This window comes from Paractinoplanes rhizophilus (genome assembly GCF_042664765.1).
Lineage (GTDB): Bacteria > Actinomycetota > Actinomycetes > Mycobacteriales > Micromonosporaceae > Actinoplanes > Actinoplanes rhizophilus.
The window spans coordinates 223,075-279,242 of sequence record NZ_JBHTBJ010000003.1 but is presented as its reverse complement, the minus strand read 5'-3'; the positions used below and the strand labels follow the sequence as shown (position 1 = coordinate 279,242).

Here is a 56,168-nt window from a genome sequence, read left to right as displayed (position 1 = left end):
CTGCCTGACCCCCGGGCCGCCGCGACCCGCGCCCTGGAGATGGTCGAGATGACCGACGCCCAGGATCGTCGCATCGAGACCTTCTCCAAGGGCATGCGCCAGCGCACCCGGGTCGCGGGCGCGCTCGTGCACGAGCCGCAGGTGCTGCTGCTCGACGAGCCGTTCAACGGGATGGACCCGCGGCAGCGGATGCACATGATGGACCTGCTGCACCGGCTCGGCGACGCCGGCCACACCATCCTGTTCAGCTCGCACATCCTGGAGGAGGTCGAGCAGCTTTCCGGCCTGGTCCAGGTGATCGTGGCCGGGCGCCTGGCGGCCTCCGGCGACTACCGCCGCATCCGCCGGCTGATGACCAACCGCCCGCACGTCTTCGCGGTGCAGAGCTCCGACGACCGCAAGCTGGCCGTCGCCCTGATCGGGGAGAAATCGGTGAGCGGCGTCGAGATCGAGGCCGGCGGCCTGACCGTGCGCGCCTCCGACTACGGCAGCTTCACCCGCGCGCTGCCGCGCATCGCCCTCGGCGAGGGCATCCGGCTGCGGCGCCTGCTGCCGTCCGACGAGTCGCTGGAGAGCGTCTTCTCCTACCTGCTGGAGGCATGATGTCCACGGTCGCCTACATCACCGCCCGCGGCCTGTTCGGCCGGCGCCGGGTGCTCCTGCTGCTTCCGCTGCCGCTGCTGCTGGTCGGGCTCGCGCTGATCTGCCGGGCGTACGACGTCGACCCCAACCAGTGGGGCCAGGCCGTCGTGGTCGGGCTCGGGCTCGTGGTCGTCCTGCCGGTCACCGCCCTGATCGTCGGCACCGGGGTGCTCGGCTCCGAGGTCGACGACGGCACGATCATCCACATTCTCACCAAGCCGCTGCCCCGCCGCGACATCATCCTGGCCAAGCTCCTGGTGGCCGGCGGCGTCTCGGCGGTGGCCGGGGCGGTCCCGCTGTGCATCGCCGGCGTGCTGGCCGACGGCGCCCGCTTCGGCCTGGCCCTGGCGGCCGCCGCCGTGATCGGCGCGATCGCGTACTCGGCGCTGTTCCTCCTGCTCAGCCTGCTGACCCGGCGCCCAGTCCTGCTCGGCCTGGTCTACATCCTGGTCTGGGAGGGCCTGCTGGGAAACTTCGTGAGCGGCACCCGGGTCCTGTCCATCCAGCAGTACGTCATCACGATCGCCGACAAGATCGCCCCGACCGGCATCCTCGACAGCAAGGTCAATCTCACCCTCGCCATCATCATGAGCGTGACCTTCGCCATCGGGGGCACCCTGTACGCCATCAACCGGCTGGGCTCGTTCAGCATGGCCGGCGAGACCAGCTGACCGACCCGCCACAGGCCGGCCGAGGGCTCCCGTCCGCCACGGGAGCTCTCGGCCCCCGCCGTGGAGATCGATTTCCGCTCCCGTTGTCATGCGACTAGGAACGCGGCGTGTTGTCGGCCTACAGAGTCGCGGTCGGGGGTGTTCATCGGCCTTGAACAGAAACGTCCATCAGGGCCTGCACGGCGAGGGCTTCATCCACGCCCTCGCGTGCGCCGCCGGCTTCACGACGGCGCGGATGAACCTGGACCTGGACGGAGTCGACTGGCAGATCGCCCATCCGGGCCCGCGCGGCACAACTCGATCACCCAAAATCGAGATGCAGGTCAAGTCCACGTCGGCGCCGCTGGTGAAGGACGGCGTCATTCACCAGCGGCTGGATGATCCGGCGAGTGTGACGGTCAGGGTTCTGCTGCGGAATCTGTTGACGGTCGACGCTCTCGGTTGCCTTCTGGCCGGGGATTTGGGAGGTGCGGCGCGATGATCCGGGCTCAGGTCACCGATCGCGATGCGCTGGCCGCGCGGCTGCCCTCCGAGCTGGCCATGTATCTGCGTGCCCACGAGTGGACCATGCGAGAACGGTCGGGCACCGGCGTCCAGTGGACCAAGACGGTCGGCGGGGACGAGTTCGAGGCACTTCAACCGCAGGAGTCGACGGTCCGGGACTATGCCGCTCGCGTGCGCGATCTCCTCAATGTGCTGGCCGTCGTGGAGGACCGCTCGCAGCTCGAGATCCTCGGCGACATCACCAGCGTTTCCATGGATGTCCACAGCGTGCGCGCGTTCCCGTCGGAGAGCTCGCCCGGAATGATCGGCCTCGACGACGGCGTCCAGGCGTTCGAGAGCGTGCGGAGCCTGGTCGTCGCCGCGGCCTACGCGGTCAGCGCCGAACGTCCGCGTGCCGTGCAGCCGGCCCGCAAGTCGGCCGAGGTGCTGCGGCTGCTGCGGGAGGTGCGGATAGCGCCGCCCGCGGAGGGCAGCTTCATCGTGGCCGTCCACACGCCGGTGCCGCCGCGATTGTCGACCGCCGCACCCGCCCTCTTCGAGGAGGAGCCGGTGGAGCCGTTCGAGCGGCGCGTCTCGCTGCGGCTCTACGATGCCGTTCGCGCGGCCCACAACGCGGCGAACGATGCCCTCGTCGGGCCCGACGGGCTGGACGCTTTCACCGACGCCGTGCCGACGGGAGTCAGCGCCAATCTCTGCGAGGCTCTGGTCGGCCTGGGCGGTGAGGCGGGTCATCCCTTCGAGCTCTCCCTGCGGCTCGCGCCGTCCCGGCCATTGCGCGCCAGGCTGTTCGAGCCCATTCATTTCCGTCGCGATCACCTGCCGGTGCTGGCCTCGGCGGCCCAGGAACTGCGTGAGCGCGTGCCCGAGGAGGGTGCGGTGGTTGTCGGCAACGTGGTGCGGCTGCATCGCGAGGGTGCGGGCACCGGCGAGATCAGTGTCGCCGGCACGGTCGACGGGGACGAGCGACTCCGCCGGGTCTGGATGAACCTGGGCGACGAGGATTACGCGTCCGCCACCCGCGCCCATCAGGACATGCTGACCGTGTCGGTGCGAGGCGACCTGGTACGGCGCGGCACCCGGCTCTACCTGACAAATCCGGCCACGTTCCGCGTCATCGCCGGTGATGACTAGCCGCATGGGACGCCGTGTTCCAGGTAGCGGGTCTCGCCGGGCACGGCGGCCCGCAAGCGGCGGGACAGGCGCGCGACCGTGTAGTCGTCGAGGTTGTCGGGGGCCACGAACGCCCACTCGGTGATCTCGCCGTCGACGAAGCGGATCGCGGACCGGTCGGCTTCGGTGAGGAGGCCGCCGTCGAAGACGAACAGCAGCTTGTCGCCCTGGGCGGGGTGCGGCGCCCAGTCGATCACCAGGGCCGGGCCGACCGCGATGGTCAGGCCGAGCTCCTCGGCCACCTCGCGGGCGCACGCCTCGGACGGGGTCTCGCCCTCCTCGACCATGCCGCCGGGGATGTCCCACTCCGGTTTGTAGTGCGGCTTCACCAGCATGAACCGCCCGCCGGCGTCGCGGAACAGCGCGCCGGCGGCCACGAGCAGGGCCATGCGAGCGAGCCTACGGGGTGACGGCCACCTGGAAGATCGGAAGTTTGCCGAGCTTGCGGTAGGCGTGCAGGGCGGCGGGGGTGCTGTCCACCGAGGAGTCCTGTCCCTTCTGGTTGTGCGGGGTCTCGAACTGGACCATGGCACGGATCTTGGGGAAGCGGCGGATCTCCCGGCCCAGCTCGCGGTAGAAGTCGACCTTGTAGGCGGTGTTGCGCTTGGAGGACCAGACGCCCCACTCGGCGATCATCAGCGGCTTGCCGGGGTGCCGGGTGACGGCCCAGGTGTAGAAGCCCGGCCAGCTGCGCTTGCCGGAAATCTCGATCTTGCGGTTGAAGACCTCGGCGAAATCGCCGTGGCCGTAGCCGGGGTCGCTGTACGCGTACGTGTCGAAGCCGATCCAGTCCACGTAGTCGTCGCCCGGATACATGTCGTTGAACCAGCTCTGGGTCGCGTGCGGCACGTACGCCATGTGCACCAGCACGGTGACCATGTTGTGCACGCCGTGCGCCCGCAGCCGCTTCACCACGTGCCGGAACATCGCCGCGTAGTCGCGGGCGGTGTACCCGGAGCCGGCCTTGGCGCGCACGTCGTTCTCGGCCTCGTGGTGCACGGCCAGGAAGAACCGCTCGGGGAAGTTCTTGTTGATGTGCGCGGCGAGCCGGTCGAGGAACGCGTCGGTCCGCTTGTCGCCGCGGGCGATCGCGGCCCACGACGCCGACTCGGGCTTCCAGTTGAGGAACAGGATGCGCTTGCGGCCGTGCTGGCGGGCGATCGCGATCTCCTGCGGCGTCGGGAAGAGCTGCCGGATGCCGCCGTGGTACGCGTGGTAGATCGCCTGGGTGCGCCCGGTCTTGCGCTCGAACTCGGCGAGCGCCGACGCGCCGCGGCTCTCGGTGTGCGCTCCGGGCGCGACGCCCCAGAGGATCCCGCAGGTCGGCACCAGTTTGCGCCCGGTGCGGCAAGGGCCGCGCCGGGGAGCGGGCGCCACGGCGCCAGGAGGCACCGGCGGGGGCGCCGCCACGGCCGGCGACAAGGCGGTCGGCGACAAAGTGGACCCCGGGGCGGCGGCGGAAGACGGCGACGGACCCGCGGACGACGGCGTCACCCAGGCCGGCCGGGGCAGCGGCCCGGAACGGATCGGCTCGTCCGGCGCGGCGAGCACCGGCAGCGACACGGTGGGATCCCCCACCGGCCCGAGCGGCAGCCCGATCTGGTCCACCCCGCCGGTCCAGGCCCACGCGAGCGTGGTGACCACCGAGAGGACGAAGGCCGTCGGAACGGCGGCGACCTGGACAAGCCGGAAGTGGCGGGGGCGTCGACTCACGAGGTGCCAGTATTGTGACCAAGATCCGGTTTGTCCAATACCCGACGCGGAACAATCGGACAAATAGCCGTCATGGAGACCCGTCTCGACCGCGATCGGCGGGGCTGCGAAACTGTCCCCTAATCGGTCGCAGGGGGATACGAAGGTGAATGGTTCGGTGCTTCCCGAGGACGTCCTGCGCGACGCGCCGTCGTACACGCCGCACGCGCACGAGCTCGCGGACCTCGAACTGCTGCTCTCGGGGGCGTATGCGCCGCTCACCGGCTTCCAGGACCGCGCCGACCTGAACGCATTGCGCCGCCGCGGCCAGCTCGCCGACGGCACGCCGTGGCCGGTCGCGGTGACCCTCGAGGTGCCGGCCGAGATCGCAAGCGACCTGATCCTCGAGGACCCGCTGCACCGCACGATCATCCTGACCGACCCGGAGGGCGCGCCGGTCGCGGCGCTGGAGGTCACCGACGCGTGGCCGGCCAAGGAGCGCACCTACGGCGTGGGCGGCACGGTCCGCCGGATGGGTGACGGCGGGCACGGGCCGTTCCAGCGGCTGCGGCGCACGCCCGCCGAGGTCCGGGCCCTGTTGCCACCCGGGCGGGTGCTCGGCGTGATCGCCGACCGGCCGCTGCACCGCCCGCAGCTCGCCCAGATCGCGCACGCGGCCCGCACCCTCGCGGCCCACCTGCTGATCCTGATCCCGGTGAGCGGGCCGGGCCCGGACGGGCTGCCGCCCGAAGCGCTGGTCCGGGCGATCTTCGCGGCCCGCGACCGGATGCCGCCGGCCACCATCGTGGCCGTGCCGCTGCTGAACCGGGGCGACGAGATGCGCGACGCGCTGCTGCGCGCGCGCGTCGCCGCGGCGTACGGCGTCACGCACGTGCTCTCCACCGGCGAGATGCTCTCCGGCGCGGGCCTGCGCGTGCTGGTCCCCCGCGAGCTGGCCTACGACAACCGCGACGGCCAGTGGCGCTGGCGCGACGACATCCCGCCGCGCAACCGCCGGCTCGCGATGACCCCGGCCGAGATCGACGACGTGCTCGACCGCGGCTTCCCGCTGCCCGAGTGGCACACCCCGCCCGCGGTGGCCAAGGAGCTGGTCCGGGCCCGCCCGCCGCGCCGGCACCGTGGTCTGGTGGTGTTCTTCACCGGCTACTCCGGCTCCGGCAAGTCGACCATCGCCCGCGGCCTCGCCGACTCGCTGCGCGAGTCCGGCGAGCGCACGATCACCCTGCTGGACGGGGATGTGGTGCGGCGCGAGCTCTCGGCGGGGCTGGGCTTCTCCAAAGCCGACCGGGACCGCAACGTACGCCGGATCGGCTGGGTCGCCGCCGAGGTGGGCCGCCACCGGGGCATGGCCGTCGCCTGCCCGATCGCGCCCTACGAGTCGGCCCGCGCCGCGGTCCGCCGGATGGCGCAGGACGCCGGGGCCGGCTTCGTGCTGGTGCACGTCAACACCCCGCTCGAGGTCTGCGAGCAGCGCGACCGCAAGGGCCTGTACGCGCGGGCCCGGGCCGGCCAGCTGCGCGGCATGACCGGCATCGACGACCCGTACGAGGAGCCGGCCGACGCCGAGCTGACCATCGACACCACCACCATCACCGTCCCCGAGGCGATCGAGCTCGTGCTCGCCTACCTCGTCGACAACGGCTGGGTGGAGCCGAAACTGTAGGGCGAAACCCGGCCTACCCCATCACGAAGGCGGAAGTGAGCCGTTTACCCCTCGGGGGCAAAACGCCCGAACTCACTCCACCCCCGAAAGGGCCGCCAACCGATGGAAGCGTCTCGCCCCGCGGATGTCTCGCACTACCTCGGCATCTTCCGCCGACACTGGTGGATCGCGCTGGTCGCGACGGCCGCGGGCCTGGGCGCGGGCGCGGCGCTGACCAACGCGCTGCCCAAGGTGTACGAGTCGTCGACCGCGGTCCTGGTGCAGGCCATCGACCAGGACACGAACGCGCAGGGCGGCCGCACCAAGGGGGCGGTCAACCTGGACACCGAGGCGCAGCTGGTCGGCTCGGGCGCGGTGGCCACCAAGGCGGCGGCCCTGCTGCGCAGCCCGCGGTCGCCGATCGAGCTGGCCCGGGACGTCTCGGTCGAGGTGCCGGCGAACACCACCGTCCTGATGATCACGTTCCAGGCGGGCACGCCGCAGGAGGCGCAGGCCGGGTCGCACGCGTTCGCCGAGGCGTACTTGCGCAACCGTGAGGAGACCGCGCAGAGCGGCCTGGACCAGCAGATCAAGACGCTGACCGCGAAGATCAAGCAGCTCACCACCACGCTGACCGGGATCAACGGGCGGCTCGCCCGGGCGGTGAAGGGCAGCCCGGACGAGGGCAACCTGATGAGCCTGCGCAACAACTCGCAGAACCAGTTGAACGGGCTCACCGGGCGGCTCAACGAGCTGACCACGACCACGGTCGGCGCCGGCAGCATCATCAGCGACGCCCGCCTGCCGGAGACCCCGAGCAGCCCGAACCCGATGGTCAACCTGTCCACCGGCGGCATGGTCGGACTGCTGCTCGGGGTGGCGCTGGCGTTCATGCGGGAGCGGTTCGACCGGCGGCTGCGCTCGGCGGCCGACGTGCGCGACCGGGGCCGGCTCAACGTACTGGCCGCGCTGGACGAGCGCACCACGCCGCACTTCGACGACGTGCTCCAGCCGTACGGGGCCGGCGGCCGGGTCTTCAACCGGCTGCGCAACGAGATCCTGGCGACGCTGAACCCCAGCGACCAGGTGATCGTGGTGACCGGAACCAGCCGCGGGTCGGCCGCCACGCTGGTAGCCGCGAACCTGGCCGCCGCGCTGGCCCGGACGGGCAGCGACGTCGTGCTGATCGGCGCGCACCTGCCGGACAGCGTGGTCGACGCCGCGCCGCTGGCCCGGATGCTCGGCGTCGCGGCCGTGCCGGGCCTGTCCGACCTGTTGGCCGGCCGGGTCGGGCTGGCCCGCGCGCTGCAGCGCACCCCGCGTATCCCCTCGCTGCGGGTGATCACCACCGGCGGCGCGGCCACCGCGGCCGGCCTCATGCAGTCGCAGCGGCTCAAGGACACCCTCGAGACGCTGCGCCGGCAGGGCGGGTACGTGGTGATCGAGGCGCCGTCGACCAGCAGCAGCGCCGACGCGCAGGGCCTGGCCAGCCTGGCCGACGCCGCCCTGCTCGCGGTCGAGCTGCGCAAGTCGCGCCGCCCCGCGCTGCTGGACGCGGCCGAGCAGCTCCGCCGGGTCGGCACCCCGCTGCTGGGCGCGGTGGTCCTGCCCCGGCTGCCCAACCTGCCGGCCGCCGAGGTCAACCCGCCCGCCGTGACCCTGACGCCGGCCGAGAGCGCCGACCTCACCCAGCCGATGCGCTTCCCGACCAACACGATGTCGGCCGCGGAGAAGGCCGCGAAGGCCGCGGCGGCCGAGAAGACCGCCGAGAAGCCGCAGGTCCGGCCGCGCACCGCGGAAGCGGCCGCCGAGATCACCGCGGTGATCGACATGTCCGGGGTGGCCAAGGACGGCGACGGGAAGTGACGCCGGTCGCCCCGGCCACCGCGGACATCCAACGGACCGGCGGCCCCGCGCACGGCGCGCGCAAGCCACTGACCCTGCCGGCCTGGCCGGTGGCGAGCATCCTCGCGCTCTATCCGTTGTGGTGGGCGCTCGGGCTCGGCGTACTGATCTTCGCGGTCCTGGCCGTACCCATGCTGTTCCTGCTTTTGCGACGCCGGGCCGCCGGCCGGACGCTGCGGCTGCCGCCCGGTTTCGCCTGGTGGGCCCTGTTCCTGGTGGCCGTGGTGGTGAGCATCGGCGCGCTCGGCGCCGACCCGGCCGGCACCGTCGCCGAGCACGCGACCGACCGCCTGACCGGCGCGGCCTACAAGCTGGTCATGTACCTGGCGCTGACCGTGCTGCTGCTCTACGCCGGCAACCTGACCGAGGCCGAGCTGCCCCAGCGCCGCCTGGTCAAGCTGCTGGGCTGGCTCTTCGTGGTGACCGTGGCCGGCGGGATCCTCGGCATGGTCGCGGGGAACTTCCAGTTCACGTCCCCGGTCGAGCTGCTGCTGCCGCACGGCGTACGCAACAAGGGTTTCGTGCAGTCGCTGGTGCACCCCTACGCCGCGCAGGTCATGGATCTCATCGGCGGGGAGAAGCCTCGCCCAGCCGCGCCCTGGGGGTACACCAACACCTGGGGCAACAACTTCTGCCTGCTGGCCGGCTGGCTGGTCGTCGCGGCCTGGCAGACCGGCCGGCCGCGGCACAAGCTCGGGGCGGTCGTCTGCCTGCTGGTCTCGATCGCGCCGGCCGTCTTCTCGCTCAACCGCGGCCTGTGGATCGGCCTGGGCGTGCTGATCGTCTACGTGGCCGCCCGCTACGTGCTGGCCGGCAAGCTCTGGATCATCGGGGTGCTCACGGTCGCCACCGCCCTGCTCGGCGTCGCGCTGATCGCCACCCCGCTCGGCTCGGTGATCACCGCCCGGCTCGACAACGGCAAGTCCAACGGCGTGCGGTCGTTCCTGATCGACCGGGCGCTGGACGGCTTCACCGGCTCCCCGGTGATCGGGTACGGCGGCACCCGGAACACCGCCGGCGGCCGCCAGTCGATCACGGTGGGCGAGAGCGCCGGCTGCGAACGCTGCGGCAACTTCACGGTCGGCGGCAACGGCCAGCTGTGGCAGCTGCTCTACGCGCACGGCCTGGCCGGCACGGCCGGTTACCTCGGCTTCTTCGGCTACGGCCTGTGGCGCTTCCGCCGGGACCGCAGCGCAATCGGGGTGGCCGGCGGCGCCGCGCTGGTCAGCTCGTTCACCGCGATGCTCTGGTACAACTCGCTGGTCACCCCTCTGGCCTTCATGGTTCTGGCCTTTGCGCTGCTCTGGCGCAACTCACCCGAGGGGGATCCGACATGAGTCCGGTGAAGACGGCTCCGGCCGAGCTGACCGCCGGCGACGCCGCGCTGCGCACCCAGTACCTGACCGAGGTGCTCGACCTGCTCTACCCGTGGCCGTGCCGCACCGACGGATCGCCCGGCACCCCGATCGCCGAATATCTGGTCGTCCCGGACGCCCGGCGGCCCAAGCTGCTGGTCCCGTCCGGCTCGCGCCGGGTCGCCGCCGCCGCGGTGCGCCGCTACGCCGAGCCGCAGTCCCGCTCGGCGAAGCTCAAGCGCGACGCGGTGATCGCCGCGATGCGGACCGGCGCCTCGGCCGTACTGCTGCGCGACCGGGTCCGGGTGACCGGCCCGTTCTCCTCGAGCATCGACGGCTACCTGAGCGAGCAACTGGGCCGGGAGCTCTCGGTCAGTGTCCACATCGGTCCGGCGCGGGCCAACCGCAAGCCGGTTCTCCAGCTCATCGGGCCGGAGGGCGACACGTTCGGGTTCGGCAAGCTCGGCACCGGCCCGCTGACCAGGCAGCTGGTCAAGGCGGAGACCGCGGCGCTCACCGCGCTGGCCGGCACCGGCCTGACCCGGCTGACCGTGCCCCGGGTGCTGCACGCCGGCGAGTGGCGCGGCCTCGAGGTGCTGGTCCAGTCGGCGCTGCCGGTCTGGCTGCCGCGCGCGCCGCTGACCCAGCGCCGGCTGGTCGCGGCCATGCTCGACATCGCCGGCTGCTGCGGCTACACGTCCGGCCCGCTGGACGAGAGCGGGTACTGGGGTGACCTGCGCGGCCGGCTCGCGGCGGTGGCCGGCCGCACCGAGGGCGCCGGCCTCGGCCCGGCGGCGGAGTTGCTGGTCAAGCACGCGGGCGACACCGTCTTCCGGTACGGCGCGTGGCACGGCGACTGGGCCCCCTGGAACATGGCGAACCTCGCCGACGCGCTGCTGGTCTGGGACTGGGAACGGTTCGCGACCGGGGTGCCGATGGGCTTCGACGCGATCCACCACGAGCTGCAGAAGCGGATCCAGTCGACCGGCGACGCCCAGGACGCGGTCGAGCAGACCGTGCGCCGGGCCGGGGAGCTGCTCGCGCCGTTCGGGGTGCCGCCGGCCGGCCGCGAGGTGACCGCGCTGCTGTACCTGGTGGACCTCGCGGTCCGCTATCTGACCGACCGTCAGGCCGAGGCGGGTGCCCGCCTGGGCGTGCTCGGCACCTGGCTACTGCCGGTGCTGATCCGCCGGGTCGAGGAGCTCTGAGGAGAGCGCGATGGACGTACGCAAGATGCCCGCGCCGATGAAGCGGGTCGTGCACCTGGGCTCCCGCTCGTACGGGCGGCTCACCAGCCCCGGCCGGATGACGCCGTCGTTCCTGATCTGCGGCGGGCAGCGCTGCGGGACGACCTCGATGTACCGGGCGCTGGCCGCGCACCCGGTCGTGCTCAAGGCGGTGCTGCACAAGGGCGTCCACTACTTCGACACCTCGTACGACCGCGGGCTCGGCTGGTACAAGGCGCACTTCCCGCTGCACCGCAGCGGCGACCGGATCGCGGAACGCTACGGAGTGCCGGCGCAGACCTTCGAGTCCAGCCCGTACTACATGTACCACCCGCAGGCGGCCGCCCGGATCGCCCACGACCTGCCCGGCGCGCGCCTGCTGGTGCTGGTGCGCGACCCGGTCGAGCGGGCGTACTCGCAGCACCACCACGAGGTGGCGCGGGCCTTCGAGTCCGAGCGGGACTTCGGGGCGGCGCTGGCGCTGGAGCCGGCCCGGCTGCACCGGCAGGAGGAGCGGCTGGCCGAGGACCCGTCGTACTACAGCTTCGCCCACCAGCACCACGCGTACCGGGCGCGCGGCGAGTACGCCCGCTACCTGAGCGTGATGGCCCAGCACGTGGGCCGGGAACGGATCCACGTGGTGGAGAGCGAGCGGTTCTTCACCGAGCCCGAGGACGTCTACGACGAGGTCTGCGACTTCCTGGGGCTGCCGTCCTATCTGGAGCGCCCGCCGTTCGAGCGGCACAACGCCCGGCCCCGGCAGGCCGACATGGATCCGGGGCTGCGCCGCGAGCTCACCGATTACTACCTGCCGCACGACGATGCGCTGGCCCGATGGCTGGGCCGGATGCCCATCTGGCGCCGCACATGACGGATTTGTTGCAGAAGTCGGGCGCGACAAAGGCCGTCGCGCGCGGCGGTCTGGCCAACATGATCGGCTCCGCGCTGGCCGGCGGCACCGGCTTCGCGGTCACCTGGATCGTCGCCCGTAGCCTCGGCCCGGATCAGGCCGGCGCGTTCTTCGCGTCGACGGCCGCGTTCGTGCTGGCCGGCGGCCTCGCCAAGTTGGGCACCCAGACCGGCCTGGTCTACTGGCCGTCCCGGCTGCGCGCCACCGGCCGGCCCGAGCTGCTGGGCGCCTGCCTGCGCACCGGCCTGACCCCGGTGATTCTCGCGTCCTTGGGCCTCGCCGTCGCGATGTGGCTCGCCGCGCCGGCCATCGCGCGCACCACCGCCCACGAAGCGGCGGACGTGGTCGGCGCGCACACCACCGGGCTGCGGGTGCTGGCCGTCTTCCTGCCGCTGCAGGCGCTGACCGACGCGTTGCTCACCGCCACCCGCGGGTACCGGGCGATGCGCCCGACCGTGCTGCTCGACCGGTTCCTCCGCAGCGCGCTGCAGTTGCTGCTGGTGGGCGCGGCCGGGTTGGCGGCGGCGTCGCTCCCCGTCGTCGCCCTGACCTGGGTCGCGCCGTATCTTCCGGTCACGGTGCTTTCGGCGTACGCGATCCGAAAGCTCTATCGCGCGAGCAAGCCGCCCGGAGCGACCACCCACCGGGCCGAACGGCGCGAATTGCGCCGCGACTTCTGGCGTTTCACCGGGCCGCGCGCGCTGGCCAGCGTGGCCCAGCTCGCGCTGCAGCGGGTGGACGTGCTGCTGGTGGCGGCGCTGGGTGGTCTCGTGCCGGCCGCCGTCTACGCGGTCGCCGGGCGGTTTGTCGTGCTTATCCAGTTCGCCAACCAGGGCATCTCCCAATCCGTGCAGCCGCGGCTGGCCGAGGCGCTGGCCACCGGCGACCGCGCGGGCGCCAACCACCTCTACCAGACCGCGACCGGCTGGCTCGTGCTGGTGACCTGGCCGATCAACCTGCTCGTGATCCAGCTGGCCCCGCTCTACCTGCGGCTCTTCGGCGGCGACTACGCCGCCGGGCGGCACGTCGTGATCGTGCTGGCCGGCGCGATGCTGGTCGCGACCGGCTGCGGCATGGTCGACATGGTGCTCGCGATGGCCGGGCGCACCTCGTGGAACCTCGTGAACGTGCTCATCGCGCTGGCCGTCACGATCGGCCTCGACGTGCTGCTCATCCCCCGGCTCGGCGCGCTCGGCGCGGCGATCGGGCTGGCCTGCGCCATGGTCGCGAACAACGTGATGCCGCTGATCCAGGTCGGCCGGGCCGTCGGCCTGCACCCCTTCGGCCCGGGCACCCGCGCCGCCGCCCTGCTGTCGGTGAGTTGTTTCGGCGCGCTGCCGCTGGTGGCCGGCCCCGCCGGCCTCGGCCTCGCCGTTCCGGTCTTTCTGGCGGGGGTCTGGCTGCTCCGCGGCCCGCTCGCGCTGGACGCCTTCACATGTCGACCTCGGAGGAGGACCCGTTGAGCACGGATTACACCAAGGTGTTTCAGGACACCGAGGCGGTCGAGAAGTACGAGAACGTCACGTACGCGCCGGAGAGCTACGCCTCGCAGATCAACCAGCGGCAGCGCGACTACCTGCGCACGCTGGTACGCCGCGAGTTCGGCCCCCGCGCGCCGGTGCAGCACGACTTCGCCTGCGGCACCGGGCGGGCCATCCGCACCCTGCACGGGCTGGTCCGCGAGGCGCACGGCTACGACACGTCGGCCGCGATGATGGCGAAGGCGGCCGAGGTCGGCTCGCACGCGCACTGGCACCAGGTGCCGCCGGACGGGCCGGTGCCCGAGCCGGTGGCGGCCGGCACCCCGGCGATCGTGACCATGTTCCGGCTGCTGCTCAATGTGGACGAGGCGATCCGCGACCGGGCGCTGGCGTTCGCGGCCAAGGCGCTGCCCGACCCGAACGCGGGCGTGCTGGTGGTGGAGAACCACGGCAACGCCGAGTCGCTGCGGCACCTGGGCGCGCGCCGGCATCGCGGGGACCGCTGGTTCGCCGAGCTCTCCCACGAGCAGGTGGAAAAGCTGTTGGACCGGCACGGGTTCGAGATCGTCGAGCGGCGGGGCTTCTCGATGATCACGCCGTCGCTGCACGGCAACCCGCTGGCCCGGGCGGCCGACGCAGCGATGCGGCGGCTGCCGGGGACCGACGGGTACGCGGTGAACGTGCTGTACACCGCTCGTCGTGCGTAAGCGCGTCTGGTCGGTTTTGGCGGTGGGTCTGCTCCTTCTCGCGGGTTGCTCCGGCCGCGACAAACCGAACAAACCACAGCCTTCGCCCGATCTGTCCGGCCGGCCCGCCGCGGTCGCCGTCAACCGGGGGCCGTTCCTCAGTGGACCCGTGCGCGCGCCCAAGCGCGGCGCGCTGGTCGGGGCGTGGATCAAACCCGACGAGCTGACCCACGTCGGCCGGCTCGCCGCGGTCGGCACCCTGGAGAACGACCTCGGCCGCAAGCTCAGCATCATCAACACGTACCGCCGCTTCGATCAGCTGGTCGGCACCCCCTCGGACAAGGAGTTCCTGGCCCAGGGCGCGACGTTGATGGTCAGCTGGGCCACCGGCGACAACCGGTCCATCCTGGACGGCGAGCACGACGAGCTGATCCGCAAGCAGGCCCGCGCCATCCGCCGGATCCACCGGCCGGTCCTGCTGCGGATGCGCTGGGAGATGGACCGCCCCAACCTGCGGGCGACCATGTGGTCCGGCGCCGACTACATCGCGGCCTGGAAGTACGTGCGCGCCATCTTCCGGCAGGAGCGGGCGAACAACGTCTCCTGGGTGTGGTGCCCCACCGCCGAGGGCTTCGCCCGCGGCGACGCGCCGGCCTTCTACCCCGGCGACGACCAGGTCGACTGGACCTGCGTCGACGTCTACGCCGGCGAGGTCTTCCAGCCGATCGGCCGGCTCATGGGCCCGTTCCTGACCTGGGCCGCGCAGCATCCCAAGCCGATCGTGATCGGCGAGTTCGGGGTGGCCAAGGCGTGGGGCTCGGCCGGCCGGGCGGCGTGGTTGGCCGACGCCGCGCGGACGTTCAAGGCCAATCCGCAGATCAAGGCCATCGCCTACTTCGAGTCCGACCCCGAGGGCAACGGCCCGACCAAGCAGTTCCAGCTCAGCGGGGACAAAGCGGCGTTCAAGGCGTTCCACAAGCTGGCGACGGACCCGTACTTCAATCCTTGATCGGCTCCAGGAACTCGAGCCGGTTGCCGTGCGCGTCCGGCGCGTAGAGCCGCCGGTGACCCGGGAAATGGGGATCCCACTCCACCGGGTGACCGGCGGCTTCGAGTTTCTCCGCCAACAGATCAAGACCGTTGACGAGTACGCCGGGATGGGCCTTCTGCTCCGGCACGAAGTCCGGCACCGGGCTGATGTGGACCTCCCAGCCCCCGGCCCGGAACCAGCACCCACCCCGGGCCGCCAGCACCGGGGGCTTCGGCAGCTCGGTCATGCCCAGCACGCCCGCGTAGAAGGCGCGGGCCGCCTCCTCGCCGCCGGGCGGGCAGAGCAGCTGGACGTGATGCAGGTCTTCGATCGTGAACGTCATGACTTAACAGTACGCGCGTACTGTTAAAGTCCGCCTGTGGATGCCCGCGATTTCTTGTCGCACCCAGGTGTTCTACTCGTCCCCACCCAGTGCCGGGGCGGGGGATGGACTGTGGGCGGCTGGAAGATCAAGATCGCGGGGCTCCGCCCCCCGCCCCGGCCATCGCTCGGAGATCTCGCTGGCGATGGTTGCGGTGGGGGCGTGGGTGATCTCCTCGCGGCGGCACCTGGAGGCGATCACACCGGTGGGTGGGGCGCAAGCAAACCCCGCTTGCACCCCACCCACCAGCGCGATATTGCCGGGGGTGCCGTCGCGAGGAGATCACCCACTCAGGGAAGGATGTGGGCGACTTAAGAGCCGGGATGGCGGGCGCTGCCTTTGCGGTTCGTTTGCGATTGCCGGGGCGCCGGTGGGCCGATGGTCTCATGATGTGGCGCTCATTCTCGATTGCCGAGACGGGATCCCGGATAGCGGCGGCGCGTCTCAGCACTTGAACGAACGGTCCACTATGCGAGAGGAAGCTCGGCCACGTGTCCGGAATTTGCGGCTATATCGGGCGAGAGTTGATCTAACGAGGCCGGCGGTGATGAATAGGCGTCAGCTTCAAACGGCAGCTTATCAAGATCGGCGGGCGGCCCCGGCGGCCGGCGGATGAGGGCGGGCGGTGTGGGTCAGTCGCGGGCGCGCACGCGCTGGGCCGGCGCCCGGGCGAGCAGCTTCAGGGCGTAGGGCGCGTCGTGTCGCAGGTAGCGGCCGGCCAGCCGGCGGGGCTCCACGCCGAGCCGGTGTGCCCACTCCAGGCCGGTGCGCTGCATCCAGCGCGGCGCCCGGGCCACGTCGCCGGCCACGAAGTTGACCGCCGCGCCGCAGCCGATGAACCAGCTCTGCGGGAGATCGCCGCGCAGCCGGCCGATCATGCGCTCCTGCTTGGGGAAGCCGAGCCCGACGAAGACCAGATCCGGGCGGGCGTCGACGACTTTCGCGCAGAACTCCTCGTACGCGATGGGGTCCTGCTCGAAGCCGAAGTCCGGGCAAAGCGTGCCGGCCACCCGCAGCCCCGGGCATTCCCGTTCCAGCCGGTCGGCGGCGCGGGCCGCGCCGTCGTTCGCCGGGGCGCCGCCGATCACGAAGATGGATCTCTTGTCGCGCGCCAGCCCGGCGGAGAGCGACCAGATCAGGCTGCTGCCGGCCACCCGCTCCGGCAGCGGGGTGCCGCCCAGCCTGCTCGCCCAGATCAGCGGCATGCCGTCGGCCACGATCAGATCGGCGTCGTCGAGGTGCTCGCGCGCCTCCGCGTCCGTCTGCGCCCGGCGCAGGATGTCGATGTTCGGCGTGATGATCCGGCCGCCCCGGCCACGGTTGAGGGCGTCGCGCACCACCGCGACGACCTCCGCCTCGGTGATCCGGTCGATACCCGTGCCGTCCAGGTCAACCCGGTCGAAAGCCTCGATGGTCACCCGTCGCCTCCTTCGCGGTTGTTGCCTCGTTATAGGAGCGAAACGAGCGAAGGTGGGCCAAAGTGGCACGGGTGTTATTTCTGGGTGGATTAGGACGTAGCGGCACGACGCTCGTCGAACGTCTGCTCGGCGAGCTTCCCGGGGTGTGCGCGCTCGGCGAGGTGGTCCACCTCTGGCAGCGCGACCTCCGCGACGACGAGCGCTGCGGGTGCGGCGCGCGCTTCTCGGCCTGCGGGTTCTGGCGGCGGGTCGGCGCGCTCGCGTTCGGCGGCTGGCACAACGTCGACGTCGACCGGGTGCACCACCTGCGGGCGGCGGTCGAGCGGACCCGGCACATCCCGCGGCTGGCCACGGCCGTGGAGGCGCCGGACGAGGTGCACGAGTACGCCGGGTACTACTCCCGGGTGTACGCGGCGGCGGCCGAGGTCTCCGGCGCCCGGATCGTCGTCGACTCCTCCAAGCACTCGGCGCTGGCGCACGTGCTGCGCTGGTCGGCCGGGTTGAACCTGCGGGTGGTGCACGTGGTGCGGGACGCGCGCGGGGTCGCGTACTCCTGGACCAAGACGGTCGCCCGGCCCGAGACGGACGGCGCCGAGGAGATGACGAAGTACTCGCCGGGCCGCTCGGCAATGCTGTGGAACGCGCACAACGCCGCCTTCGGGCTGCTCGCCCGGCGCGGGGTGCCGGTACGCCGGATCCGCTACGAGGAGTTCGTGTCCGATCCGCGGCTGGTGCTCGCCGACCTGGCCGCGTTCGCCGGCGTCTCGCTCGGCCCGTCGGATCTGGACTTCATCGAGGACGGGCACGCCGACCTCAAGGTGGGCCACAGCGCGGCCGGCAACCCGATGCGGTTCACGGTCGGCCGGGTGGCGCTGCGCCGCGACGACGCGTGGGTGTCGGCGCTGCCGCCGCGGCAACGACGCCTGGTCGGCGCGGTCTGCGCGCCCATGCTCCGGGCGTACGGATATCCGGTTTCCGTGGAGGCGCAGCGATGAACTGGCCCTCGGTCGGGGTCGTGATCCCCACCCGCAACCGGCCCGAGCTGGTCCGCCGGGCGATCGCGTCGGTGCGCGAGCAGCGTTACCCGGGCGACCTGAAAGTCCTTGTCGTGTACGACCAGACCGAGCCCGACTACCTGCTCGCCTCCACCGAGGGCGTACGGGTGCTGGTGCTGACCAACTGGCGCACGTCCGGCCTGGCCGGGGCCCGCAACACCGGGATCCTCGCGCTGGACACCGAGCTCGTGGCGTTCTGCGACGACGACGACCGCTGGCGGCCCGACAAGCTGCGCCGCCAGGTCGCGGCGCTGCTCGCCGACCCGGACGCCGAGATGGCGACGTGTGCGATCGAGGTCGAGTACGAGGGGCGGTGCACGCCGCGGCTGGCCGGGCGCAGCCGGGTGACCGTCGACGAGCTGGCCCGCTCCCGGATGGCGATGCTGCACTCGTCGTCGTTCCTGCTCCGGCGGGACGCGCTCGCCGAGGATGCGATCGGCCTGGTCGCCGAGGACGCGCCGGGCAGCCAGAACGAGGACTGGGACCTGCTGCTGCGGGCCGCGCGCCGGGCGCCGATCGTGCACCTGGACGAGCCGTTGGTGCGGGTGCTGTGGGGACGGACGTCTCATTACGCGTACGAGTACGCCACCAAGATCTCGTCGCTGCGGTGGATGATGCAGCGCCACCCCGAGATCAGCGGGTGCAAGCCCGGCGCGGCCCGGGTGTACGGGCAGCTGGCGTGCTGGTCGGCGGCGTCCGGCAACCGCAGTCAGGCCTGGCAGTTCAGCAAGGAGGCGGTGCGGGCCAACTGGAAGGAGCCGCGGACCGCGATCGCGCTGGCCGCGATGACGGGTGCGGTCAAGGTCGAGAATGTTCTCTCGGCGCTGCACAAGCGCGGGCGGGGTATCTAGCCCCACTCTTTTCACCACACCCGATCGCACGGTAGTGTTCGGGTGTGTTCGAAATAGTGCGGATGCTTTAATGCTCGCCCAACAGCGCCAGGCCGCCATCCTCGACCGGGTCCGGGCCGCCGGCGGCGTCCGGGTCAGCGAGCTGGCCGCCGAGTACGGCGTCTCCGACATGACGATCCGCCGCGACCTGGAGTCGCTGGCCGATCGCGGCCTCCTGGCGAAGGTACACGGCGGCGCGACCACGGTGAGCCCCGGCTCCGCCCACGAGCCCGGCTTCGCCGCCAAGTCCGTGCGCCAGCGCGCGGAAAAGGCGGCCATGGCCATGCACGCGGCCGGTCTCGTCTCCCCCGGCGACGCCATCGCGCTCTCGGCCGGCACCACGACGGCCGGCCTCGCCCAGCGGCTGGTCGACGTCCCGGCGCTGACCGTGGTCACCAACTCGATCCCGGTCGCCGACGTCTTCTACCGCGCCGGGCGGCCCGACCAGACCGTGGTGCTCACCGGCGGCACGCGCACCCCCTCCGACGCCCTGGTCGGCCCGGTGGCGGTCGCCGCGATCGGCACGCTGCACCTCGACATGCTCTTCCTCGGCGTGCACGGGATGAGCGAGCGCGCCGGATACACCACGCCCAACCTGATGGAGGCCGATGTCAACCGAGCCCTGGTGGAGGCGGCCGAGCGCCTCGTCGTGCTGGCCGACCACACCAAGTGGGGCACGGTCGGCATCTCGTCGATCGTCCCGCTCGAGCGCGCCGACGTGCTGATCACCGACGACGGGCTCGACCAGCAGGCCCGCGCGCTGCTGGACGAGACGGTGCCCGAGCTCGTGGTGGTGAGCGCGCCGTGACCTTCAAGGAGCGTACGGCCATCCGCCTGTCGGACGGCCGCGAGCTGATCTACTTCAACGAGGAGCCGCACAGCCACCGGGCCGAGTACCCGGACACCCGGCACCTCCCGCCCCCACCGCCCGCCTCGCAGCTGCGCTACGACCCGCTCGTCGACGAGTGGGTGGCGGTCGCGGCGCACCGGCAGACGCGCACGTTCCTGCCGCCCAGCGACGCCTGCCCGCTGTGCCCGTCGACGCCGTCGTTCGCCAGCGAGATCCCGGCGCCCGACTACGACGTGGTGGTCTTCGAGAACCAGTTCCCGGCGTTCAGCGATCGCATCAAGCCCGACGAACTGGGTCACTCAGATCTGGCCTCCCTCACCGACCTCGTGCCGGTGCGGCCCGGCATCGGCCGCTGCGAGGTCATCTGCTTCACCAGCGACCACAACGGCTCGTTCGGCAAGCTCTCGCCGTCGCGGGTGCGCACGGTGGTCGACGTGCTCGCCGACCGCACCGCCGAGATGTCGACGATCACCGGCGTCGCGCAGGTCTTCCCCTTCGAGAACAGGGGCGTCGAGATCGGCGTGACCCTGCACCATCCGCACGGGCAGATCTACGCGTACCCGACGGTGCCGCCGCGCACCCAGCAGATGCTGCGGGCCGCCGGTCGCTACCGCTCCCGGACGGGACGTGACCTCTACACCGACGTGCTCGCGGCCGAGCGGGCCGCCGAGGTGCGGGTGGTGGCGGCCAACGAGCATTGGACCGCGTACGTGCCGGCCGCGGCCCGCTGGCCGTACGAGGTGCAGCTGGCCCCGCACCGCAAGGTGCCCGACCTGCCCGCCCTCTCGGACGAGGAGCGCGACGCGTTCGGCCCGCTCTACCTGGACGTGCTGCGCCGGTTCGACGCGCTGTTCGGCAAGCCGATGCCCTACATCTCGGCCTGGCACCAGGCGGTCGTCGGCGAGGGGCGCGAGCTGGGCTACCTCCACCTGCAGCTGTTCAGCATCCGCCGCGCCGCCGACAAGCTGAAGTACCTGGCCGGCTCGGAATCGGCGATGGGCTCCTTCATCAACGACATCGTCCCCGAGAAGGCGGCCGAGACGCTGCGCTCGCTCTGAGATCACAGTTGCTTTCCGGATTCTCTTCCGAGATTGTCGGACTTATGGGATTCGCCTGGTCCAACATGTTCGTCACGCCCGAGGAGGATCCGCGCACCGACGGCGGCTTCGTCGGGGAACGGGACACACTGCTCGGCTACCTGCGCGACCAGCGCCTGACGCTCGAGCTGAAATGCGCCGACCTGACCCCCGAGCAGTTGGCGGCGCGCTCGGTCGAGCCGTCACCGATGTCGCTGCTCGGCCTGGTGCGGCACATGGCGGGTGTCGAGCAGAACTGGTTCCGGGTGCACCTGGCCGGCTTCCAGGTGCAGCGGCACTACCGCACCGAGCAGGACCGTGACCTCGACTTCAACGGCGCGGTCGCGGACCCCGAGGTGGTCGCCGACGCCTTCCAGACCTGGAAGAACGAGATCGCGTTCGCCGAGGACTACGTCGACTCCATCGAGGACCTCGGCTACGTGGGCGAAGGCGATCTGGCGCTGCGCGAGGTCCTGGTCCACATGATCGAGGAGTACGCCCGCCACAACGGCCACGCCGACTTCCTGCGCGAGCGCATCGACGGGCGCATCGGCCAGTAACCGGTTCCGCCGGCGCCGACCGCGCGGGGCGAGGCGAGGAGGGGCGGGGGGCCCGGGACAAGGCCCCCCGCAGGGAAGGGACAGGTCGCGCTGATCGCCGGGGAACCGACGGGCGCCCGGGACAAAGGCAACCATCGGCGGGCGAATCCTCGGCGGCGCGACCGTCTTTCGCTTGGAAAACGAGGGCCATATCCCCCGGTTACGGAAATAAACATGCAATTTGCGGCATACGTTTAAAGCTGCACCACCAGGTCCCGGTTCTCCCGGAGGAACGTGACGATCGGGTCCGGCGCCGTCGCCGGCGAGCCCGCCCGGAACGGCGGCTGCGGGTCGTACTCGATGCCGAGCTGCACCGTCATCGCGGCCTCCGGGCCGAAGACCTTGCCGAGCAGCGCGAGGGCCATGTCGATGCCGGACGAGACGCCGGCGGCGGTGGCGTACTTGCCGTCGAAGACGACGCGCTCGGCGGTGGGCTCGGCGCCGTAGTCGCGCAGGTGGTCGAGGGCCATCCAGTGCGAGGTGGCCCGGCGGCCGGTCAGCAGGCCGGCCACGCCGAGGATCAGCGAGCCGACGCAGACCGACGTGGTCCAGGTCGATATGGCGTCGGCGGCTCGCAGCCACTCGTGGATCGGGCCGGGCGTCAGCGGCGGCGCGTACCCGCCGGGGACCAGCACGATGTCGGCCGTCGGCGCTTCGTCAAGGGACGAGTCGGCGACCAGCGTCAGGTACCCGGTGTCGGTGCGGACCGGGCCGGCCTTCTCGGCGACGAACCGGACCTCGTTGCCGGGGAAGCGGCTGAGCACCTCGTAGGGACCCACCGCGTCGAGCGCGGTCATCCGGTCGTACAGCAGGATGTTGATCTGCATGGTCTTTCTCCTCAGAATCGTCGGCGATATTCGGCCGGGGACACGCCGAGGGCCTGGAGGAAGGCGCGGCGCATGGCCTCGGGGGTGCCGTAACCGGCGGTGCGGGAGACTTCGGCGACGCCGTCCGAGGTGTCCTCGAGGAGCCGGCGGGCGGTTTCCAGGCGTACGCGATCGACGTAGCGGCCCGGCGGCACCCCGATCTCGGCGGTGAACGCCCTGGAGAACTGCCGGGGCGAGAGGTTGGCGGCGGCCGCGAGGGCGGGCACCGAGAGATCGCGCTCGGGATGCTCGTCGATCAGCCGTTGCACCTCGCGCAGCGGCTCGCGGTGCGCGACCTGGCCGGCGAGCTGGGCGCTGAACTGGCTCTGGCCGCCCGGCCGGCGCAGGAACATGACCAGGCCGCGGGCGATGGCGAGGGCGACGTCGCGGCCGAGGTCCTCCTCGACCAGGGCGAGCGCGAGGTCGATGCCGGTGGTGACGCCGGCCGAGGTGGCGACCCGGCCGTCGCGTACGAAGATCGGCTCGGCGTCGACGTTGATCTTGGGGTGGCGCGAGCGCAGCGATTCACAGAACTGCCAGTGCGTGGTGGCTTTCCGGTCGTCCAGCAGACCGGCCTCGGCCAGCAGAAACGCACCGGTGCAGACCGACATGATCCGCTGGGCTCTGGCCCCGTTGGCCCGGATCCAGGAGACGACGTCTTCCGGCGGCTCGCGGGTGCCCTCGCCGCCCGGCACCACCAGCGTGTCCGGAACTTCCGACAAATCGCCGTCGGGGACGAGGCGAAGGCCGCTCGACGTACGAACCGGGACGCCACCGACGCTCGCCGTCGTGACGCGATAGCCGGCGTAGGTGAAGACCTCCAACGGGCCGGTCACGTCGAGGCTCTGCACCCCGTCGAAGAGCACGATCTGCACGTGGTGACGCATGAACCGATCGTCCCGGCGTACGCGTCATGACCGCAATGACGAAGAACCCACCTTTTACGACGTCGAGGCCGCCGGCATTCTGCCGGCGGCCTCGACGCAAAGCACAATCAACTGAGTTTGCGGGCCAGGTTTTCGTCGAGCGCGTTCATGAACTCGTCCGTCGTGAGCCAGGGGGCGTCGCGCGAGATCAGCAACGCCAGGTCCTTGGTCATCTGGCCGCCCTCGACGGTCTCGACGCAGACCTTCTCGAGCGTCTCGGCGAACTCGGTGACCGCCGGGGTGCTGTCCAGCACGCCGCGGTGCTTGAGGCCGCCGGTCCAGGCGAAGATCGAGGCGATCGGGTTGGTCGACGTCTTCTCGCCCTTCTGCCACTGGCGGTAGTGGCGGGTGACCGTGCCGTGCGCGGCCTCGGCCTCGACCGTGCGGCCGTCCGGGGTCATCAGCACCGAGGTCATCAGGCCGAGCGAGCCAAAGCCCTGCGCCACGGTGTCGGACTGCACGTCACCGTCGTAGTTCTTGCAGGCCCAGACGTAGCCGCCTGCCCACTTGAGCGCGGCGGCGACCATGTCGTCGATGAGCCGGTGCTCGTAGGTGAGGCCCGCGGCGGCGAACTGGTCGGCGAACTCGGTCTCGAAGATCTCGGCGAACAGGTCCTTGAACCGGCCGTCGTAGGCCTTGAGGATCGTGTTCTTGGTGGAGAGGTAGACCGGGTAGTTGCGGGCCAGGCCGTAGCGGAACGAGGCGCGCGCGAAGTCGCGGATCGACTCGTCGAAGTTGTACATGCCCATGCCGACGCCGCCCTGCGGGAAGTCGGCCACATGGAACTCGATCGGGGCCGAGCCGTCGTCGGGAGTGAAGGTCATGGTGAACTTGCCGGCGCTCGGCGCGACGAAGTCGGTGGCCTTGTACTGGTCGCCGTGGGCGTGCCGGCCGATGATGATCGGCTTGGTCCAGCCCGGTACCAGCCGCGGCACGTTCTGCATGATGATCGGCTCGCGGAACACGACGCCGCCGAGGATGTTGCGGATCGTGCCGTTCGGCGAGCGCCACATCTTCTTCAGGCCGAACTCCTCGACCCGCGCCTCGTCCGGCGTGATCGTGGCGCACTTGACGCCGACGCCGTGCCGCTTGATGGCGTTGGCCGCGTCGATCGTCACCTGGTCGTCGGTCTCGTCGCGGTGCTGGATCGACAGGTCGTAGTGCTCGAGGGGGACATCGAGGTAGGGCAGGATCAGCTGCTCCCGGATCTGCTTCCAGATGATCCGGGTCATCTCGTCGCCGTCGAGCTCCACGACCGGGTTTGTGACCTTGATTTTCGCCATCGGCCGGCGCTCCTCTCCCGAAACCATGTTTAGCAGTACGAGCGTACTGCCCAGCGGGTCAAGCTTGTCGACCGCCCCCGACCTGGCGTTATCCACACGTTCGAAATCAGGGGAGCGCGGCCTCCCACCCGCCCGGCACAATCCTCCTATGCCGCTCACCCACACTGTCGGCCGACTGACGATCACCGCGCTCGAGGATGCGGCCGGCCCGTATTTCATGCCACGCGACCGGGCGTTCCCCGATGCCACGGCCGAGCAGTGGGCGGCGGCCGACGCCGCCGACCCGGCCGCGGTCACCACCGACGGCGAGTGGTGGTTGCGTTTCACCAGCTATGCGATCCGGCTCGGCGACGGCCCGGTCACCCTCGTCGACGCCGGCATCGGCCCGGCCGGCGCGCTGGCCGCCGACTGGGCCCCGGTCCCCGGCCATCTCCCCGACGAGCTGGCGGCGGCCGGCATCGCCCCCGGCGACGTCACCGCGATCGTGCTGACCCACCTGCACAACGACCACATGGGCTGGGCCGTGCCGCGCGACTCGCCGTTCACCGCGGCCCGCGTGGTGGTGCAGCAGGCCGACGTCGATGTCTACAAGGCCAACCGCGATCGGGCCGGCCAGTTCGACCTGCTGATCGAGCCGCTGCTGGCCCAGGGCCGCCTCCAGGTCCTGGCCGGCGACGCGCCGCTCTCCCCCGGTGCGCGCATCGTGGCAACGCCCGGCCACACTCCCGGCCACCAGTCCGTCCTGGTGGAGGACGACGACGACGCCCTGCTGATCACCGGCGACCTGATGGTGCACATGCTCCAGGTGCTGCACCCCGGCCTGGCCTATTCGGGCGACACCGACCCCGAGGAGGCCCGCGCCACCCGGCAGCGCGTCCTCCGGGACGCGACCGAACGAGGCGTCACCCTGGCCGTCTCGCATCTGGGGCCGGCCTTCCACCGCCCGTAAGCGGCTGCCGAGGGACTGCTGCCGCGGCCGCGGCGGTCGCCCCTGCCGGGTATGACCGGCCGCGCCACACGAACTCATCGGACGGCGGCCACGTCGCATACCCACGACGTGGCCTTTCCCGTACGCGTCGATCAGAGGCTGGCGACGTCCGCCTGCTTGGCGCGCACCGCCTCGGCGGCCTCCTTGAGGCCGGCGAGCTCGGTGTCGGTCAGCTTCTCCTCGACGACCCGCTTGATGCCCTCGCGGCCGATCTGGGCCTCGACGCCCAGGTAGACGCCGGAGATGCCGTACTCGCCGTCGACCCACGCGCAGACCGGGAGGGTCTCGCCGGAGTCCTCGATGACGGCCTTGGCCATCCGGGCCGCGGCCGCCGACGGCGCGTAGTACGCCGAGCCGGTCTTGAGCAGCGCGACGACCTCGGCGCCACCGTTGCGGGTGCGCACGACGAGCTCCTCGATCTTGTCGGCCGGGAGCAGGTCGGCCAGCGGCTTGCCGTCGACGGTGCAGCGCGACGGGACCGGCACCATGGTGTCGCCGTGCGAGCCGAGGGTGAGCGCCTTGACCGTCCTGACCGGCACCTCGAGCGTCTCGGCGATCGAGTTGGTGAAGCGGGCGGTGTCGAGCACGCCGGCCTGGCCGAAGACGCGGTTCTTGGGGAACTGGGTGGCGATCTGGGCCAGCGCGGTCATCTCGTCGACCGGGTTGGAGACCACGATGACGACGGCGTTCGGCGCGTACTTCGCGATGTTCTCGGCGACCTGCCGCACGATCTTGGCGTTGACCTCGAGCAGGTCCATCCGGCTCATGCCCGGCTTGCGCGGCAGGCCGGCCGTGACGACCACGACGTCCGAGCCCTCGATCGCCTCGTAGCCCTCGCCGTTCGGGCCGGTGGTGACGCCGACGACCTTGGTCTCGAAGCCCTCGATCGGGCGGGACTGGTTCATGTCGAGAGCGAGACCGGCCGGCTTGCCATCGATGATGTCAGTGAGCACCACGGTGTCGAAGATGTCGTACTCGGCCAGACGCTGTGCGGTCGTCGACCCGTAGAAACCGGCGCCTACGACGGTTACCTTCTTGCCCATTGCTGTCCACTCCCAGTCTCCGGGACGATTTTCCGGACCGTATCAGTCGGTTGACGCGGTATTTCCCGCTGGTCGGGCTAACGAGAACTAAGCCACTCGGCACGCTCGACCACGTTCGTGAGCAGCATCGCCCGGGTCATCGGGCCGATGCCGCCGGGCACCGGGACGAGGGCGCCGGCCACCTCCCGTACGCCCGGATCGACGTCCCCGGTGTAGCGGCCCTTGCCATCCTCCCCCACCACCCGGGTGATGCCGACGTCGACCACCGTCGCGCCCGGCCGCACCATGTCGGCGGTGATCAGCCCCGGCACGCCGGCCGCCGCCACGACGATGTCGGCCCGCCGGGTATGCGCGGCGAGATCGACGGTGCCGGTGTGGCAGAGCGTGACGGTCGCGTTCTCGGTGCGGCGGGTCAGCAGCAGGCCGAGCGGGCGGCCCACGGTGGTGCCGCGGCCGACCACGGTGACCTCGGCGCCCTTGAGCGGCACGTCGTTGAGGCGCAGCAGGTGCACGATGCCGCGCGGGGTGCCGGGCAGCGGCCCGTCGAGGCCGAGCACGAGCCGGCCCAGGTTGACCGGGTGCAGCCCGTCGGCGTCCTTGTCCGGGTCGATCGACTCGAGGATCCGGCCGGTGTCCAGGTGCCTCGGCAGCGGGAGCTGGACGATGTAGCCGTGGCAGGCGTCGTCCTCGTTGAGCTCGGCGACGACCGCCTCGACGTGCTCCTGGGTGGCGTCGGCCGGCAGGTCGCGACGGATCGAGGCGATCCCGACCTCGGCGCAGTCGCGGTGCTTGCCATCGACGTAGGCCCGGGAGCCGGGGTCGTCGCCGACCAGGATGGTGCCGAGGCCGGGCACGATGCCGCGCTCGCCGAGCGCCTTGACCCGCGCGCGGAGGTCGTCCTTGACCGCGGCAGCGGCCGCCTTGCCGTCGAGGATCCTCATGTCAAATCCCTTTATCCGGAAACAATGGCGCCGTGCGCCGAGGCGAACAGCGCCGCCTGCGCCAGGTCGATCTTGGCGCCGCCGAGGTCGACGCCGCGAAGCTCGACCCGGTCGAGGTCGGCGCCGCGCAGGTCCGCGCCCTTGAGCACGGCGTCCTTGAGCCGGGCCCCGGCCAGGTCGGCGCCGCGCAGGTCGGCCCGGGTCAGGTCGGCGCCCATCAGGTCCGCCTCCCGCAACCGTAGGCCGCCGAGCCTCGCCGCGGTCAGATTCTGTCCCCGCAGCGACACGAATCCCCAGTCGCCGCCGTCCACCGTCATCGGCCGCAGACCGCAGTCGACGAACTGGCTGCCGGTCAGCTTGCAGCCGGTCAGCGTGGCGTCGAAGAAGTTGCAGCGCTCCAGCGTCGACTGCATGATCGCCGTCCGGTCGAGCGTGGCCGCGTTGAAGCGCACGTTGCCGAAGGTGCAGTGGGTGAAGACGCAACCGGTGAGCCGCGCCTCCGACCAGTCGACGTCGTGGAACGCGCAGTCCTCGTACCGGACGCCGTTCACCTCTTCCAGCGCCCAGTCCTCGCCGGAGAAGGTGACGTCCTGAATGAGGTCCGTCATGTCAGTGGTAGAAGTGCCGCGTGCCGGTCAGGTAGACGGTCAGCCCGGCCTTCTCGGCCGCCTCGATCACCAGGTGGTCCCGGATCGAGCCGCCCGGCTGCACCACCGCGGTGACGCCGGCCGCGATCAGCACCTCGAGCCCGTCGGGGAACGGGAAGTACGCGTCGGAGGCCGCCACGCTGCCCTTGGCCCGCTCGGCGCCGGCCCGGTCGACCGCGAGCCGGGCCGAGTCGACCCGGTTGACCTGGCCCATGCCGATGCCGACCGTCGCGCCCGCGTGGGCGAGCAGGATCGCGTTGCTCTTCACGCTGCGAATGGCCCGCCAGGCGAACGACAGGTCGGCGAGCAATTCCGGCGAGGCGGGCTCACCGGTCGCGAGCGTCCAGTGGGCCGGGTCGTCGCCGGGCGCGTCGATCCGGTCGGCCATCTGCACCAGCACGCCGCCGCCGACCTGCTTGATCTCGGCCGGCGCCGGCCTCCACGCCGGGGCGACCAGCACCCGCAGGTTCTTCTTCTCGCGAAGGATCTCGACGGCCTCGTCCGCGTAGGACGGCGCGACGACCACCTCGGTGAAGATCTCGGCGATCTGCCGGGCCAGCTCGACGGTCACCTGCTGGTTGACCGCGATCACGCCGCCGAAGGCCGAGACCGGGTCGCACTCGTGCGCCTTGCGGTGCGCCTCGGCCACGTCCTTGCCGACCGCGATGCCGCACGGGTTGGCGTGCTTGATGATCGCCACGCACGGCTCGGCGAAGTCGTTGGCGCTGCGCCAGGCGGCGTCCGCGTCGACGTAGTTGTTGTAGGACATCTCCTTGCCGCCGAGCTGCTCGGCCTGGGCGAGCCCGGCCGGCGCGTTCGGGTCGACGTAGAGCGCGGCCTGCTGGTGCGGGTTCTCCCCGTAGCGCAGCGTGCTCTCCCGCTTGAGCGCGATCCCCGCGAACTCCGGCCACGCTGCGTCATCACCGGCGCCTGGTCCTACGGACGGCGCGGAGAACCCGCGCCCCTGCGGGGCGAGTGTCGTCGCACACCAGTTGGCGACGGCCACGTCGTACTCCGCGATGTCCGCGAAAGCGCGGGCGGCGAGGTGCTTGCGCTGGGCGAGCGTGAAACCGCCGTCGTTGATCGCGCTCAAGATCAGCGGGTACGCGTCGACAGAGGTCACCACCGCGACGGACGGGTGGTTCTTGGCCGCCGCGCGGACCATCGCCGGGCCGCCGATGTCGATCTGCTCGACGCACTCGTCGACGCTCGCGCCACTGGCCACCGTCTGGGTGAACGGGTACAGGTTGCTCACCAGCAGGTCGAACGGCTCGATCTCAAGCTCGGCCAGTTGCGACTCGTGGGCCGGCAGGCGCAGGTCGGCGAGCAGGCCGGCGTGCACCCGCGGGTGCAGCGTCTTGACCCGGCCGTCCAGGCACTCGGGGAAGCCGGTCAGCTCCTCGACCCGGGTCACCGGCACGCCGGCGCCCTCGATCGTGGACGCGGTCGAGCCGGTCGAGACGATCTGGACGCCGGCGCCGTGCAGCGCGGTCGCGAGCTCGACGAGGCCGGTCTTGTCGTACACGCTCAGCAGCGCCCGCTTGATCGGCCGCCGTCCGTTGGAGCTCACGGGATCCGTACCTTCCTGTTCTCAATCGTCCAGCCCCCGCGCACCAGGCGGCCGACGTAGTCGACCAGCTGGGCGCGCTCGGCCACCTTGATGCGCTCGGTGAGCGTCTCCTCCGTGTCGTCGTCGAGCACGGGGACGGCCACCTGGGCGATGATCGGGCCGGTGTCGACGCCGGCGTCGACGAAGAAGAGGGTCGCGCCGGCGATCTTCACGCCGTACGCGAGCGCGTCGCGCGGGCCGTGGATGCCAGGGAAGGATGGCAGCAGCGCGTTGTGGGTGTTGATGTACCGGTCGCCGAACGCCGCGAGGAAGGCCGGGCCGACCAGCTTGAGGAAACCGGCCGAGATCACCAGGTCGGGCTTGAACTCGGCGACGTGCGCGGCGAGGGCGACATCCCAGTCCTCGCGCGACTCATACGCCTTCACCGCATCGACGAAGGCCGGCACGCCGGCGGCGGCCGCCCGCTCGAGCCCGGCGATGCCGTCACGATCGGCGCCGACCGCCACGACCTGGGCGCCGTAGGCCGGGTCGGCGGTCGCGTCGAGCAGGGCCTGGAGGTTGCTGCCCGATCCGGAGACGAGGACGACCAGGCGGGCGGGCGCGGGGTCGGTCACCCCAGCACCCTATCTCCGTGGCCCCGATCACTACGTTTTGGGTCGTGGGGCCTGGGGTCGTGGGGCCTGGGGTCCTGGGGCCTGGGGTCGCGGGGCCTGGGGTCGCGGGCCGAAGGTGCGGGCGGCGGCCGCGCCGATCGCGGCCGAGACGCCGATCACCGCGGTGGCGATCAGGCCGACCTGCCATGGGTCGGGGCCGATCGTCGCGAGCCGCCCGTCGCCGAGCGGGCCGCCCGAGGCCCGGCACAGCACGCCCAGCATCAGACCGGCCGCCGGACCGGCGAGCAGGCCCCCGCCAGCCACCAGCGACCACGGCGGATCCGCCCGATCACCCTCGCGGTTGAACCGCAGCACCAGCAGCCAGCCGGCCGCCATTCCGGCCAGCACCGGCACGGTCAGCAGCACCGCGCCGGCCGCGCCCATCGGCCCGTCCGGCAGGCCCGCCAGCAGCGGCAGCGTCGGCAGTGGACCGGCGGTCACCTCGGTGAGCCGGATCGCCGAGCCGGTGCCCAGCGCGAAGCCCGGCCCGAGCAGGTAGGCGGCCGCCCAGACCGCCGCGTTCCCGCCGTAGGCCAGGCTGAGCAGGGTGATCCCGGCCTGGCCGGCGACGCCCGTACGGTAAGCGGAGATCGTGTCGGCCGCCTGGCCGCCGCCGAACGCGACCGACAGGCCGGTGACAGCCGCGCCGGCCGCGAGCACGAACAGCGCGGCCATGACCCCGGTGCGCAGGCCGGCCCGCAGCGGCCCGGGGGTGCGGCGGGCCAGCGCGCTCAGCGCGTCGGTGCCGCGCAGCGCCCCGGCGAGCGCGCCGATCAGGCCGAGCACGAAGAAGTTGATGGCGGCGCGGGCCGGGACGACCTCGGTGCCCTTGCCGTCGACGGCGAGCGCGGCCACCGAGCCGAGCAGCGAATACATCAGCGCGATGCCGCCGCCCACCAGCAGCGTGTCGCCGACGCGGCCGGAGCGGCGGGCGCCGATCGCCCTGGTCACGTGCAGGCCGGCCCGGTTGAGCCGCCAGATGACCAGGAAGGTGAGCAGCAGCGGCGGCAGGCCGAGCGGGCCGATCGACGTGCCGATCGGCACGCCGTGGCCCAGCAGCCAGCCGGCCAGGCCGGCGTGCGCGGCGCCGCCGAGGCCGCCCTCGCCCTCGAGGGTGCGGGCGAGGCCGATGACGGCGGCGACCGGGATATAGCAGAGGACCGTGGCCCACAGCGTGGCGAAGGCCACCGCGATCGGCAGCGGCGCGCGGCGGGCCGGTCTCGCCGGCGGGCGGCGCTGGCCGGGCACCTTGACCGTCGGGCGCTCGCCGAGCCCCTTGTCGCCGACCACGACGGTCTGATGATCGACCGCCTCGGTGGGCCGATCCCGTTCCACCGGCTCGGTCGGCCGATCCCGCTCCACCGGCTCGGTGGGGCGATCTCTTTCCACCGGCTCGGTGGGCCGGCCGACCGGGACGGTCTCGCGCGCAGAGACCTGCGCCGCCTCGGCGACCGCGAAGGGGTCGTCCAAGTCGTCGGGACGGTCGGTTGGGGTCGGCATCGTCGCTTACTTTTCCACGCCGAGCGACGACCGGCGACGCAGATGCGACGGCGCGCCGCCAAACGAGTGGCGGCGCGCCGGGGTTACGCGCACCAAATCAGCTCATGACCTCGCGCATGAGCCGCGCGGTCTCGCTCGGGGTCTTGCCGACCTTGACGCCGACGGCCTCCAGGGCCGCCTTCTTGGCGTCGGCCGTGCCGGCCGAGCCCGAGATGATCGCGCCGGCGTGACCCATGGTCTTGCCGGGCGGGGCGGTGAAGCCGGCGATGTAGCCGACCACCGGCTTGGTGACGTTGGCCTTGATGAACTCGGCGGCCCGCTCCTCGGCGTCGCCGCCGATCTCACCGATCATGACGATCGCGTCGGTGTCGGGGTCGTTCTGGAACGCCTTGAGCGCGTCGATGTGGGTGGTGCCGATGATCGGGTCACCGCCGATGCCGACGCAGGTCGAGAAGCCGATGTCCCGCAGCTCGTACATCATCTGGTAGGTCAGCGTGCCGCTCTTGCTGACCAGGCCGATGCGGCCGGCCGGGGTGATGTCGGCCGGGATGATGCCGGCGTTGGACGCGCCCGGCGACGCGATGCCCGGGCAGTTCGGCCCGATGATGCGCGTCTTCTGCCCGCGGTCGATGTTGTACGCCCAGAACGCGGCCGAGTCCTGCACCGGCACGCCCTCGGTGATCACCACCGCGAGGGGGATCTCGGCGTCGATCGCCTCGACGACCGCGGACTTGGTGAACGCCGGCGGGACGAAGATGACCGACACGTCCGCGCCGGTCTCCTTGATCGCCTCGGCCACGGTCGCGAAGACCGGGAGCTGGGTGCCGTTGAACTCCACGGTGGTGCCGGCCTTGCGCGGGTTCACGCCGCCGACCACGTTGGTGCCCGCGGCGAGCATCCGGCGGGTGTGCTTGGAGCCCTCCGAGCCGGTGATGCCCTGGACGATGACCTTCGAGTCCTTGGTGAGCCAGATAGCCATGACGTCACTTCCCCGCAGCCGCGAGCTCGGCGGCGCGCTCGGCCGCTCCGTCCATCGTGTCCACCCGCTGGACCAGCGGGTTGTTGGCGCCGTCGAGGATGGCCCGGCCCTCCTCGGCGTTGTTGCCGTCGAGGCGCACCACGAGCGGCTTGGTGACCGTCTCGCCGCGCTCGGCGAGCAGGGCCAGGGCCTGGACGATGCCGTTGGCGACCGCGTCGCAGGCGGTGATGCCGCCGAAGACGTTCACGAAGACCGACTTGACCGCCGGATCGCCCAGCACGATCTCCAGGCCGTTCGCCATCACCTGCGCGCTCGCGCCGCCGCCGATGTCGAGGAAGTTGGCCGGCTTGACCCCGCCGTGCCGCTCGCCCGCGTACGCCACCACGTCGAGGGTGGACATGACCAGGCCGGCGCCGTTGCCGATGATGCCGACCTCGCCGTCCAGCTTGACGTAGTTGAGGTTCTTGGCCTTGGCCGCCTGCTCCAGCGGGTCGACCGCGGACTGGTCGACCAGCGCCTCGTGGTCGGGGTGCCGGAACGCCGCGTTCTCGTCCAGCGTGATCTTGGCGTCCAGCAGCAGCACCCGGCCGTCGCCGACCTTGGCCAGCGGGTTGACCTCGACCAGCGTGGCGTCCTCGGCCACGAAGGCCTGCCACAGCTTCACGGCGATGTCCACGATCTGCTCGGTGACCTCGGCGGGGTACTGCGCCGCCGCGACGATCTCGCGCGCCTTCGCCTCGTCGACGCCCTTGCTGGCGTCGATGGCGATCTTCGCGACCCGGTCGGGCTGCTCCTCGGCCACCGTCTCGATCTCCATGCCGCCGGCGACGCTGGCGATGCAGAGGAACGTGCGGTTGGCGCGGTCGAGCAGGTAGGAGAAGTAGTACTCCTCCTTGATGTCGGCCGTCTCGGCCAGCATCACCTTGCCGACCGTGTGGCCCTTGATGTCCATGCCCAGAATGTCGGTGGCGCGGGCCTCGGCCTCGTCGGCGCCGTCGGCCAGCTTGACGCCGCCGGCCTTGCCCCGGCCGCCGACCTTGACCTGAGCCTTGACGACGACCTTGCCGCCGAGCCGCTCCGCGATCGCGCGGGCCTCCTGCGGGGTCTCGGCGACGCCGCCGCCCAGCACGGGCAGCCCGTGCCGTTCGAACAGGTCACGCCCCTGATACTCGAACAGGTCCACGTGTCTCCTTTCGCTCGCGACGCCAAGCGCCGGCAAGCCGCACCGTTGCGTCCCGACCTGTGTGCGCGGCGGCCTTGTTGGCGTCGCCGGCGGAAGAGTCTCCGGGCCCGAGGGGCCCTCTTCCGCAGACTAGCGACCTGCACAGGCGCTCTGTAGCGGCGGGTGCGCGGTGTGCAAGACCGCACACCACCCACCCCTCGAAAAAGTCGGACGGCTTCGCGTAACCGGGCCCGGAAGGCGTCGTTGAGTGTGATGTCGGAGCGCTACGGCGGACCGAATGCGATACGGCCGATGCCCTGTCGGTCGAGGGGTGGCGGCGGGGCATCGTGCATGGAGAGGCCGGGCGTGTGAGGGGTGCGTCCGGCCTCTCCCCTTGCCATTTGAGCTGCTAGGACACCGGGGTCGGCACATTGGCGCGTACCCATTCGATGATGGATGCGGTGGTCGCGCCCGGGGTGAAAATCTTGGCGACGCCGAGACCTTCCAATTCGGCAATGTCGTCGGCCGGAATGATGCCGCCGCCGAATACCACGATGTCACTTGCGTCACGTTCCGCCAGCAGTTCGATTACCCGCCGGAACAGCGTCATGTGCGCCCCGGACAGAACGGACAAACCGATCGCGTCGGCGTCCTCCTGAATGGCGGTCTCGACGACCTGCTCGGGCGTCTGGTGCAGGCCGGTGTACACGACCTCCATACCCGCGTCACGCAGCGCGCGGGCCACCACCTTGGCGCCGCGGTCATGCCCGTCCAGCCCCGGTTTCGCGACGACGACCCTGATCCGTGCCTGCATACCGACCCTCCGTGTCCGGCGAACCCCGTTGTCCTGAACGAACGGTAACCCGCCGCGCGGCGGCGGGGTAGGCGGCTCCGGGTAACTGAGATCACCTTCGGTGACCGGAAATGTATTCAGAGTGACTTTGACATAATGGTTCTCGTCCAATCACACAGCGTGTGCGACGTGGTACCAAATTCGGACATTAGCTGCGCAATGCGGACCGGGAACTGTCAGCGAATTGGCGCTGCGACTTGTGACACGCGACCCGTTTCGTTACCGTGGCTCCCGGCTGTCATCCGGTTAACCCCGATCCGACAGCTCGGTCGGCCACCGTTCACCTCGAATTGAGGCGGGCGCAACCGGCCGACGCATTGCCATCGACGGAGGGTTTGTTCGTGCGCCAGCGCTTGTCGTCTGAGCCCGACCGGTATCGCGGCCGACGCCGCGTACCCACCCCTCCCCGCAGCCGCTACGCGGTTGTCACCACCGCCGCCTTCATCGGCGCCGGCGTGGTCGCCATCGGGGCCGGGAATCTGCCGGACCACAAGGACATCAACCCCGAGGTTCTGCAGGGTCTCGAGAGTGCGCACGTCGCCAGCGACGCCCTGGCCGCCCGCGACGACAACAACAAGGCCTCTCGTGGCGAGGACCGCGGCGCGGTCAGCAAGACCAAGGTCAGCGCCGAGCAGGCCGCGGCCGACGTCTGGCTGCTGCCCCTCGAGGACTTCACCTACACCTCGCCGTTCGGGGTCCGCTGGGGCAAGCTGCACGCCGGCATCGACCTGGCCGCTCCCGAGGGCATGCCGTACAAGGCGGTGCACGCGGGCAAGGTGATCCAGGCCGGCTACTACGGCGGCTACGGCTACGCGGTCACCGTGCGGAACGCGGACGGCACCGAGGTCATCTACGCGCACTCCCGGCGCGTGCTGGTGCAGGTCGGCCAGGAGGTCAAGGCCGGTCAGGTGCTCGGCGAGGTCGGCAGCACGGGCAACTCGTACGGCACTCACCTGCACGTCGAGGTGCACGTCAAGGGCCAGCCGATCGACCCCATCCCGTTCCTCCGCGACCGCGGCGTCGACATCAAGCTCCAGGTCGAGTCGGTGTACGCCGGCATGGCCGCCGCCGCTTCCTGATCTCGCACCCCGACCGGACCTCCACATCGAGGGCGTCCGGACTAGATCTTCTCGATCGGGGCGTGCCGGAGGATCAGCCACATCACCTGGTCACCGAAGTCGATCTGGGCGCGGGCGCCCGGCCCCTGGCCCTCGACGGCGAGGACCCGGCCCAGCCCGTACCGCTGATGGTTGATCCGGTCGCCGACCGCCACCTTCGGCGCCTGCGGCAGCTCGCTGGCCGTCGCGAGCTTGCTCGCGTCGATGCCCAACCGGCTCGCCAGCTGCTGCGCCTTCGGCGTGCCGCCGGCGAAACCGCCGCCGCGGCCCCGGTCGCTGTAGCCACGGCCGGCGCCGCCGCGACCGCCCACGCCGCCGCCGGTGCCCGACCATGACGTGTACGCCCCGCCCGTGCGCTCCCAGCGGACCAGCTCGGGCGGCAGCTCGTCGGTGAAGCGGGACGGCGGGTTGTACTGCGGCTGGCCCCACGCGCCGCGGGTGACCGCGCGGGAGAGGTAGAGCCGCTGACGGGCGCGGGTGATGCCCACGTAGGCCAGGCGGCGCTCCTCCTCGAGCTCGGTGTTGTCCCCGAGCGCGCGCATGTGCGGGAAGACGCCGTCCTCGAGCCCGGTCAGGAACACCACCGGGAACTCGAGGCCCTTCGCCGTGTGCAGCGTCATCAGCGTGACCACGCCCTGGTTGTCCGGGTCGTCGTCGGGCAGCTGGTCGGCGTCGGCGACCAGCGCGACCTGCTCCAAGAAGCCGGCCAGCGAAGCGGTGACCTCCTCGCCCTCCTCGGCCTGCGCCTCCACCCGCTCGGTGTACTCGCGGGCGACACTCACCAGCTCTTGCAGGTTTTCCACCCGGCCCTGGTCCTGCGGGTCCAGGCTCTCCTCCAGCTCGCCGAGCAGGCCCGAGCGCTGCAGCACCGCCTCGAGCACCTCCTCCGGCGGGGCGGTGGCGGCCAGCTCGCGCAGGTCGTCGAGCAACCGCACGAAGTCGGCGATCGCGTTGGCCGAGCGGGCGGCGATGCCGGGCGCGTCCTTCGCGTGCCGCAGCGCCTGGCCGAACGACAGGCGATCGCGGGACGCCAGCGCCTCGACGCACGCCTCGGCCCGCTCGCCGATGCCGCGTTTCGGGGTGTTGAGCACCCGGCGGATGCTGACCGTGTCGTCGTCGTTGATCACCGCGCGGAGGTAGGCCAGCGCGTCGCGGACCTCCTTGCGCTCGTAGAAGCGCACGCCACCGACCACCTTGTAGGGCAGGCCGACCCGGATGAACACTTCCTCGAAGACTCGGGACTGGGCGTTGGTGCGGTAGAACACCGCCACGTCGCCGGGTCGGATGCCGTCGCGGTCGTGCAGCCGGTCGATCTCGCGGGCCACCCAGTCGGCCTCGGCGTGCTCGGTGTCGGCGACATAGCCCACGATCTGCTCGCCGGGGCCCTGGTCGCTCCAGAGCCGCTTGGGCTTGCGCGACGGGTTCCGCTCGATCACCGCGTTGGCCGCGGACAGGATGGTCTGGGTGGAGCGGTAATTCTGCTCGAGCAGAATGGTGCGGGCGTCGGGGTAGTCGCGCTCGAACTCGAGGATGTTGCGGATCGTGGCGCCGCGGAACGCGTAGATCGACTGGTCGGCGTCGCCCACCACGCACAGCTCGCCGGGCTCGACGTCCCCATCCGACCGCCCCGCCACCGCCCCTGACCGGACTGAAGACTCCGCTGAAGCCCCCACCAGCTCCTTGACCAGCGTGTACTGCGCGTGGTTGGTGTCCTGGTATTCGTCGACGAGCACGTGCCGGAAGCGCCGGCGGTACGCCTCGGCGACGTGCGGGTGCGACTGGAACAGGTGCACCGTCGCCATGATGATGTCGTCGAAGTCCAGCGCGTGCGCCTCGCGCAGGCGGCGCTGATACAACTCGTACGCCTCGGCGAGCGCCCGCTCGTGCGGCCCCTTGGCCTTGGCCTTGAACTCCTCCGGCTCGACCAGCTCGTTTTTCAGGTTGGACACTTGGGCCGCCAGGCCCCGGGCCGTGTACCGCTTGGGGTCGAAGTCGAGCTCGCGGATCACCAGCTGCATGAGCCGGCGCGAGTCGTCGGCGTCGTAGATCGAGAACGTGCTCTTGAGCCCCGCGTGATCGTGCTCGGCCCGCAGGATCCGCACGCACGCGGAGTGGAAGGTCGACACCCACATCAGCCGCGCCCGCGGGCCCACCAGATGGGCGACCCGCTCCTTCATCTCGCCGGCGGCCTTGTTGGTGAAGGTGATCGCGATGATCTGCCCGGGATGCACGTCGCGGGCGGCGAGCAGATAGGCGATCCGGTGGGTGAGCACCCGGGTCTTGCCCGAACCCGCCCCGGCCACGATCAGCAGCGGCGACCCCGCGTGGGTCACCGCGTCGCGCTGAGGACCATTCAGCCCGGTGAGCAGCGACTCCGGGTCGGGCCGCCGCTTTTTGGGCGCCTCGCCCTCCCGCACGGCGGGCATGGCGAAGAGGGAGTTGGCCTGGGGTTCAGAGGAAGCTCGCATCGCGCTGGCAAGTCTAGGCCCACCCACCGACAAGATTTCCGCCGTCACCGCTCCGCCCGGAAGTGGCGCGGCGGAAGTGGTGCGGCGGAAACGAGGGTCTGTTTCAATCAGCGCACAACGGTGGTCCGGCCGAGGAGGCGCGGTGCGGGACTTCACGGGGCCGCACTACCGTGCGCGGCACGTCGGCGGGACGATCCTGGCCTTCGTCGTGGCCATCTCGGTCGGCGGGATGGTCACCGGAAAGGCGGACCCCGTCCGGGTGGTCCCGGCGGTCGCGGCGCCGATCACGGCCGGGGCGGCGCCCGGACACGACTCGGTGCAGGAGCTGCTGAGCAAACAGGCCGCGGCGCTGAACCGCGGCGATCTGGGCGGTTGGCTGCGGCCCGTCGCGCCGGCGCTGCGCCAGCGTTATCAAAACCTCTTCCGTACGCTGCGAGCGCTGAACGCCACAGTGGACTACCGCGTCGTCGACGGCGGCGACGTGCGGCTCACCTACTGCTTCGCCGGGCCGAGATGTCCCGCCGACTCGCCCCGGATCGCCCAGCGGCCACTGGTCAAGAACGGTCAGATCACCGCGCTGGGCAAACCGGCCAGGCCCACCGCCCTGCAACCCACTCCGTGGGAGCAGGGCGACCTCGTCTTCGCCCGGGGCAAGCGGGTCACGGTGGGTGCGCCCAAGGCCTTGCGGAATCGGCTGACGGAAGTGGTCGCGCTCGCCGATCAGGCCGCGGCCGTCGATGACAAATTCGCCGCGTACGCCGGCAATCGCCAGCCCCGATACCGCGTTTTCCTGGCCACGGGCAAGCTCTGGCGCACCTGGTACGGCGGGAAGGCCACCCCGTGGGCGGTCGGCTACATGCAACCGCTGGGCCGGGCCGGCGGCGACGTCGTTATCAACCCCAGTCGCTTGACCAGCCGAACGGCCCTGAAGGAGGTCATCCAGCACGAGCTCGGACACGTGGCGACAATCGGCGGCGTACCGACCAAACACGAGGATATGTGGCTGGTCGAAGGTGTGGCCGAATACATCGGGATGCAACCGGCGCGCGCGGCCGACACGTACAGCAAAAGGGCCTTGCGCCGGACCACCCGGCTGAACCCGCCGCCGCTCCGGGACGGAGCGGGCGAAAAGGAGGTCTCGGCCTTCTACGCACAGGGGCACTTCGCGGTGGACTGCCTGGTCACGAAGTTCGGCGAAGCCCGTGCCATGGAGTTTGTCCGGCTTAAGCTGCGGCTGGGGAATTCGCTGGATATGGCCGCCCGCAGCGTGTTCGGCGTGCCATTCGGAAAGGTCGACGCGACCTGCGCCGATTGGATAAGCAATCTAGTTGTCACCCGCCGGTAGTAGCGCTCACCAGCGTCTATGCAGCAGGCTGTCGGGAACCACCAACTTGATCGGGAGACCGACACCATGGACAGACGCCGAGTGCTGCGCCACCTCGCCGCACCCGCTCTTGCCTTCGCCCTTGTCACCACGCTGCCCGCGGCCCGACCGGCCGTCGCTCCGGCAGATTCGCCGGCGGAGTTCAAGCCGGTCACGGTCGCCTACCAGACCGGCCACGGTGCCAAGAACAACGTCGTCAAGGGCCAGTTCCTGAGCTACAACGACTTCCACGGCGCGATCGACCCGCCCGGCGGCAGCGGCGCGGTCGTGAACGCGTCCGGCACGTCGACCCCGGCCGGCGGCGTCGAATACCTGGCCACCTACCTCAAGAAGCTGCGCGCCGAGGCCAAGTCGCAGGGCCGCCAGACGCTCACCGTCGGCGCCGGCGACCTCATCGGCGCGAGCCCGCTGGTCAGCGCGGCCTTCCACGACGAGCCGACGATCGAGCTGATGAACGAGGTCGGCCTGCAGGTCACCTCGGTGGGCAACCACGAGTTCGACGAGGGCGTGGACGAGCTGAAGCGCATGCAGCGCGGCGGCTGCCACCCGGTCGACGGCTGCCAGGACGGCGACCCGTTCCGCGGCGCCAAGTTCACCTACCTGGCGGCGAACACGATCAACAACAAGACCGGCCTGCCGATCCTGCCGCCGATCGACATCAAGCTCGTGGGTGGCGTGCCGGTCGGCTTCATCGGCATGACGCTCGAGGGCACGGCCAGCATCGTCAACCCGGCCGGCATCAAGAACGTGCACTTCGCCGACGAGGTGAAGACGGCGAACACGTGGAGCAACGTGCTCAAGCTGTTCGGCGTCAAGGCGCAGGTGCTGCTGATCCACGAGGGCGGCGTGCAGGGCTCGGCCACCCCGACCCCGGGCGTGTCCGACTGCTACAACTTCTCCGGCCCGATCATCGACATCGTCAAGGGCCTCAACCCGGAGATCGGGCTGGTCGTTTCCGGCCACACGCACCGCTTCTACACCTGCTCGCTGCCCAACGCCAAGGGCACGTCGGTGGTCACCAGCGCCGGCACCAACGGCCAGGTGATCAGCGACATCGACTACTCGATCGACAAGCGCAGCGGCCGGTTCAGCGAGATCACCGCGCGCAACGTGATCGTCGAGAACGGCGTCTCGGACGGCGCCGGCGGCTGGCTGAAGGACGCGTCCGGGGTGTACCTGAAGAACCCCGCCACGGTGGACAAGAACGCCAAGAAGATCGCCGACAAGTACCGGACGGCGGTCGCCCCGATCGCGAACCGGGTCGTGGGCCGGGTCACCGGTGACATCACCCGGGTCAACACGGCGGCCGGCGAGTCGCAGCTCGGTGACGTGATCGCCGACGCCCAGCTGGCCCGCACGGTGGGCGACGGCGCTCAGCTCGCGCTGATGAACCCGGGCGGCATCCGCGCCGACATCGACGCCGAGGCGACCCCGGGCGGCGAGGCGGTCGGCGAGATCACCTACGGCGAGGCGTTCACCATCCAGCCGTTCAACAACCTGGTGGTCACCCAGACCCTCACCGGCGCCCAGCTCAAGGACGTTCTCGAGCAGCAGTTCACCGGCTACCAGGGACAGACGACCACGAAGATCCTCCAGGTGTCGAACGGCTTCACCTATACCTGGAGCGCCTCCGCCCCGCTCGGCTCGAAGATCAGCAACCTCGCGCTGAACGGCACGCCGATCGACCCCGCGACCAGCTACCGGGTCACCACGAACGACTTCCTGGCCAACGGCGGCGACGGCTTCACGCTGCTCACCGGCGGCACCGACCGCACCACCGCGCCCGGCTTCGACGTCGACGCGCTGACCGCGTACCTCGGCAGCAATTCGCCGGTCGCCCCCGGCCCGGCCGACCGCATCACCACGATCGCCTGAGCACCACGATCGCCTGAGCACCACGGTTCACCAGCGATCCGTTCGGGCCCGCCGGAGCGGGGGCGGTTGTCGATCGCGTCCCACGGTTCGGGCGGATTCCTTGCGGATCGGTTCCGGGCGGGGGCATACTCGCCTCGTGATCCAGGCGCGATTTTTTTACTACGGCACCGGAAGTCCGGCGACCGTAGGGCGCGTCTGAACGACAGACCTACATCAAGCCCCGGGCTTCACCGCCCGGGGCTTGATGCTGCCCGGGCCGGGTCGACCGGGGCGCGAGCACCCGAGGAGCACGACATGACCGCCGACGTGGTGGACCAGACGACCGGCGCGGGCGAGCCTCTGGCCGCCGACGAGATCCGCGCCATGCGGGAACGCATCGACGAGATCGACCAGGCCATCATCGACCTGTGGCTGGAGCGTGCCCGCCTCTCCCAGGCAGTGGGCAAGACCCGCATGGCCAGCGGCGGCACCCGCCTCGTGCTCTCCCGCGAGCGCGAGATCGTCGACCGCTTCCGCGCCGCCCTCGGCCCCGACGGCACCCAGATCGCCCTGATGATCCTCCGGGCGGGCCGCGGCCCACTCTGACCGGGCCAGCTACGAGGCACTGGTCGCCCGATCGCCACGCTCGGTCGCCGATTTCTGGTCGCCGACGTCTGGTCCGCGCCTGGTCGCGCAGCTTCTGTCGTCAGTTGGTCGGGCGGGCACCCGACATTTCCGGTAAATCGGAACGGCGTGGCGGAGCGTCGTCCAGCTTTGATGAGGTGCCGTCCACACGAAACGCGAACTCATCAAGGTCGCGACGCGGTGACGGCGGGCGCTTCTAGCACTGATGAAGTACTGCTCGCGCAGTGCACGAATTCATCAAGATCGCCTCGGGGCAGCGGGAGCAACGCCCAACGGGCGAGCAGGGTGAGCGCGCCCAACGAGGTGAGCGCGCTCAACGCGGTCAGCGCGCCGCACAGGGCGAACGCGCCGCACAGGGCGAACGCGCCGCACAGGGCGAACGCGCCGCACAGGGCGAACGCGCCGCACAGGGCGAACGCGCCGCACAGGGCGAACGCGCCGCACAGGGCGAACGCGCCGCACGCGGCCGGCGCGCCCAACGGGGTGGAGCGTCGGTGGAGGGGTAGAAACGTCGGCGGAGGGGTGGCGAACGGGTTGGGCGAGTCGCTGGGCCGGTCGTTGGCGGACGGCCCGGTGTTGCACTCAGCCGGGGCCCCGCGAAGGGAACTGTGCCCCGACTCGTACCAAATGCTTCCCGGCCGTCAATAGCGGTGAATCACGTCGCGGATCTCGGCGTAATGGCAGGCCGAAGGGTGGGTCGAGCGCTGCCGGATCTGCAGCAACGGCTCGTGGTCGGCGCAATACGGCTGGGCCTTCCAGCAGCGGGTGCGGAAACGGCAACCCGACGGCGGATCGGCCGGCGACGGGACGTCGCCGTCGAGGACGATGTGGTCGCGGCGGCCGCGCAGTCGTGGGTCCGGGACGGGTACGGCGGAGAGCAAGGCCTGCGTGTACGGGTGGGTGGGCTGCTCGTAGATGGCCATGTGGTAGCCGGTCTCCACGATTTTGCCGAGGTACATCACCGCGACCCGGTCGGAGATGTGGCGGACGACCGAGAGGTCGTGCGCGATGAAGATGTAGGACAGGCCCAGCTCGCGCTGCAGGCGCTCGAGCAGGTTGATCACCTGGGCCTGGATGGAGACGTCGAGGGCCGAGACCGGCTCGTCGCAGACGATGATCTCGGGGCGCAGGGCGAGCGCGCGGGCGATGCCGATGCGCTGGCGCTGGCCGCCGGAGAACTGGTGGGGATAGCGGTTGATGTGGTCGGGGTTCAGGCCGACCAGGTCGAGCAGCTCCTGGACGGCCCGGGCGGCCCCGGCCGGCGGGACGGCGTCGGGGTGGATCTCGAAGGGCTCGCCGATGATGTCGCCGACCGTCATGCGGGGGTTGAGCGACGTGTACGGGTCCTGCAGCACCATCTGGATGTTGCGGCGCGCCCGGCGCAGGGAGTGGCCGGACAGCCTGGTCATGTTCTCGCCCCGCACCATGACCTCGCCGGAGGTCGGCTTCTCGAGCCCGACCAGCAGCTTGGCCAGGGTCGACTTGCCGCAGCCGGACTCCCCGACGATGCCGAGCGTCTCGCCGCGCCGCAGCTGGATGTCGACGCCGTCGACCGCGCGGACGGCGCCGACCTTGGACTTGACAACGATGCCCTGGGTGATCGGGAAGTGCTTGACCAGGTTGCGGGTCTCCAGCACCAGGTCGGAAACGTCAGACACCGAGGACCTCCCGGATGAAGTGGCAGCGGGCGATGCGGTGCTGGGCGATCCGGTACGCGGGCGGCTCCTGCTGGCCGCAGACCGGCCGGGCGTACCCGCAGCGGGGGCGGAAGGGGCATCCGGCCGGGATGTCGGTGAGCGCCGGCGGCAGGCCGGGAATGACGTTGAGCTGCCGGCCCTTGAGGTCGAGTCGGGGGATCGACTCCAAGAGCGCTTTCGTGTACGGGTGCGCGGGGCGCCCGTAGATCTCGTGCACCGGCGCCTCTTCCACGACCTTGCCCGCGTACATGATCGAGATCCGGTCGGCGACGTCCGCCACCACGCCCATGTCATGCGTGATCAGGATCAGGCCCATGTTGCGCTGCCGCTGGAGCTCGGCCAGCAGGCCCATGATCTGCGCCTGGACCGTGACGTCGAGCGCGGTGGTCGGCTCGTCGGCGATCAGCACCTCGGGGTCGAGGGCGAGCGCCATGGCGATCATGACGCGCTGCCGCATGCCGCCGGAGAACTGGTGCGGGTAGTCGTTGATCCGCTCCCGGGCGGCCGGGATGCGCACCTGGTCGAGCAGCTCGATGCTGCGCTGCTTGGCGTCCTTGCGGGACATGCCGCGGTGCTTGCGGAACAACTCGGCCATCTGGAAGCCGACCGAGTAGACCGGGTTCAGTGCGGACAGCGCATCCTGGAAGATCATCGCGATGCGGTTGGCCCGCACCTTGCGGCGGTCCTCCTCGGTCAGGCGCAGCAGGTCGACGCCGCGGTAGAGCACCCGGCCGCCGGTGATGTGCGCGGGCGGCGTGTCCAGGATGCCCATGACCGCCTGGGCGGTGACCGACTTGCCGCAGCCCGACTCGCCGAGCAGCGCCAGCGTCTCGCCGGGGTTCAGGTAGAACTCGGCGCCGTTGACCGCCTTGGCCACGCCGTCGCGGGTGCGGAACTCGACGTGCAGGTCGTCGACGTGCAGCAGCGGCGCCCGCGGGTCGAGGCCCGGGAGCACGTCCATCTGTGCCTGGATGTCAGTCACCACGATCACCGCAGCTTCGGGTCGAAGGCGTCGCGGACCGCGTCGCCGAGCATGATGAAGGCCAGCACGGTGGCGGCCAGGAACACCGACGGCCAGATCAGCGGGCCGGCGGCGACCCGGACGTACCCGGTCGCCTCGGAGATCGAGATGCCCCAGCTCACCGCGTCGCCCTTGAGGCCGATGCCGAGGAACGACAACGTGGCCTCGCTGGCGATGTTGATGCCGAGCAGGATGGTCAGCACCACGACGTAGGGCGCGACCGCGTTGGGCAGGATGTGCCGGAAGACCAGCCGGCCCGATCCGGCGCCGAGCATCCGGGCCGCGGCCACGTAATCCTGGCTCTTCGCCTGGATCACTGATGAGCGCATGACCCGGGCCGCGGTGGTCCAGCCGAGCACGCCCAGGGTGACGGTCACCGCCAGCACGCCGTCGTTGCCGGCGCCCGCGCCCAGGCGCTTGGCCAGCACGATCGCGCCGAGCAGGAACGGGACGGCGAGCATGACGTCGACGAAGCGGGACAGCAGCGCGTCGAGCCAGCCGCCGAAGAAGCCGGCCGCGAGGCCCACCGCCATGCCGATCACCCCGGCGATCAGGGTGGCGAAGACGCCCACGACGATCGAGTACCGGGCGCCGTAGATGGTCTTGGCGTAGACGTCGCAGCCCTGGAAGTCGTAGCCGAAGATCGCGCCGCCGCTCGCGCCGGCGTGCTTGCGGCTGAGCGCGCAGTCGTGCGGGTCGGCCGAGGTGAACAGCTGCGGGAACGCCGCCATCAGCAACACGAGCGTGATGATCACGAGCGCCGCCCAGAAGATCTTGCTGCGGCGCAGGTCGTGCCAGGCGTCGGCGGCGAGGCTGCGTGACTTGCCGGCGCCGCGGTCGCCGCCGGCCGCGGGCAGCACCGGCGTCTCCGCGGTCAGGGCGTTCATGTCACTCATAGCGGATCCTGGGGTCGAGGGCGGCGTAGAGCAGGTCGACGATCAGGTTCACGACCAGGAACACGATCACCAGAACGCTGACGAAGCCGACCACCAGCGGGCCGTCCTCGGTGCGGATACCGCGCCAGAGGTTGAAGCCGACCCCGGGGATGTTGAAGACCTTCTCGGTGATGATGGCGCCGGACATCAGCCCGCCGATGTCGACGCCGATCAGCGTGATCACCGGGATGAGCGAGTTGCGCAGCACGTGCACGCCGATCACCCGCTTGCCGGTGAGGCCCTTCGCCCGGGCCGTACGCACGTAGTCGGCGCGCAGGTTCTCCGCCACCGAGGCCCGCGTCACCCGCAGCTCGGTGGCGACGACCAGGCTGCCCAGCACGGCCGCGGGTAACAGCAGCTGCCAGAGCGAGGCGTCCCGGCCGGCCGTGGCCGGGAACCAGCCGAGCTTGATGCCGAACACGAGCTGGGCCAGCGGCGCCAGCACGACGATCGGCATGGCCAGCACCACCAGCGTGAGGAACAGCGTCGTGTTGTCGAAGATGCTGCCCCGCCGGATGCCGGAGACGACGCCGGCGACCACCGCGACGGTGGCCGCGATGAGGATCGCCAGCAGCGAGAGCCGCAGGGTGACCGGCCAGGCGTCGGCCAGCATGTCGGCGATCTTGCGGCCGGTCAGCGAGGTGCCGAAGTCGCCGGTCAGCAGTCCCTTGACGTAGTACCAGTATTGCTGGAGGAAGCTGTCGTCCAGGTGGTAGCGGGCGGTGAGCGCCGCCCGCTGGCTCTCGGTGAGGGGGCGTTCGCCGACGAGAGCCTGCAGCGGATCGTCCGTCGCCGCGAACATCAGCGCGTACACGACGAAGGTGGCGCCGAAGAAGGTGAGGACCATCTGCAGGAGGCGCCGCACGATGAAGCGGAACATGGTGAGGCCTTTTGTGCCAGGGCGTAAGTGCGGTGGCGCCACGGTTTCAGATCGACCGTGACGCCACCACTGACCGAGCGGTCAGAAATGAGGACTATTCGCGACGGTGGAGATCGGGCAGGTCGCCGCCCGCCTCACAGTTCGGCTACTTCGATCTTGTAGATGTCGACCTTCTGGAAAAGGTCCATCGACACGCTGGTGACCTTCTCGGAGTGGCCGAACACGTTCTGGCCGTACCGCAGCGGAAGAACCGGCATGTCCTGCGCGAGGATGTCCTCGGCCGCCTGCCACTTCTTCTCGGCCGCGGCCGTGGTCGTCGCCTCCGAGCCCTCGCGGACCAGGCTGTCGAACGCCGGGTTGCTGTACCCGTAGTAGTTCGAGGAGCCGTCGGTGGTGAACAGCGGGCCGAGGTAGTTCTCCATCAGCGGGTAGTCCATCAGCCAACTCAGCCGGATCAGGCCGACCGGCTGCTTCTTCTCGACCTTCTTGAGCATGTCGGCGAACTTCGGCTCCGGCGTGCCCGTGCAGTTGACGCTCAGCGACGACTTGATCTGGTTGCACATGGCGTCGACCCAGGCCTTGTGGCCGCCGTCCTGGTTGTACGAGATCTTGATGTCGGACGGGCCGCCGGCCTGCGTGTAGAGCTGCTTGGCCTTGGTCGGGTTGTACTCGCAGTTCTCCTTGCAGGTGTTCGGCCGGTAACCGGCGACCACCGGGGAGACGAAGGAGAACGCCGCGGTCTCGGAGCCCAGGAAGATCTGCTCGGCCATCTCCTGGCGGTCGATTGCCATCGAGATCGCCCGGCGGACGTCGCGGTTCTGGAACTCCTTCTCGTAGATCGGGAAGCCCACGAACGCGAAGGCCGAGCTCGGGCTCTTCTGCAGGCGGTCGCCGAGGTCGCCGGAGGCGGCGGCGAGGCTCTCGATCGGAATCCTCGTCTCGACGTCGAGGTTGCCCGCGATCAGGTCGGCGTACTGCGCGCCGAGGTCCTGGTAGATCTTCCAGGTGATGCCGTCGACCTTGGGAACCGTGCCCTTGAAGTCGGCGACCTTCTCGACCTGGATCTGCGAGTCGTGCTGCCACTTGCCCTTCATCTTGAAGGGCCCGTTGCCGATGGGCGCCTCGCCGAAGCCCTCGGCGATCGCGTTGCCGTCGGGCGTGAACGCGGCCTTGGGCAGCGGGTAGAACGCGTCGTAGCCCATCACGGACTCCCAGCCCGCGAAGCCGGCCGACAGCGTCACCTTGAAGGTGGTGTTGTTGACCTTCTGCAGGCCGGTGAGCTTCTTCGCCTTCGGCTCGGCGGCCTTCTCCGGCCCGCTGCCGTCCGGGTCGACCGACTGCATCTGCGCGTAGCCGTCGATGCGGCTGAAGAAGTACGAGGCGAGCTGGCCGTTCGGCCCGTACGCGCCGTAGTTCCAGGCGTTGATGTAGTTGTCGGCCGTCACCGGCTCACCGTTGCTGAAGGTGAAGCCGGGGCGCAGCTTGACCGTCCAGACCTTGTTGGCCTTGTCGTGGGTGATCGACTCGGCCGCCACCAGGTACGGCTCGCTCTTCTCGTCGAAGCGGACGAGCGGGTAGAACAGCGACGACAGCACCTGCGAGCCGTTGTTTTCCGTCGTGTTGGTCGGAATCAGGCTCTCCGGCTCGACGATACCGATACTGATCGAGTTCGACAGGGTCGCGTCGTCGTCCGAGGAGCCGCTGGAGCAGCCGGCCGCCAACAAGGCGATGGCGGCCGCTCCGGCCGCCACCTTCCATGGGCCATTCCCACGCATGTGGAGGATGCCTCCTTCAGGGCGCTCACGGGGGTCGTGTGAGTCGGCAGCAACTGTGACACAGCGAAACGGAAGCCCGGAGGCCCGTTACCAAGCCGATACTAGCCACAGCCACTTTTGACACCCTCGGACGGCGGCCTGAGCTGCGATTATTCCCTTCCGTACACGCCCTGCGACGGAGCGTCAGACCAGGCGGCGATCGGCCGCCCATCGTGACAATTCGTAACGGTTGCTCATCTGGAGCTTGCGCAGGACGTTGGAGACGTGGGTCTCGACCGTCTTGATCGAGATGTACAGCTCCTTGGCGATCTCCTTGTACGCGTACCCGCGCGCGAGCAGCCGCAGCACCTCGCGCTCGCGGTTGGTGAGCTGGTCGAGCTCGGGGTCGGCGACCGGCACGTCGGGCCGGGAGGCGAACGCGTCGAGCACGAAGCCGGCCAGCCGCGGGCTGAACACCGCGTCGCCGTCGGCCACCCGCTTGATCGCGGCGGCCAGCTCGTCGGGCGAGATGGTCTTGGTGACGTAGCCCCGGGCGCCGGCCCGGATCAGGCCGATCACGTCCTCGGCGGCATCGGAGACCGACAGGGCCAGGAAGCGCACGTGCGGGTGGCTGCGGCGCATCGCGTCGAGCACGGCGCGGCCACCGCCGTCCGGCATGTGCACGTCGAGCAGCACCACGTCCGGCTCGCTGGCGGCGATCTTGCTGACCGCCTCGGCCACCGTGCTCGCCTCGCCGATCACGTCGACGTGCGCGCCCAGCTCGGCGCGCACCCCGGCCCGGAACATCGCGTGGTCGTCGACCAGGAAAACCTTGAGACGGCCACCCTCTTGATCGGTCATCGTGCCGACTCCTTCCCAGCCGTCATGCTCTCTCGGGTGACGGGCAGCATGAGGCGGACCTCGGTGCCCTCGCCGGGCGCGCTGCGGATCTCGGCGCGCCCGCCGTGTCGGTTCATCCGCCCGATGATCGACCCTCGGACGCCGTGGCGCGAATCCCCCACGCCGTCGATGTCGAACCCCGCCCCGCGATCGCGGACGAAGACGCTCAGCTCATCGCCCTCGACCTCGGCGTAGAGCGACACGGTCTGCACGCCGGCGTGCCGGGCGGCGTTGACCAGGGCCTCGCGGGCCGCCGCGACCAGCGCGGCCACCCGGTCGTCGCATTCGGTGTCGCCGACCACGACGGTCTCGACGCTGATCGCGTACGTGTCCTCGACCTCGGCGGCGGCCTGCTCGAGGGCGGCCGCGAAGCGCTCGGTCGGCGAGGCGGTGGGTTTGTAGAGCCAGTTGCGCAGGCTGCGCTCCTGGCCGCGGGCCAGCCGCTGCACCTCTTTGATGTCGGCCGAGTTGCGCTGGATCAGCGCCAGCGTGTGCAGCACCTGGTCGTGGATCATCGCGGCGACCTCGGCCCGCTCCTGCTCGCGGATGCGGCCCTCGCGCTCGGCGCGCAGCTGGTTGAACATGCGCCAGAGCAGCGGCGCGGCGACCACGCCGACGCCGAGCAGGCCGACCAGCGCGAAGATCACGCCGTTGATCACCGAGGAGAGGGAGCCGGCCGGGGCGTACACGGCGACGACGCCGATGATGCCGGTGGCGACCAGGACCCCGCCGCCCACGAAGCGGAACAGGAAGAAGCGCCGGTCGCTCTCCGCCACCACGGCGGCCAGCCAGGGCGTCTGCGGCAGGTTGTTGCCCACCCAGTGGCCGCGGCGGGTCGGGTCGGACTGGTGCCAGATGATGCCGGCGCCGACCGCGACCACCGCGATCAGCCAGCCGACCGTGCCGGCCACACTATTTTTGAAGACCAGGGCCTGCAGCAGCACGACGCCCAGGCCGATCGCCGCGAACGGCAGCAGCATGGCGAGATCACGTCGCGGCGGCGGCTCACCGGTGGGAACCTGTTGCGGCAGGACCGCCCAGAAGGCCGCGTAGAGCAGAAGGCCCAGGCCACTGAACCCGAGGAGCACGACGAGAGCGATGCGGACCGCCAGCAGCGGAACACCCAGATGCTCCGCCAGGCCGGCGGCGACCCCGGCGATGATCCGGTGGTCGCGGGGCCGGTACAGCCGGCGGGTGGGTGGGGTGACGGCGGTGGTGATGACTCCTCCTCGGTCCTGTCATCCGATCGTCACACGTCCGGCCGCCTCCGACCACGGGGAATGTCCCCCGGTATCCGGCGGCCCGGATCTCAGGGTGGCCTCAGGGTCGGCGCCGGAAGCATCTCAGGCCGCATCCGGGACAGGATCGATGGCATGACCGACGAAGCCGACACCACTGCTTCCTCCTCGCCCGGCGCACCGCCTTCGTCGGGCCCCACGTTCACCGGCCCTTCATTCACCCGAGAGCATCTGGTACGCCCGCGGCAGGGCCGATACGTCGCCGGCGTCTGCGCGGCGCTGGCCCGGGCCACCAACACCGACCCGGTGCTGTGGCGGGTGCTCGTCGCCGTGCTGGGCGTTCTCAGCGGCGTCGGCGTCCTGCTCTACCTGATCGGGTGGCTGATCATCCCGGCCGAGGGCGACACCGCGTCGCCGATCGAGTCGCTGCTGGGCAAGGGGCGCTCGGGGATGGCGCCGCTGTCGGTGGTGCTGCTCGGCGCGGCCGCGGTGGTCTCGTTCGGGTTCATCGTCCACGACGGCATGCGGGCCAGCCTGCTCGCCGCGGCCGTCATCGTGGGCGCGGTCCTGCTGATCAAGCGCAACAACGGCGACAACGGACCGGCCACCCCTCCGCCCCCGCCAGATGCGACATTTCCCCCGGCTCCGCCTGCGGATGCCCCACCGGCGACGACCGCGTTCGACGCGCCGACGGCCCCGTTCGAGCCGCCGACGACCGCGTTTGCCGCGCCGGCCGCTGCCGCACCGGCCGCGGAGCCGGTGACCGCGCCGCTGCCGCCGCTGGCGCCGCAGCCACCCACGCCCCCGATGCCGCCGTACGCGCCACCGGCCTCCGGGTACCGCCCGCCGTTCGCGCCGCACGGCCCGTGGGCCAGCACCCCGCCGGCTTACCAGCCGCCGCAGCCGCCCCCGCGCGCGCCCAAGCCGCCGAAGCCGCCGCGCGAGCGCTCCAAGCTGGGCCGTCTCACGTTCTTCGCGGTGGTCATGGTGATCGGCCTGATGGCCGTGATCGACATGGCGGGCGCGCGCATCGCGATCTCGGCTTACTTCGCGGCCGCCCTGGTCACGATCGCGCTCGGCCTGATCGTCGGCGCCTGGTTCGGCCGGGCCCGCGGGCTGATCGCGCTGGCCGTCCTGGTCTCGATCGCGCTGGCCGTCTCGACCGGCGTCGAGCGCTGGGGCGGCGAGGTCGGCAACAGCGTCTACCACCCGCGCACCGTCACCGAGATCGCCGACCGGTACGACTTCACCGCCGGCAACGCGACCCTCGACCTGCGCGACGTCACCTTCACCGACCAGCCGACCGTGACCACCCTGACCATGAAGTTCGGCCAGCTGCGGGTCCTGCTCCCGCCGACCGTCGACGCCACCGCCACGCTGTCGCTCGACACCGGCCGGGCAGTGATCTTCGGCAAGGAGTACACCGACAAGAGCGTCAGCAACGAGTCGGCGACCGACCTGGGCACCGACGGCGAAGGCGGCGGCTCGCTCAAGCTCGACCTGCAGATGGACACCGGCAACGTGGAGGTCATCCGATGAAGCCGCACCGCACCGACGGGGTCTCCCTGAGCTTCGGGCTCATCTTCCTGCTGGTCGCGCTCTGGTGGGCACTCTCCCGGGTGGTCAACATCCACCTACCGGCCATCGGCTGGCTGGTGGCCGGCGGTCTGATCGTGTTCGGCGTGCTCGGGCTGCTCGGGGCGATCCGCTCCGGCCGCACCCCGGCCCCGCAGCCGGCGCCGGTCGCGCAGCCGGCCGTCACCGAGCCCGAGGTCCCCGGCGACCTGCCGCCCGAAGTGCACGCCTCGATCGTGCGGGAGCTCCTCGAGGAGCCCGCCGAGCGCTTCCGCAAGGAGCACCCCGAAGCCGGCAAGGAGCAGCCCCGCGAGGCCGGCGGGGAGAAGCACGTCGAAGCCGGCCAGGAGGCCGTTGAGGAGCAGCATCCGGAGGCCGGCAAGGACCGGGCTCACCAGGACTGACGGTAACGATCATGAGGCCGGGCAATATGCTCGGCCTCATGACGCCGTTCCCCACCGTGTCCCAGGCACCCATCGTCGGCATCGGCAGCACCGCCGCCCGCGCCCTGACCGCCGAGTTCGCCCGGCACAACGCGGCCACCTCGGCCCTGGTCGTCGGCGCCGATCACGCGTCGCTCGTGGTGGCGTCCGCGGTCGAGGCGCTGCTGCCGGGCGACCAGCTCACCCTGGTCGCCGGCGAGCGCAGCACCGCCGAGCTGCTCCGCGATCACATCGCCGGGCTGGGCAGCTGGATCGCCGACCGGGTCAAGGTGGTGGACACCCTCGACGAGGCCACGCCCGCCGACGTGGTGATCGTCGGCGAGCCGGTAACCGGCACCGCCCACGAGGTGCGGGCGCTGCTCGACGCCCTCGGGAAATACCTGAACGAGGGGGCCGTGGTCACGCTGGCGACACCCGCGGTCCCGGGGCGCACCGGCGGAGCCGCGGCCGAGCTGTTCCGGCAGGGCGCGCTGTTCGGGGTGGGGTCCGACCTGGTGGTGCGCAACTCGCCGCCGCTGCGGGTGCACAAGCTGCGGTTCACCGCCGCCGACCCCCGGGTCGCGGCGACGCTGGCCCCGGCGTACCGGCCGTCGAGCGTGCCGGTCACCCGGACGATGCACATCGACTCCAACGGGGTGGCGGCCGCCGGCATCGCGCTCGGGCTGGCGGCGCTGGCGCGCTCCGCGCGCCCCAAGTCAAAGCTGTGGCTGATCCCGGCGCTGGCGGCGGCCCCGGTGGCGGCGTTCTTCCGCGACCCGGAGCGCGAGGCGCCCACCGACCCGGCGGCGATCGTCGCGTCCGCCGATGGCCGGGTGCTGTCGGTCGAGCGGATGACCGACCCCCGGTTCGGCGAGGGCGAGTTCCTGCGGATCGCGGTGTTCCTGTCGGTGCTGGACGTGCACGTCAACCGCGTGCCGGTGGCGGGCCGGGTGGCCGACTACTTCGTCGAGGACGGCGGGTACGCGAACGCGATGACCGCCGCCGCCGAGCACAACGTGGCGGCGTACACGGTGCTCGACACCGAGCACGGCACGGTGGTCGTCGCGCAGCGGACCGGCCTGATCGCCCGGCGGATCGTGCAGCGGGTGCCGATCGGCACGCTGGTGGCCCGCGGCGAGCGGATGGGCCTGATCCGGTTCGGCTCCCGCACCGACGTCTACCTGCCCGCGGACCGGGCGGAGCCGCTGGTCGCGGTCAACGAGAAGGTGGTCGGCGGCGCCTCGGTCATCGCTCGCTGGCATTGACCACGCGCGGCGGCGCCTCGGTCATCGCTCGCCGGCGCTGACCATGCGCTGGGTGCCGATCACCGAGAGCAGCCGCATCGCCTCCGCCGACGAGGAGCCGGGGACCGGCGTGTAGATGATCAGGCGCTGGTCGCGGTCGGCGATGTCCAGGACGTCGCAGTTGACGGTCACCGGGCCGACGACCGGATGGGCGAACGTCTTGCGCAGGGTCGGCTCGGCCTCGACGTCGTGGGAGGCCCACAGCGTGCGGAACCGCTCGCTCCCGGCGTGCAGGTCGCGGATCAGCTCGGCGATCCCGGGATCGCGGGGGTAGCGGGCCGAGACGGCGCGCAGGCGCTGGGTGGCGTTGCGCGCGAACGCGTCGGCGTCCGAGACGCCGTACAGGTGCGGGCCGAGAAACACGCGCCGGACCAGGTTGCGATCACGCCGGGGCACCGCGGAGAAGTCCTCCATGAGGGCCGCCGCCAGGTCGTTCCACGCGATCACCTCGAAGCTCGCGGAGATCACCGTGGCCGCCGCGTCGGGCAGGCGTTTGATCAGCTCGAGGATGCTCGGCCGCACCTCGCGGGACGGACCCGGGGACGGCGCGGGCGGGGCGCCGGCCAGCTGATGCAGGTGGGCGCGCTCGGCGTCGGAGAGGCGCAACGCCCGGGCCAGCCCGGTCAGGATCTCGGCCGACGGGCGCGGCGCGCGCGCCTGCTCGAGCCGGGTGTAGTACTCGGTCGACATGTGGGCCAGCTGGGCGATCTCCTCCCGGCGCAGGCCGGGCGTGCGGCGCCGCCGGCCGGCGGGCAGACCCACGTCGGCGGGGGTGATGCGCTCGCGGCGGCTGCGGAGGAAAAGCGCCAGCTCCTGTCGATCCACCCGTCCAGTGTCCTCCGCGCCGGCCCGGCCACCCAGGTATCGACGATGCCTGGATGCGCCCGCCGGGTCCGCCGGAGGCTGGCCGCATGACACTTCTGCTCGAGAACAAGGTCGCGTTCGTCAGCGGGGCGGGCCGAGGCATCGGCGCCGCCGCGGCTCGGCTCTTCGCCCGGGAGGGGGCGAAGGTGCTGCTGGCGGCGCGGACGGAGGACCAGCTCAAGGCGGTCACCGAGGAGATCCGGTCGGCTGGGGGCACCGCCGAGTACGTGGTGTGCGACCTGGCCGATCCGCCGAGCGTGCGGGCCGCCGTCGACCGGGCCGTCGCGGTGTACGGGCGGCTCGACGTGGCCTTCAACAACGGCGCGACGATCACCCCGCCCCGGCCCGTCGACGAGGTCACGGCGGACGAGTTCGACCGGCTCTACGAGGTGAACCTGCGCGGGGTGTGGGTGGCGATGGTCGCGCAGCGGGCGGCCGGGGTGCGGTCGATCGTCAACAACTCGAGCGTGGGCAGCCTGACGGGCAACCCGCGGCTGCCCGCGTACGGCGCCATGAAACGGGCGGTGAACAGCCTGACCGAGTCGGCGGCGATCAACTTCGGGCCGGACGGGGTCCGGGTCAACGCGATCGCCCCGGGAAACACCCGGACCGAGATGATCGCCGCCTGGGAACAGTGGTCGCCGGGGCTGGTGGAGCGGATGGTGGCGCAGACGCCGCTCGGCCGGCAGGCATCGCCCGAGGAGATCGCGGAGGCGGCGGCGTGGCTGCTCAGCGAGCGGGCTTCGTTCGTCACCGGGGTGGTGCTGCGGGTCGACGGCGGGGCCCGGGCCTGAACCAGCGGGATGAGCAATGCCGGGAACGGCAGGAAGGGCCGCCCGATGCCGGACGGCCCTTCCTTTCGAGTGCTGGGCGCGCTAGGCGCGCCGGGCGCGGGCCCACATGACCGGGCCGCTCAGCAGGTACGCCATCACCACGACGGCGAACGTGAGCCGCGGGTCGACCAGGGCGCCCACCACCGGGACCAGCCAGATCCACGGCGGGAGCTTGAGCAGGCGGGCCACCTTGGCGTACGGGAAGCTGGAGACCATGGCGAAGGCCAGGACCGCGACGCCGCCCAGCAGGACGGTGCCGGGCACGGGCAGGCCGATCAGCACCGTCACGGCCAGCACCGCCGCGGCCATCGTGGTAGGAACCCCGCAGAAGAACTTTCCGTCCTTCGGCGAGACGTTGAAGCGGGCCAGGCGGATGGCGGCGCAACCGGCCACCAGGACGCAGGCCACCGCCGCCGCGGCGGTGGGCACGGTGTGCGCCAGCGAGGCGTAGACGACGACCGGGGCGGCCAGGCCGAAGGAGCACATGTCGGCCAGCGAGTCCATCTGGGCGCCGAACGGGCTCGCGACGCCCAGCTTGCGCGCCAGGGCGCCGTCGATGCCGTCGAACGCGACGCAGGCGACCAGGCAGGCCGCGGCCGGCCGGACGTCGCCCTGCATGGCCAGGAAGATGGCCAGCAGGCCCAGGCTCAGGCTGGCCAG

The 56,168-nt window shown here is 71.1% G+C and carries 53 protein-coding genes (2 of these 53 only partly in view); 26 read left to right on the top strand and 27 right to left on the bottom strand.

What is annotated here, in order from left to right; all coding sequences use genetic code 11:
* The 4 genes from ACFQS1_RS07185 to ACFQS1_RS07170 all read left to right on the top strand — a co-directional run.
* Positions 1-603, top strand: the 3' portion of a protein-coding gene (locus ACFQS1_RS07185) for an ABC transporter ATP-binding protein (protein WP_378965343.1). Its footprint begins 309 nt before the window's first position; the window shows 603 of its 912 coding nt (coding positions 310-912); its start codon lies off the left edge, out of view; it ends in the stop codon at positions 601-603.
* Positions 603-1,313, top strand: a complete 711-nt coding sequence (locus ACFQS1_RS07180) for an ABC transporter permease (RefSeq protein WP_378965429.1) — start codon at positions 603-605, stop codon at positions 1,311-1,313. The genes ACFQS1_RS07185 and ACFQS1_RS07180 overlap by 1 nt, the downstream gene beginning before the upstream one ends.
* A 151-nt stretch (positions 1,314-1,464) precedes the next feature.
* On the top strand, positions 1,465-1,794 hold the full coding sequence (locus ACFQS1_RS07175; protein ID WP_378965342.1) for a hypothetical protein: 330 nt from the start codon (positions 1,465-1,467) through the stop codon (positions 1,792-1,794).
* Positions 1,791-2,948 (top strand): hypothetical protein, encoded by a 1,158-nt coding sequence (locus tag ACFQS1_RS07170; RefSeq protein WP_378965341.1) that lies wholly within the window; start codon positions 1,791-1,793, stop codon positions 2,946-2,948. The genes ACFQS1_RS07175 and ACFQS1_RS07170 overlap by 4 nt, the downstream gene beginning before the upstream one ends.
* On the opposite strand, the gene ACFQS1_RS07165 is transcribed toward ACFQS1_RS07170, so the two are convergent.
* Positions 2,945-3,376 (bottom strand): NUDIX domain-containing protein, encoded by a 432-nt coding sequence (locus tag ACFQS1_RS07165; protein WP_378965340.1) that lies wholly within the window; start codon positions 3,374-3,376, stop codon positions 2,945-2,947. The two genes, ACFQS1_RS07170 and ACFQS1_RS07165, sit on opposite strands and share 4 nt — an antisense overlap.
* A gap of 10 nt (positions 3,377-3,386) precedes the next feature.
* Positions 3,387-4,700, bottom strand: coding sequence for a glycoside hydrolase family 26 protein (locus ACFQS1_RS07160; RefSeq protein ID WP_378965339.1), 1,314 nt, complete (start codon positions 4,698-4,700; stop codon positions 3,387-3,389).
* A 145-nt stretch (positions 4,701-4,845) separates the two neighbouring features.
* On the opposite strand from ACFQS1_RS07160, the gene cysC reads away from it, so the two are divergent.
* From cysC to ACFQS1_RS07120, 8 genes are all read left to right on the top strand, one after another.
* Positions 4,846-6,363 carry an adenylyl-sulfate kinase gene (gene cysC, locus ACFQS1_RS07155; protein ID WP_378965337.1) on the top strand — a complete coding sequence of 506 codons (1,518 nt, stop codon included), beginning with the start codon at positions 4,846-4,848 and terminating at the stop codon, positions 6,361-6,363.
* Between the two features lie 102 nt (positions 6,364-6,465).
* Positions 6,466-8,208, top strand: a complete 1,743-nt coding sequence (locus ACFQS1_RS07150) for a Wzz/FepE/Etk N-terminal domain-containing protein (RefSeq protein WP_378965335.1) — start codon at positions 6,466-6,468, stop codon at positions 8,206-8,208.
* Complete coding sequence (locus ACFQS1_RS07145) at positions 8,205-9,584, top strand: hypothetical protein (protein ID WP_378965333.1); 1,380 nt, start codon at positions 8,205-8,207, stop codon at positions 9,582-9,584. Before ACFQS1_RS07150 ends, ACFQS1_RS07145 begins: the two co-directional genes overlap by 4 nt.
* Positions 9,581-10,810: a hypothetical protein gene (locus tag ACFQS1_RS07140; RefSeq protein ID WP_378965332.1), complete on the top strand. Its 1,230-nt coding sequence runs from the start codon at positions 9,581-9,583 to the stop codon at positions 10,808-10,810. Before ACFQS1_RS07145 ends, ACFQS1_RS07140 begins: the two co-directional genes overlap by 4 nt.
* Positions 10,811-10,820: 10 nt before the next feature.
* Positions 10,821-11,699, top strand: a complete 879-nt coding sequence (locus tag ACFQS1_RS07135; protein ID WP_378965331.1) for a sulfotransferase domain-containing protein — start codon at positions 10,821-10,823, stop codon at positions 11,697-11,699.
* Positions 11,696-13,201 carry a lipopolysaccharide biosynthesis protein gene (locus ACFQS1_RS07130; RefSeq protein WP_378965329.1) on the top strand — a complete coding sequence of 502 codons (1,506 nt, stop codon included), beginning with the start codon at positions 11,696-11,698 and terminating at the stop codon, positions 13,199-13,201. Before ACFQS1_RS07135 ends, ACFQS1_RS07130 begins: the two co-directional genes overlap by 4 nt.
* A complete protein-coding gene (locus ACFQS1_RS07125) occupies positions 13,198-13,926 on the top strand; it encodes a methyltransferase domain-containing protein (protein ID WP_378965328.1) in 729 nt (242 codons plus the stop codon). The genes ACFQS1_RS07130 and ACFQS1_RS07125 overlap by 4 nt, the downstream gene beginning before the upstream one ends.
* On the top strand, positions 13,919-14,914 hold the full coding sequence (locus ACFQS1_RS07120) for a glycosyl hydrolase (protein WP_378965327.1): 996 nt from the start codon (positions 13,919-13,921) through the stop codon (positions 14,912-14,914). Before ACFQS1_RS07125 ends, ACFQS1_RS07120 begins: the two co-directional genes overlap by 8 nt.
* Here ACFQS1_RS07120 and ACFQS1_RS07115 read toward each other — a convergent pair.
* Both ACFQS1_RS07115 and ACFQS1_RS07110 read right to left on the bottom strand, forming a co-directional pair.
* Entirely contained in the window at positions 14,904-15,278 is a 375-nt protein-coding gene (locus ACFQS1_RS07115) for a VOC family protein (protein ID WP_378965326.1), read from the bottom strand. The genes ACFQS1_RS07120 and ACFQS1_RS07115 overlap by 11 nt on opposite strands.
* A 671-nt stretch (positions 15,279-15,949) precedes the next feature.
* Positions 15,950-16,735 (bottom strand): WecB/TagA/CpsF family glycosyltransferase, encoded by a 786-nt coding sequence (locus ACFQS1_RS07110; RefSeq protein ID WP_378965325.1) that lies wholly within the window; start codon positions 16,733-16,735, stop codon positions 15,950-15,952.
* 62 nt (positions 16,736-16,797) lie between these two features.
* Between ACFQS1_RS07110 and ACFQS1_RS07105 the strand changes: the two genes are divergently transcribed.
* The 5 genes from ACFQS1_RS07105 (at position 16,798) to ACFQS1_RS07085 (ending at position 21,166) form a co-directional block, all read left to right on the top strand.
* Positions 16,798-17,730, top strand: a complete 933-nt coding sequence (locus ACFQS1_RS07105) for a sulfotransferase (RefSeq protein WP_378965324.1) — start codon at positions 16,798-16,800, stop codon at positions 17,728-17,730.
* On the top strand, positions 17,727-18,641 hold the full coding sequence (locus tag ACFQS1_RS07100; RefSeq protein ID WP_378965323.1) for a glycosyltransferase family A protein: 915 nt from the start codon (positions 17,727-17,729) through the stop codon (positions 18,639-18,641). Before ACFQS1_RS07105 ends, ACFQS1_RS07100 begins: the two co-directional genes overlap by 4 nt.
* A gap of 70 nt (positions 18,642-18,711) precedes the next feature.
* Positions 18,712-19,488: a DeoR/GlpR family DNA-binding transcription regulator gene (locus tag ACFQS1_RS07095; protein ID WP_378965322.1), complete on the top strand. Its 777-nt coding sequence runs from the start codon at positions 18,712-18,714 to the stop codon at positions 19,486-19,488.
* Positions 19,485-20,588: a galactose-1-phosphate uridylyltransferase gene (gene galT / locus ACFQS1_RS07090; protein ID WP_378965321.1), complete on the top strand. Its 1,104-nt coding sequence runs from the start codon at positions 19,485-19,487 to the stop codon at positions 20,586-20,588. Before ACFQS1_RS07095 ends, galT begins: the two co-directional genes overlap by 4 nt.
* A gap of 44 nt (positions 20,589-20,632) precedes the next feature.
* A complete protein-coding gene (locus ACFQS1_RS07085) occupies positions 20,633-21,166 on the top strand; it encodes a DinB family protein (RefSeq protein ID WP_378965319.1) in 534 nt (177 codons plus the stop codon).
* A gap of 233 nt (positions 21,167-21,399) precedes the next feature.
* Here ACFQS1_RS07085 and ACFQS1_RS07080 read toward each other — a convergent pair whose 3' ends face one another.
* The 3 genes from ACFQS1_RS07080 to ACFQS1_RS07070 all read right to left on the bottom strand — a co-directional run bounded on the left by ACFQS1_RS07080 (position 21,400) and on the right by ACFQS1_RS07070 (position 24,280).
* The gene (locus tag ACFQS1_RS07080) at positions 21,400-22,032 is read right to left on the bottom strand and encodes a DJ-1/PfpI family protein (protein WP_378965318.1); all 633 of its coding nucleotides are present in this window, start codon (positions 22,030-22,032) and stop codon (positions 21,400-21,402) included.
* Positions 22,033-22,043: 11 nt separating this feature from the next.
* Positions 22,044-22,958 carry a GlxA family transcriptional regulator gene (locus tag ACFQS1_RS07075; RefSeq protein ID WP_378965317.1) on the bottom strand — a complete coding sequence of 305 codons (915 nt, stop codon included), beginning with the start codon at positions 22,956-22,958 and terminating at the stop codon, positions 22,044-22,046.
* A 107-nt stretch (positions 22,959-23,065) separates the two neighbouring features.
* Positions 23,066-24,280 (bottom strand): NADP-dependent isocitrate dehydrogenase, encoded by a 1,215-nt coding sequence (locus ACFQS1_RS07070; protein ID WP_378965315.1) that lies wholly within the window; start codon positions 24,278-24,280, stop codon positions 23,066-23,068.
* A gap of 148 nt (positions 24,281-24,428) precedes the next feature.
* Between ACFQS1_RS07070 and ACFQS1_RS07065 the strand changes: the two genes are divergently transcribed.
* Positions 24,429-25,229, top strand: a complete 801-nt coding sequence (locus tag ACFQS1_RS07065) for an MBL fold metallo-hydrolase (RefSeq protein WP_378965314.1) — start codon at positions 24,429-24,431, stop codon at positions 25,227-25,229.
* Between the two features lie 131 nt (positions 25,230-25,360).
* Here ACFQS1_RS07065 and mdh read toward each other — a convergent pair whose 3' ends face one another.
* From mdh to ACFQS1_RS07020, 9 genes are all read right to left on the bottom strand, one after another.
* Positions 25,361-26,311, bottom strand: a complete 951-nt coding sequence (gene mdh / locus ACFQS1_RS07060; protein WP_378965312.1) for a malate dehydrogenase — start codon at positions 26,309-26,311, stop codon at positions 25,361-25,363.
* 77 nt (positions 26,312-26,388) lie between these two features.
* Positions 26,389-27,252: a bifunctional methylenetetrahydrofolate dehydrogenase/methenyltetrahydrofolate cyclohydrolase gene (locus ACFQS1_RS07055; RefSeq protein ID WP_378965311.1), complete on the bottom strand. Its 864-nt coding sequence runs from the start codon at positions 27,250-27,252 to the stop codon at positions 26,389-26,391.
* Positions 27,253-27,263: 11 nt separating this feature from the next.
* Complete coding sequence (locus ACFQS1_RS07050) at positions 27,264-27,860, bottom strand: pentapeptide repeat-containing protein (protein WP_378965310.1); 597 nt, start codon at positions 27,858-27,860, stop codon at positions 27,264-27,266.
* Between the two features lies 1 nt (position 27,861).
* The gene (gene purH / locus ACFQS1_RS07045; protein ID WP_378965309.1) at positions 27,862-29,469 is read right to left on the bottom strand and encodes a bifunctional phosphoribosylaminoimidazolecarboxamide formyltransferase/IMP cyclohydrolase; all 1,608 of its coding nucleotides are present in this window, start codon (positions 29,467-29,469) and stop codon (positions 27,862-27,864) included.
* Positions 29,466-30,083, bottom strand: a complete 618-nt coding sequence (purN, locus tag ACFQS1_RS07040; RefSeq protein WP_378965307.1) for a phosphoribosylglycinamide formyltransferase — start codon at positions 30,081-30,083, stop codon at positions 29,466-29,468. The genes purH and purN overlap by 4 nt, the downstream gene beginning before the upstream one ends.
* Positions 30,084-30,113: 30 nt before the next feature.
* On the bottom strand, positions 30,114-31,622 hold the full coding sequence (locus tag ACFQS1_RS07035; RefSeq protein ID WP_378965306.1) for a cell division protein PerM: 1,509 nt from the start codon (positions 31,620-31,622) through the stop codon (positions 30,114-30,116).
* A gap of 97 nt (positions 31,623-31,719) precedes the next feature.
* Positions 31,720-32,601 (bottom strand): succinate--CoA ligase subunit alpha, encoded by an 882-nt coding sequence (gene sucD / locus ACFQS1_RS07030; protein ID WP_378965305.1) that lies wholly within the window; start codon positions 32,599-32,601, stop codon positions 31,720-31,722.
* A gap of 4 nt (positions 32,602-32,605) precedes the next feature.
* Entirely contained in the window at positions 32,606-33,784 is a 1,179-nt protein-coding gene (sucC, locus tag ACFQS1_RS07025; RefSeq protein WP_378965304.1) for an ADP-forming succinate--CoA ligase subunit beta, read from the bottom strand.
* Between the two features lie 388 nt (positions 33,785-34,172).
* Entirely contained in the window at positions 34,173-34,577 is a 405-nt protein-coding gene (locus tag ACFQS1_RS07020; RefSeq protein ID WP_378965303.1) for a cobalamin B12-binding domain-containing protein, read from the bottom strand.
* Positions 34,578-34,957: 380 nt separating this feature from the next.
* Here ACFQS1_RS07020 and ACFQS1_RS07015 point away from each other — a divergent pair, with 380 nt between their 5' ends.
* A complete protein-coding gene (locus tag ACFQS1_RS07015) occupies positions 34,958-35,695 on the top strand; it encodes a M23 family metallopeptidase (protein ID WP_378965301.1) in 738 nt (245 codons plus the stop codon).
* A 41-nt stretch (positions 35,696-35,736) separates the two neighbouring features.
* Here ACFQS1_RS07015 and pcrA read toward each other — a convergent pair whose 3' ends face one another.
* Entirely contained in the window at positions 35,737-38,202 is a 2,466-nt protein-coding gene (gene pcrA / locus ACFQS1_RS07010; protein WP_378965299.1) for a DNA helicase PcrA, read from the bottom strand.
* 208 nt (positions 38,203-38,410) lie between these two features.
* On the opposite strand from pcrA, the gene ACFQS1_RS07005 reads away from it, so the two are divergent.
* The 3 genes from ACFQS1_RS07005 to ACFQS1_RS06995 all read left to right on the top strand — a co-directional run bounded on the left by ACFQS1_RS07005 (position 38,411) and on the right by ACFQS1_RS06995 (position 42,046).
* Positions 38,411-39,547: a hypothetical protein gene (locus ACFQS1_RS07005; protein ID WP_378965297.1), complete on the top strand. Its 1,137-nt coding sequence runs from the start codon at positions 38,411-38,413 to the stop codon at positions 39,545-39,547.
* Positions 39,548-39,613: 66 nt separating this feature from the next.
* Positions 39,614-41,461 carry a bifunctional metallophosphatase/5'-nucleotidase gene (locus ACFQS1_RS07000; protein ID WP_378965296.1) on the top strand — a complete coding sequence of 616 codons (1,848 nt, stop codon included), beginning with the start codon at positions 39,614-39,616 and terminating at the stop codon, positions 41,459-41,461.
* A 294-nt stretch (positions 41,462-41,755) separates the two neighbouring features.
* On the top strand, positions 41,756-42,046 hold the full coding sequence (locus ACFQS1_RS06995; protein ID WP_263022359.1) for a chorismate mutase: 291 nt from the start codon (positions 41,756-41,758) through the stop codon (positions 42,044-42,046).
* A gap of 203 nt (positions 42,047-42,249) precedes the next feature.
* Here ACFQS1_RS06995 and ACFQS1_RS06990 read toward each other — a convergent pair whose 3' ends face one another.
* The 8 genes from ACFQS1_RS06990 to ACFQS1_RS06955 form a co-directional block, all read right to left on the bottom strand.
* Entirely contained in the window at positions 42,250-42,564 is a 315-nt protein-coding gene (locus tag ACFQS1_RS06990; protein WP_378965295.1) for a hypothetical protein, read from the bottom strand.
* A 162-nt stretch (positions 42,565-42,726) separates the two neighbouring features.
* Positions 42,727-43,743, bottom strand: a complete 1,017-nt coding sequence (locus ACFQS1_RS06985) for an ABC transporter ATP-binding protein (protein WP_378965294.1) — start codon at positions 43,741-43,743, stop codon at positions 42,727-42,729.
* Positions 43,736-44,767 carry an ABC transporter ATP-binding protein gene (locus tag ACFQS1_RS06980; RefSeq protein WP_378965293.1) on the bottom strand — a complete coding sequence of 344 codons (1,032 nt, stop codon included), beginning with the start codon at positions 44,765-44,767 and terminating at the stop codon, positions 43,736-43,738. Before ACFQS1_RS06980 ends, ACFQS1_RS06985 begins: the two co-directional genes overlap by 8 nt.
* Before the next feature lie 2 nt (positions 44,768-44,769).
* Complete coding sequence (locus ACFQS1_RS06975) at positions 44,770-45,690, bottom strand: ABC transporter permease (protein WP_378965428.1); 921 nt, start codon at positions 45,688-45,690, stop codon at positions 44,770-44,772.
* Between the two features lies 1 nt (position 45,691).
* The gene (locus tag ACFQS1_RS06970; RefSeq protein ID WP_378965292.1) at positions 45,692-46,618 is read right to left on the bottom strand and encodes an ABC transporter permease; all 927 of its coding nucleotides are present in this window, start codon (positions 46,616-46,618) and stop codon (positions 45,692-45,694) included.
* A gap of 134 nt (positions 46,619-46,752) precedes the next feature.
* Positions 46,753-48,393, bottom strand: a complete 1,641-nt coding sequence (locus ACFQS1_RS06965; protein WP_378965291.1) for a peptide ABC transporter substrate-binding protein — start codon at positions 48,391-48,393, stop codon at positions 46,753-46,755.
* A gap of 183 nt (positions 48,394-48,576) precedes the next feature.
* Entirely contained in the window at positions 48,577-49,233 is a 657-nt protein-coding gene (locus tag ACFQS1_RS06960; RefSeq protein WP_378965290.1) for a response regulator, read from the bottom strand.
* Positions 49,230-50,492 (bottom strand): PspC domain-containing protein, encoded by a 1,263-nt coding sequence (locus ACFQS1_RS06955; RefSeq protein ID WP_378965426.1) that lies wholly within the window; start codon positions 50,490-50,492, stop codon positions 49,230-49,232. The genes ACFQS1_RS06960 and ACFQS1_RS06955 overlap by 4 nt, the downstream gene beginning before the upstream one ends.
* A gap of 153 nt (positions 50,493-50,645) precedes the next feature.
* On the opposite strand from ACFQS1_RS06955, the gene ACFQS1_RS06950 reads away from it, so the two are divergent.
* From ACFQS1_RS06950 to ACFQS1_RS06940, 3 genes are read left to right on the top strand one after another with little or no spacing between them, the layout of a single operon-like run.
* Positions 50,646-52,049, top strand: coding sequence for a PspC domain-containing protein (locus ACFQS1_RS06950; RefSeq protein ID WP_378965289.1), 1,404 nt, complete (start codon positions 50,646-50,648; stop codon positions 52,047-52,049).
* Complete coding sequence (locus tag ACFQS1_RS06945; RefSeq protein ID WP_378965288.1) at positions 52,046-52,489, top strand: phage holin family protein; 444 nt, start codon at positions 52,046-52,048, stop codon at positions 52,487-52,489. Before ACFQS1_RS06950 ends, ACFQS1_RS06945 begins: the two co-directional genes overlap by 4 nt.
* Before the next feature lie 38 nt (positions 52,490-52,527).
* Positions 52,528-53,772 (top strand): phosphatidylserine decarboxylase, encoded by a 1,245-nt coding sequence (locus ACFQS1_RS06940; protein WP_378965287.1) that lies wholly within the window; start codon positions 52,528-52,530, stop codon positions 53,770-53,772.
* Positions 53,773-53,793: 21 nt separating this feature from the next.
* Here ACFQS1_RS06940 and ACFQS1_RS06935 read toward each other — a convergent pair whose 3' ends face one another.
* Positions 53,794-54,636 (bottom strand): helix-turn-helix transcriptional regulator, encoded by an 843-nt coding sequence (locus ACFQS1_RS06935; RefSeq protein ID WP_378965286.1) that lies wholly within the window; start codon positions 54,634-54,636, stop codon positions 53,794-53,796.
* A gap of 86 nt (positions 54,637-54,722) precedes the next feature.
* Here ACFQS1_RS06935 and ACFQS1_RS06930 point away from each other — a divergent pair, with 86 nt between their 5' ends.
* The gene (locus ACFQS1_RS06930; RefSeq protein ID WP_378965284.1) at positions 54,723-55,469 is read left to right on the top strand and encodes an SDR family NAD(P)-dependent oxidoreductase; all 747 of its coding nucleotides are present in this window, start codon (positions 54,723-54,725) and stop codon (positions 55,467-55,469) included.
* Positions 55,470-55,550: 81 nt separating this feature from the next.
* Here ACFQS1_RS06930 and ACFQS1_RS06925 read toward each other — a convergent pair whose 3' ends face one another.
* Positions 55,551-56,168, bottom strand: the 3' portion of a protein-coding gene (locus ACFQS1_RS06925) for a CDP-alcohol phosphatidyltransferase family protein (RefSeq protein ID WP_378965283.1). The gene runs 273 nt beyond the window's last position; 618 of the gene's 891 nt are visible here — the last part of the coding sequence; its start codon lies beyond the right edge, outside the window — the gene reads right to left on this strand; it ends in the stop codon at positions 55,551-55,553.

Bases quoted from the DNA above. Each gene is read 5' to 3' on its own strand.
- ACFQS1_RS07180 (WP_378965429.1), top strand. From the start codon at position 603: ATGTCCACGGTCGCCTACATCACCGCCCGCGGCCTGTTCGGCCGGCGC.
- ACFQS1_RS07170 (WP_378965341.1), top strand. From the start codon at position 1,791: ATGATCCGGGCTCAGGTCACCGATCGCGATGCGCTGGCCGCGCGGCTG.
- ACFQS1_RS07165 (WP_378965340.1), bottom strand. From the start codon at position 3,376: ATGGCCCTGCTCGTGGCCGCCGGCGCGCTGTTCCGCGACGCCGGCGGG.
- ACFQS1_RS07150 (WP_378965335.1), top strand. From the start codon at position 6,466: ATGGAAGCGTCTCGCCCCGCGGATGTCTCGCACTACCTCGGCATCTTC.
- ACFQS1_RS07140 (WP_378965332.1), top strand. From the start codon at position 9,581: ATGAGTCCGGTGAAGACGGCTCCGGCCGAGCTGACCGCCGGCGACGCC.
- ACFQS1_RS07135 (WP_378965331.1), top strand. From the start codon at position 10,821: ATGGACGTACGCAAGATGCCCGCGCCGATGAAGCGGGTCGTGCACCTG.
- ACFQS1_RS07130 (WP_378965329.1), top strand. From the start codon at position 11,696: ATGACGGATTTGTTGCAGAAGTCGGGCGCGACAAAGGCCGTCGCGCGC.
- ACFQS1_RS07115 (WP_378965326.1), bottom strand. From the start codon at position 15,278: ATGACGTTCACGATCGAAGACCTGCATCACGTCCAGCTGCTCTGCCCG.
- ACFQS1_RS07100 (WP_378965323.1), top strand. From the start codon at position 17,727: ATGAACTGGCCCTCGGTCGGGGTCGTGATCCCCACCCGCAACCGGCCC.
- ACFQS1_RS07095 (WP_378965322.1), top strand. From the start codon at position 18,712: ATGCTCGCCCAACAGCGCCAGGCCGCCATCCTCGACCGGGTCCGGGCC.
- ACFQS1_RS07085 (WP_378965319.1), top strand. From the start codon at position 20,633: ATGGGATTCGCCTGGTCCAACATGTTCGTCACGCCCGAGGAGGATCCG.
- ACFQS1_RS07080 (WP_378965318.1), bottom strand. From the start codon at position 22,032: ATGCAGATCAACATCCTGCTGTACGACCGGATGACCGCGCTCGACGCG.
- ACFQS1_RS07075 (WP_378965317.1), bottom strand. From the start codon at position 22,958: ATGCGTCACCACGTGCAGATCGTGCTCTTCGACGGGGTGCAGAGCCTC.
- ACFQS1_RS07070 (WP_378965315.1), bottom strand. From the start codon at position 24,280: ATGGCGAAAATCAAGGTCACAAACCCGGTCGTGGAGCTCGACGGCGAC.
- ACFQS1_RS07065 (WP_378965314.1), top strand. From the start codon at position 24,429: ATGCCGCTCACCCACACTGTCGGCCGACTGACGATCACCGCGCTCGAG.
- mdh (WP_378965312.1), bottom strand. From the start codon at position 26,311: ATGGGCAAGAAGGTAACCGTCGTAGGCGCCGGTTTCTACGGGTCGACG.
- ACFQS1_RS07055 (WP_378965311.1), bottom strand. From the start codon at position 27,252: ATGAGGATCCTCGACGGCAAGGCGGCCGCTGCCGCGGTCAAGGACGAC.
- ACFQS1_RS07050 (WP_378965310.1), bottom strand. From the start codon at position 27,860: ATGACGGACCTCATTCAGGACGTCACCTTCTCCGGCGAGGACTGGGCG.
- ACFQS1_RS07035 (WP_378965306.1), bottom strand. From the start codon at position 31,622: ATGCCGACCCCAACCGACCGTCCCGACGACTTGGACGACCCCTTCGCG.
- sucD (WP_378965305.1), bottom strand. From the start codon at position 32,601: ATGGCTATCTGGCTCACCAAGGACTCGAAGGTCATCGTCCAGGGCATC.
- ACFQS1_RS07020 (WP_378965303.1), bottom strand. From the start codon at position 34,577: ATGCAGGCACGGATCAGGGTCGTCGTCGCGAAACCGGGGCTGGACGGG.
- pcrA (WP_378965299.1), bottom strand. From the start codon at position 38,202: ATGCGAGCTTCCTCTGAACCCCAGGCCAACTCCCTCTTCGCCATGCCC.
- ACFQS1_RS07000 (WP_378965296.1), top strand. From the start codon at position 39,614: ATGGACAGACGCCGAGTGCTGCGCCACCTCGCCGCACCCGCTCTTGCC.
- ACFQS1_RS06995 (WP_263022359.1), top strand. From the start codon at position 41,756: ATGACCGCCGACGTGGTGGACCAGACGACCGGCGCGGGCGAGCCTCTG.
- ACFQS1_RS06975 (WP_378965428.1), bottom strand. From the start codon at position 45,690: ATGAACGCCCTGACCGCGGAGACGCCGGTGCTGCCCGCGGCCGGCGGC.
- ACFQS1_RS06970 (WP_378965292.1), bottom strand. From the start codon at position 46,618: ATGTTCCGCTTCATCGTGCGGCGCCTCCTGCAGATGGTCCTCACCTTC.
- ACFQS1_RS06965 (WP_378965291.1), bottom strand. From the start codon at position 48,393: ATGCGTGGGAATGGCCCATGGAAGGTGGCGGCCGGAGCGGCCGCCATC.
- ACFQS1_RS06960 (WP_378965290.1), bottom strand. From the start codon at position 49,233: ATGACCGATCAAGAGGGTGGCCGTCTCAAGGTTTTCCTGGTCGACGAC.
- ACFQS1_RS06950 (WP_378965289.1), top strand. From the start codon at position 50,646: ATGACCGACGAAGCCGACACCACTGCTTCCTCCTCGCCCGGCGCACCG.
- ACFQS1_RS06945 (WP_378965288.1), top strand. From the start codon at position 52,046: ATGAAGCCGCACCGCACCGACGGGGTCTCCCTGAGCTTCGGGCTCATC.
- ACFQS1_RS06940 (WP_378965287.1), top strand. From the start codon at position 52,528: ATGACGCCGTTCCCCACCGTGTCCCAGGCACCCATCGTCGGCATCGGC.
- ACFQS1_RS06930 (WP_378965284.1), top strand. From the start codon at position 54,723: ATGACACTTCTGCTCGAGAACAAGGTCGCGTTCGTCAGCGGGGCGGGC.